This window comes from Olsenella porci, assembly GCF_009695875.1.
In the GTDB taxonomy this organism is placed as follows: Bacteria; Actinomycetota; Coriobacteriia; order Coriobacteriales; family Atopobiaceae; genus Olsenella_H; species Olsenella_H porci.
Genome location: NZ_VUNC01000005.1, coordinates 114,704 through 171,090, shown reverse-complemented (window position 1 = coordinate 171,090; position 56,387 = coordinate 114,704). Strand labels below are relative to the sequence as shown.

Genomic DNA, 56,387 nt, shown 5'->3' with positions numbered 1-56,387 from the left:
TTCCGTTCGAGGGCTGATTGCCCTCCTCCCCCTTGTGTCTACGGCCTGCGGTGCGAGGGGGGGAGGGCCCATGGCTCAGAACGGACCGACTTGCATACGCGTGAGAGGTGCGCGCGTCCACAACCTTAAGAACATCGACGTGGACGTGCCCCTGGGCAAGCTCGTGGGAATCGCTGGCGTGTCGGGCTCGGGCAAGTCGAGCCTGGCGCTGGGGACGCTGTACGCGGAGGGTAGCCGCCGCTACCTGGAGGCGCTCTCAACGTACACGCGGCGGCGCATCTCGCAGAGCTCCCGGGCAGATGTCGACCTGGTCGAGTACGTGCCGGCGGCGCTCGCCCTTAGGCAGCGCCCTGCCGTGCCGGGGGTGCGCTCGACCTTCGGCACGTCCACCGAGCTGCTCAACGGACTCCGCCTGCTCTTCTCCCGTGTGGGCTCCTACACCTGCCCCAACGGGCACCGCTGCCCGCCCACCATGAACGTGGCGCTGGAGAAGCCTATCGTCTGCCCCACGTGCGGGGCGGAGTTCTATGGCCGTGGCGCAGAGGAGCTTGCCTTTAACAGCGACGGCGCCTGTCCCACCTGCGGGGGCACCGGAGTCATGCGCCTGGTGGACGAGTCCGCGCTCGTACCCGACGAGACCAAGACGATCGACGAGGGTGCCGTTGTGGTGTGGGGCACGCTCATGTGGTCGCTCATGAAGGACGTGTGCCGCGAGATGGGCGTGCGGACCAACGTCCCCTTCAACCAGCTGACGCCAGAGGAGCGCGAGATCGTGTTCCACGGTCCCGCGGAGAAGCGCCACATCCTGTACCACAACAAGGGGAACGACACCGCCACCGAGCTCGACTTCACCTACTACTCGGCGGTCGCGACGGTGGAGAACGCCCTGGCCAAGGCCAAGACCGAGAGCGCGTACCGACGCATCGCGAGGTTCCTGCGCGAGGGTCCCTGCCCCGACTGCCACGGAACGCGCCTCTCAGCCGCGGCACGCGACCCACTGGTGCGTGACATCAACCTGGCGCAGGCGACCATGATGACCCTCGACCAGCTCGCCGAGTGGCTACCAGGAGTCGAGGGCACCCTCCCCGCCGAGGTGGCGCCCATCGCCCACCAGGTGGTGGACTCGATGGCAGAGCCCATCGCCCGCCTCCGCCAGCTTGGTCTGGGATACCTGTCGCTCGATCGCGCGAGCTCGACCCTCTCAAACGGCGAGCTCCAGCGGGTGCAGCTTGCGCGTGCGGTGCGCAACCGCACCACGGGCGTCCTGTACGTGTTGGACGAGCCCTCTATTGGCCTGCATCCCGCAAACGTCGAGGGTCTGCTGGGCGTGGTCGATGACCTCATGGCAGATGGCAACTCGGTGGTGCTGGTGGACCACGACGTCCGCGTGCTGCGCCATGCGGACCACATCATCGAGATCGGTCCCGGGTCGGGTGCCAACGGCGGCACGGTCATCGCCCAGGGCACGGTCGGGGAGGTCGAGAGGGACCGCAACTCTCGCATCGCGCCGTTCCTATCGGGGGAGAGGCGCATCCGGGTGCGAGACCGCGCGACCCCCGACGACGTGTTTGCGAGCGGGAGGATCCACCTGGAGACGAACCAGGTCCATACAGTCCGACCCCTCTCCGTGGATGTCCCCGTGGGGCGCTTGGTGGCGGTCACGGGGGTGTCTGGCTCGGGGAAAACCACGCTTGTGCTGGAGTGCCTGGTCCCGGCGTTGCGCGCTGCCGCGGCGGGCGAGACGCTCCCCCCAACGGTTGCGGCGTGTGACCCGGCCGGGGTGTCGCGTGTTGAGCTCATCGATTCCACGCCCATCGGCGCCAACGTGCGCTCGACGGTGGCGACCTATTCCGGCGTGATGGACGACCTAAGGCGAGCCTTCGCCAAGACGCCCGACGCCAAGGAGCGTGGGCTGCGTGCCGGGGACTTCTCGTACAACACCGGCTCGCTGAGATGCCCCACCTGCGATGGGACGGGGACCATCTCGCTCGACGTGCAGTTTCTCCCGGACGTCCAAATTACCTGCCCCGACTGCCGCGGTTCGCGCTATGCCGACGCCGCGTGGGATGTGCGCCGCACCACAGGCAGAGGGGCCGCGGGCGAGAGGGACGGCGCGTCTCTCCCCCAGCTCATGGAGCTGACCGTGGACCAGGCGCTGGAGCGCTTGCGGGGTCTCCGCAGCGTCACCAGGCGCCTTCAGGTGCTCTCGGACATTGGGCTTGGCTACCTCACGCTGGGAGAGGCCACGCCGGAGCTCTCTGGCGGCGAGGCGCAGCGCCTTAAGCTTGCGAGCCAGGTGGGCAGGGATCAGGTCGGCGCGCTCTACGTGTTTGACGAGCCGTCCATTGGCCTGCACCCACTAGACGTGGAGGTGCTCCTTGGGGTCCTGCAGGGGCTCGTGGAGCACGGCGCCACGGTCATCGTGATCGAACACGACCTGGACATGGTTAGCAACTCCGACTACGTGATCGACCTCGGGCCAGGCGGCGGCGAGGACGGTGGGCGCGTGGTGTGTACGGGCACGCCCGAGCAGGTGTGCGCCTGCCCGGAGTCGGTGACGGGCCGCTACCTGGCGGAGGAGCTGGGGCTGCGGTAGGCGCGCGAGACTAGCTGTGGTCTCCTGTCCTTTGAGAGACATGCCGTCCGGGCGGTCGCGGCGGGACAACGTTGTCCCTCCCGTCTCGCCCGCCCTGGCATGCGAGAGGAGCTTTGAACGAGGCAGGACGAGCTGCGACTGAGCGTGGGGGAGTTTGTCCCGCGTGCCTACCGTGCGGACGGGAGGGAGGTCTCGTGCCGAGCGATTCTTGGCGCACCCTACTGCGCCAAGCCCGTCGACCCCATACAGCGGGTCAACGTGTTTGTGCCCGAGGAGTACTTTACGGGTGGGTCAGTCGGAGGGTACAACGCCGTGACGGCACCCATCTTCATGCCCAACTCCGTGGGTGGCTACCTGCCTGGCCCTGCGGAGGAACCGGGGGATGACGCCCGCAACGGGGGAGCCAACTCGCTGTTTCGTGCGCTGGAGCACGGCCTGGTGGTGGTGTCCGGTGGAGTGCGCGGCAGGACCTCGGGCAAACGCAGCGACGAGTTCTTTGAGGGGGCAGATGCTGGCTACCGCGGAGTTGAGACGGGTCGCATGGTGGGTCGCGCCCCTGCCCTGGTGGTTGACCAAAAGGCAATCGTGCGCTTTGTCCGTCTCAACGCCGATGTCATTCCCGGAAACGCGGAGCGAATCGTGACCAACGGCACGAGCGCGGGCGGCGCGCTCTCCGCGCTCATGGGTGCTACGGGGAACGACCCCGGGTACGAGCCGTACCTCGAGCGGATTGGTGCCGCCTCTGGCCGCGACGACGTGTTCGCCTCCAACTGCTTCTGTCCCATCCACAACCTCGAGCATGCAGACGCGGCCTACGAGTGGCAGTTTGCGGGCGAGAGGGAATGGCACCGTACCAAGCACAAGGTGGTGGACGGCGTCGTGACGCGCGTCCCCGTGTCGGGCGAGCTGACGGATGCCCAGATGGAGCTCTCTGCGAGACTGGCGGCCCGCTTTCCCGACTACGTCGACGGACTGGGGCTGACCGACCCTGAAGGACGGCTCCTGACTCTGAATCCAGATGGGAGCGGCAGCTTCCGGGATTTCGTCGTGGGCAAGCTCGTCGACTCCGCCCAGCGGGAGCTGCGCCTGCATGAGGACGTGGCCGCGAGCATCGGGAAGTCCATTCCCGGAAGTGCGGTGGACCAGGTGAACGCCCTCGACGTGCGTGACGAGCGGGTCTGCGGGCTCGATTGGCGCGCCTACGTACACGCGATCACACGCATGAAGGCAACCCCTGCGTTTGACGCCTCCGACCTGTCGAGTCCCGAGAACGAGGAGTTTGGCGACCAGACTGTGGGGGCGCGTCACTTCTCTGCGGACCGAGAGGCTCTGGGATTCTTCAGCGATTCCGGGAAGATGGCAGATCCGGAGGTCGTGCGCCTCATAAACCCAATTCCCCACATCCGCTCCGGCATGCCAACGCGTCACTGGAGGATCCGCCACGGATCGTTTGACCGAGATACCTCGTTTGCCATTCCGGTGATACTCGCGACCAGGCTTCGGAACGTCGGGTGCGACGTGGACTTCAGAATCCCCTGGGGCGTCCCGCACGCGGGTGACTACCAGATGGACGAACTCTTTGCTTGGGTGGACGGCCTGTGCGGCTAGGCCTAACGCCACGTTAGGTGAACTTGCTGGGTCTGGCCTCTATGCAGGCGAGAGACGCTGCCACTTTGCGGTACCCCTGCTCGTGCGGAGGTATCGCCTGCTTACTCTGCCCCGACCTCGTGCAAATCTCGGGACGCGATGCTTAGCGTTGCTAGTTCCCATGCGGATTTCAAGGCAGAATGCTTAATCTTCCTAGGCCTCGTGTGAGTCGGACGGCCGAAAACCCGCATGAGGACGAGGACTCCTAAGCGCCGGAGGAGTTGCCGCCCTCCCATCCTCTTCCCTGCGCACTTTGTCGGGCAAACACTCGTGTCACCCATGTATCGCCGCTGGCTCTTCGCATTGCTGGCACGCTCGGATTGCCACGCGCGGGGGTGCAACCGCTCGCTGCTCAACCAACGCAAGGCGGGACCCCGGCTCGCAATGAACTGGGGTCCCGCCTTCGCCTTCGCACGGGGGAGAGGGGCGGCACCCCTCTGCTGTGTCCCTATCTCATGGTCGAAACGACGCGACCGGAGCCGCCCGCCTCACGAATCGCGTCTCCCACGATGTTCGAGGGGTCGTGGTCCATGACCACAATGTCCATGTCCGCGGGGCCGGCAAAGCGCACGAACGACCGGGACGCCCCCACCTTGGAGGAGTCCATGAGCATGACCCTGGTGCGGGCGTGCTTCACAAACTCAGCCTTGGCGGATGCGGTCTGCTCAAACTCGGCGAGGAAGCCAAAGTCGGGCTCAAAGGCGTCCGCCCCGAGGAAGACCTTGTCGATGTAGACGTTTGCCAGCGAGTCGGCGAGCATGGGCCCGTAGAAGTGACGGTACTGCCGCCCCAGCGTGCCGCCCGTGCACACGGGGGTCGCGTTGAGGAGGTGCTGCTCCACGTACTCAAGGCCGTAGTAGTCGTCGGTGATGACCGTGATCTCCCTCAGGTCTTGGAGGCAATGGAGAAACTCCAACGTCGTGCTTCCGGACCCAACCAGGATGGTGTCGCCGTCGCGCACCATGGTTGCGGCGTAGAGGCCGATCGCGTGCTTGGCGGCGGCGTTCTTGCGGATGCGCTGGGGGACGCGGGGAATCACGAAGCTGCTCACGGGCACGGCGCCGCCGTGCGTCCGCTTGAGCTTACCCTCCTCCTCCAGGTAGCTTAGATCCGCTCGCGCGGTCACTGCCGACACCCCGCAGCTGTCGCATATCTCCTGCACCGAGATGGCGGAGCGCTCCGCGAGCGTGTCGAGGATGTGCTGGTGCCTCTCGGCTGCGATCATGCGTGCCTGTTGTGCCGCGCTCATCGTGCCTTGTCCTTCCCATGGGCCCGCCGTCCTGGCGGGGGAGCGTGTCGTAAAAGGGACGAGCCGGACGTCCCGCGAAGAGACGATCCGGCTCGTGCTGGTGGCGTTCAGAGAGATAGCCTACTCGACAACCTTGTCGCCGTTCTTGTGGTATTCGCTGCGCTTGAAGATGACATACAGGATGCCACCAACGATCACGCCGGCGAAGATGGCGATGAGCCACAGGTACCAGCCGTCGACGACGGGCAGGACCAGGAAACCACCGTGGGGCGCGGGGTCGTGGACGCCAAACATGATGGTGAGGATTGCCGCGATGGACGAGCCGCACATCATGATGGGCATCACGGGCCAGATGTTCTTGGTCATGAACGGGATGGCGCCCTCGGTGATGTGGGTGCAGCCCAGGACGATGTTCACGATGCCGGCGTCGTGGTCCTCCTTGGAGAAGTACTTCTTGCCCACGATGACGGCAAAGGCGGTGATCAGCGGCGGGACGATGCACGCGGCGGAGACGGCGGCCATGAAGTTGGTGCCAAAGTTGTAGGTGTCGGTGCCGACGCCGGCGGTGAGCGCCTCGGTCAGCAGGGCGGTGCCGGTGACGTAGGCAGCCTTGTTGACGGGGCCGCCCATGTCAAACGCGCACATGCAGCCGATGGCAAGACCCAGGACGATGGGGCCGGAGGTCTCCAGACCCTTCAGGAAGTCCATCATGCCGGTGTTGATGGCGGCCATGGGGCCAGAGATCCCGAGCATGACAAGGCCGACGATGAAGGTGGAGAGGAGCGGGTACAGGAAGATGGCCTTGAGGCCGTCGAGGTTCTTGGGCATGCCAGAGAGCAGCTTCTCCAGGCCCAGGATCACATAGCCGGAGAGGAAGCCGCCGACGATGCCGCCCAGGAAGCCAAAGCCAACGCCAGCGCCGCCGGCGTCGATCAGGCCGGTGTCGGGCGAGACGGGCAGGCCGGTGATGGCGATCATGCCGGCGACGAAGCCGGGCACCAGGGCCGGGCGCTTGCCGATGGACTCGGCGATGTAGGCCGAGAGGACCGGCACCATGAGGTTCATCGCGATGCCGCCGATGATCTTGAGCATGGCGGCAAAGCTGTTGTAGTCAGATGCGGTGGAATCGAAGGACGTGATGCCCCAGAGGAACGAGACGGCCGTGAGGACGCCGCCGGCAACCACGAACACGAGCATGTGGCTGACGCCGTTCATCAGGTGCTTGTAGATCACGTGGCCAACGGATTCCTTCTCCTCGCTGGCCTCGGGCTCGGCGGTGGCAACCTCCTCGGCGAGCTCGCCCTCGGGCTTCGCGGCCATGGCCCTCTTGATTAGGTCCTCCGCCGCCGCCTGGGACAGGCACTTGGAGACGCCCACGGAAACCATGGGCTTGCCCTCGAACCTCTCGGCGTTGACGTCCTTGTCGGCTGCGACAACGACGGCCTTTGCCGCCTTAATCTGTGCCGGCGTGAGCTCGTCCTCAACGCCGACCTGCCCGTGGGTCTCGACCTTGATGGTGAGCCCCATGGCCTCGGCCGCCTGCTCCAGGGCCTTCTTGGCCATGAAGGTGTGGGCGATGCCGGTCGGGCAGCCGGTTGCTGCGATGATGTCGTAGGTCTCGGCCTGCTCTTCTGCCATCTCGCGCTCCTTTCCTTCGCTCGGATGCTCCACGCATCCACTACGAGTCCTTCACAAAGATAGCACGTAGCGAAGGAAAGGGATAAAAGCGAAGAAAAGCGAAGATTATTAGCCGCGAACGGTTAGTATTCGATGGTAAACGGTATAAACGCGTAAGCGATTTCTCTTCGTTCCGTCTTGCGGGCCCCGTTTCGTTTGACTGGGACCGTTCTCATCTCACCCATCTTTGCTCTGTTCGTGACCGCTGCTCCAGTGGGGGGCGTTCTGGCAAAGGTCGCCAGCGCCTCCACGGAGCCCTGCGTGGACAAAACGTGTAAAGTCAATAATTACAAGAACCTGTCAACAACGATATGACAAGTTGGGTGCGCCCTGTTTCGGGACGTGGGGGGAGGCCACATGCACGACCAGATGACGCAGGACCAGAGGCGCCTGTGGCTCATAGACGCGCTGATGGGGGAGAGGGACGACCTCGGCGGGATCCGGGTTCCTCCCGACGGGGAGGGCCAGCGGCTCCTGCTGCGCGGCCTTCTCAACGTGAGGCCCCCGCGGCCCGTGGGCGACGAGTTTCTCCGCGTCCAGGACGAGTACCTGCAAGGTCGCCTCGCCGAGCGCGGCGGCGTCACGCGTGTGGACGACCTCGGGTTCACGGACGACGGGCTCGCGGTGTGGCGCGGCGACATCACCACGCTCCAGGTCGACGCCATCGTCAACGCCGCCAACAGCCAGATGCTGGGCTGCTTTGTGCCCAACCACCGCTGCATCGACAACGCCATCCATACCTACGCGGGGGTCCAGCTGCGCCTTGAGTGCGCGCGCATCATGCGGGCCCAGGGCCACGAGGAGCCAACGGGAGGGGCCAAGCTGACGCGCGGCTACAACCTCCCGGCGGGGCATGTCCTGCACACCGTGGGACCGATCGTGTACGGGGAGGTCCCCACGGCGCGCGACCGCGAGCTTCTCGCCAGCTGCTATCGCTCGTGCCTTGACCTGGCGGCGGAGAGGGGCCTGCGCAGCGTGGCGTTCTGCTGCATCTCCACGGGGGAGTTCCGCTATCCCAACCGGGAGGCGGCGGAGGTCGCGGCGTCGACGGTGCGCGCGTGGAAGCGTGAGACGAAAAACCAGACGGAGGTGGTCTTCGATGTCTTCAAGCCAGTGGATCAGCGGCTCTACGGGGAGCTTCTCGGAGTCGGTCGATAGGGTCGCTCGGGCGATCGAACGGGCGGACGCGGTGCTGGTCGGAGCCGGTGCGGGTCTCTCCACCGCCGCGGGGTTCCACTACTCGGGGCCCCGGTTTGAGAAGGACTTCGCCGACTTCCGCGACCGGTTTGGGATCACCGACATGTATGCGGGCGGGTTCTACCCCTTCCCGGACGACGAGACCCGCTGGGCCTGGTGGAGCCGCATGATCTGGGTCAACCGCTACGCGTGTCCCGTGGGCCGTCCGTACCAGGATCTCGTTCGCATGCTGCGGGGGCGCGAGTACTTTGTGCTCACCACCAACGTCGACCACCAGTTCCAGCGTGCGGGCGTCGACCGGTCGCGATTGTTCTACACGCAGGGGGACTACGGCCTGCTGCAGTGTCCCGAGCCCTGCCACCAGGCAACCTACGACAACGAGGACCTCGTGCGCCTGATGGTGCGAGACCAGCGCGACATGCGCGTGCCCAGCGAGCTGGTGCCCCGCTGCCCTCGCTGCGGCAGGGTCATGGTCCCCAACCTCCGCTGCGACGACACGTTCGTGGAGGACGAGGGCTGGCACGTCGCGCTCGGGCGCTACCAGGACTTTGTGGCGGCGCACGAGTCGGGCTCCGTGGTGCTGCTCGAGCTGGGCGTGGGCGCTAACACGCCAGTCATCATCAAGTACCCCTTCTGGCGCATGGCGTCGCAGAACCCCAAGGCGACCTACGTGCAGGTGAACATGGGCGAGACGATCGCGCCCTCCGCGATTGCCGACCAGACCGTGCTGGTGGACGGCGACGCCGCGGAGTTTTTGCGCGAGCTTCGAGGCCGGCTCTCCGGCGGCGAGAACACAGACGCGGCGTGACGGCGCCGGCAGGGGAGAGGGGCGCAACGCCGTGGCTGCGCGCCTCTCCCCTTTGGAGTCCGAGTCAGGCTCACCACGCCTCCCTTTCCTCCGAGCATGCGCGCCCTCTTCCTCGGGGCCCAAGGCTTCGCCGAGCCATCCGCTCCTGAGCCTCCTGCCGTCGCTTGTCGTTTTGGCTGAGGGTGTGGACGTCGGCGCGCCCTCCCTGCCGTACAGTTGCGGAGTGTTCAAAGTCTTGGGGAGGTGCTCCGTGGGGTTGCGGCATGTGCAGAGCTGGGGTTGGGCGCCCTGGCTCATTCAGGCCCTGGTGCTTGCCTCGGCAGTCTCGCTTGGTCCCTGGGATGCGGCTGAGAGGCTCTGCGCGTCCGCGATTGGAATCGCCATAGCTTGTGTGGTGCGGATGTCCGGCAGGGTGAGGGCCAGCAGCGTCATGCTGCGGAGGGGCCTGATTGCCGCTGCCGTCGTCTGGGCGCTTGCGACACTTCCACAGGTGGCCTTCCTCCTCCCGAACTCCCCCTGGGGAGAGTTCGTCCAGGTTGCCATGTACCTAACCTCTGCAGTCGTCTCCGCCCTCTCGATTATCGTCGCGACGGATGATGGAGGGCGGCAGGAACCCCGTTTGCAAAGGGTCTGCTCCGCGTACCTTCTGTCTGCGTGTGTGATGGTCGAGCTCTACGCACTGCATTCCGTGACAAGCATCGTGCGGGTGGGTACCGGGCAAATGCTTGTCCCCTTCGACCTTGTTGGGGTGGCGGTCCTCGTGGCTGGCGCCTCTCTGATCGAGTTCTGCTCCCTGCCAACCAGACATAATGCCTTTGCGCAGATTGCGAACGTTGGTCTTGTCGCATGCGCCTTGCTCCTGGTTGGATTGGGTCATGGTGATGCTGCTGCCGTCCTGATTCCCTTGTCTTGCCTCGTTGTGGTGTTCTCTCAGCTCGCGGTCATTCGCTGTCGATGGTGCGGCAATGGCGAGACCGCGCTCGTCGAGCTCCTCCTCTCGATGACCCTTGCGGCGCTCGTTGCAAACGAGGGAGCGTATGGGGACGGGCGCCCCTACGGCTCTACGGGCGGGTATGGCTACCTCACACCGCTGACACTGGGATGCCTTGCTGCCAGTGTGGCCACCCTGGTTCTTCTGGCTCGTCGTGGGCGTATGGAAGACGACAAGGAGGGGCAGCGCGAACGCTATCTTCTTTCGGCGGAGGAGCGGGAAGAGCTTTCCACCCGCGAGCTCGATGCGATTGAGGGTGCCGTCTCGGGCGAGACGGTCCGGCAGACGGCGGACCGCATGGGGCTTTCCCCTGGCACTGTGAGCACCTATCGCTCGCGCGGGCTTCGCAAACTGGGGGTCCGCACCATGACTGAGCTCCTTGCTCGACTGCGGATAAGGCAGGTGAACGAGCTGTTGAGCGACGAGGAGGAGGGTCTGGATGCCCATCCCCTTGCCATAGTGCTGGCTTGCGTGGTTCTTTTCCTGTACTCCTGCGCGTCCGTTCCCAGTGCCCCAATGGCATGGCTTCCTCGCTCTATCGAGCGCGTCAAGACGCTGGCTGTGGTCGCCATGCTTCTGGGGTGCTCTCTCGTCAATCTGGGAGCCTATGACGAAAGACGCCGCGTGGGGATGATGGCGACTGCGGCGGTACTCCTCCTGGCGATGCTGTACTCCTGCGTGGCAAGCGCCCGTGACGTGGAGTCGTATTGGCTTCAGGGGTGGGGGTGGGCGCTCTGTCTCGTCGCGGGTATGGTTGCGGCGGTTGGGGTGAGGTCATACTTGCCGACCGACCTACTCGTTCGGAGCGTTCCCCTCTGGGACAGGACCCTCCTGCTCGTTGCTGCGGGGTTCGCTCAGGGACTGGCGGTCGCGTGCGCCATGGCGTGCCAGATGAGGGAGGGATACCTCGCTCTGGCGCAGCCGCTGACGGCGATTCCGTATTGCCTCCTCGTAGTGTCGCGAGTCTCTGGTGGGAGGGTCGTGACGCGTATGCCCTCGCACGCGCTCTCCGTCTATGGGGTTGGACAGCTGCTTGGGAGCATCGGACTTCTCGGCGTACCCCTGATTCGCTTTGGCGAGTGGGCCATCGTGCTGCTGTGGTGCCTGGGGGAGTCTCTTGCCATTGCTGTTGCGCTGCTGGTGAGGCGAGATGCCACGAGGGGGCATGTGATGCTGCAGGAGTATGCGCGCGGGGACCTTGGCAAAGCCTTGTGCGACTACGGCTTGACTGAGGTGCAGACGCGCGTGGCGGAAATGCTTCTGCTTGGGCACGGGGTGCCGCGTATCTCGGATGAGCTGGTGGTGTCGCCCGAGACGGTCGCATCGCACAAGAGGGAGGTGTACCGAAAGGCTGGAGTTCACAGCCAGCGTACCCTCATCGAGAAGGTGAGCGGGAGGGGGTAGCCCTCTCACAGGCACTAACGAGCGAGGTGTCGGGGTGGTCGGTTCCCGTCCGTTGAGGGGTGCGAAGACTCACCTCCATAGCACCGGTCGAAGAGTTCTTGCATGTTCGCTGTGGCTGGGACGACGACGGCGGTTCCCGACCGAAACACGACGACTTTGTCGCAGAGCCCGTTCAGGTCGCTCAGGATGTGGGACGAGACGAATACGGAACAGTTGCGATGTGCCATGTCGCGAAGGTTGCGGCATGCCATCTCGCGCTTGAGCGGGTCGAGGGCGTTGAGTGGCTCGTCCAATAACGTGTATGGGGCATCCTGCTGATAGCAGAGGGCAATGGTGACCTGCTGGCGCATGCCCTGCGACAGGGAGCGGATGGGTTTGTCCAGAAATCCATCGAGCTCGAAGAGGCGGGCGGTCTCGGATGGATCGAGGCGCGAACCCCAAAGGTCAGACGCCGCCTTCAGATGGAAGCGCGCGGTGCAGCTTCGGTTGAGGGCTGAATCGTCGCAGGCAACGTAGCTCACGAACCTGTTGTAGGGGGTGGGTTTGAGGGGCGTCATACCGTCGGCGCAGAGGCTGCCACAAACCAGCGGCTTTGCGTCGCCCGCAATCGCTCTCATGAGCGAGGTCTTTCCTGCTCCGTTTGGTGCGATGAGCCCCCATATCTGTCCAGGGTCGATGTGCAGGGAGACATCCTTTAGCAGTGGTGGTTCGCGACGGTAGCCAACGGTTAGATTCTCGATGTCGAGGGACATGTCTGACCCCTCCTTTGACGCCTTGCCGCATGGTATCTGCTTAGGGCAAAGCCGACGACGAGCGTGAGCAGAATGAAGCAAGCGGTCCAAGACAGCAGCACGATGCGGCCAGTTGCCGTGTCGAGGGAGATTCCCTCGCAGATGTCCACCCCAAAAGCTCCGGCAAATCCCATGAGCCTTGATGCGTCGAAGTATGAGGTGGGAAGCCATTTGAGCAATGGAGATAGGGGGGAAGACGGTGAGAGGTACGAGTCGGACAGGGGCAGGAGACAGAGCGCCACTCCAACCACACCCCCCGCTGCTGCACCCCCCGTGAGCTGGCCGAGGCACACGATGGCGCACGAGACGAAGACGTTTTCGAGGACGACGAGGGCGAGGAACGAGGAGAGAGCCTGGCCCGAGGATGCGACGACGACGGATCCGTTCTTGATGAATACGACAGGGAGCCCACTGGAGGTGAATCCGTTCCGAAGTCCCGAGAGGACCATTCCAGGGAGGAAGGCAACGACAAGAATTGCGACGCACGAGATGGAGGCTGCCACGCAGACGGTGGGGACACGACGAGTTGCGGGAATGGTGCGTGCTCCCAGGAGCCGTTGAGGCGAGGTGATGCGGCAGAGCCCAACTCCTACTACCAGGGAGGGAAGAAGCCACGCCACGCTGGGAAGCGAGGCGATTGCCGCAGGGAGGTATTGTGCCGGCGGGAGGTCGCCTACGTAGTTGATGGTTCTTGGATTCTTCTCCATAGACATGATGACTGCCCGTCTATACTCCGCTTCGGTATTGAGCGCATCGCCCTGAAGGGTGCCCTCCTGTATCTCGTCGAGCTCAGCCTTCGACTGCTTGGCCACTGCGGCCCAGAACGTGTGGGGGTCCTTGGCGTCGACTACTCCCCTCAGCAGTTTGAGGTCGCGCCCGTTCTCGGTTCGGATGTAGTCAGGGGCGGAGTCATATGCGCCAGCGTCCTCGGCTGCCTTGAGCGTGGTGTAGGCGTTCTGCGCGTTCGCGGCGACGATACTCTCTCCCCACAGGACGCAGTCAAGCGCAAGCGGGGTGGCAAATGCGAGCGCGAGGAGCACCGCAATCGTGACAGTTGCCGGTTGCCGGGCGATGCAGTGGACGAGCAACGATAAGTAGCGCATGGCCTTCCTCCCTTCGGTGTGCTCGGGACGTGTCCTCAACATAGGGGGCTGGCTCTCGCCCGTCATGTCATAAACACAGGTAAAAGAGGCTTTTGCGCCACTTATTACACCGTAGGGCCCGGCCCGCCGTGGCAGCGCGCCTCTCCCCTTGGGGGGTACCATGACCCTTGAGTGGAGGGAGCGCCACATGGCGGCAGACGTGATCGTGAAGCACGACGAGGCGCCGGCGGCGGACCTTGTGGGAGAGGCTGCCGGGCTCCGCTGGCTTGGCGAGGCGGAGGCGTCCGGCGGCATCTCGTGCGCGCGCGTGCGCGAGGCGAGCGCGCGCCGGCTGGTCGAGGAGCGCATCCCCACCGGTGCGCCCACGCGCCAGGCGGCGCACCTTGCCGGTGAGGCGCTGGCGCGGACCCATGCCGCGGGCGCGGACTGGTACGGCTGCCCGCCGCCGGGATGGACGGGCAAGGCCTATGCGATTGGCCCCTCCCGCACCATGGTTGTCCCTCGCGGTGTGGTGGAGTCATCGTCGGGAGAGCTTGCCCCCGAGGCGCTCTCGTGGGGAGCCGCCTGCGCCCGCTGGCGCGTGATGCCGCACGTGAGGGCGATTAGGGACCAGGGGCTCGTGGACGAGGGGGAGGTACGCCTGCTCTCACGCGTGGCTGACCGCATGGCAGGGGGCGAGTTCGACTCGCCGGAGCCGGAGCTGGTCCGACGCGGGGGACACCCCTGCTCGCGCATCCACGGGGACCTGTGGGCGGGCAACCTGCTCTGGTCGGCACCCGGCAGCCGCGCCGCCGCGACGGGAGCGGCGCTGATCGACCCCATGGCATCGGGCGGCCATGCCGAGACGGACCTGGCCATGCTGCAGCTGTTTGGCTGTGCGTATCTGGACGAACTCATCGCCGCCTACGACGCGGCCTCGCCGCTCGCGGACGGATGGGAGGATAGGGTGCAGATTCACCAGCTCGTCCCCGTGCTCCTGCACTGTGTCCTGTACGGGGATGCGTACGTGGGACTGGCGATCTCCATTGCCCGTCGCTACGCCTCGCGGTGAGCCTACGCGCAGTGGCGGTAGTAGTACACGGCGATCTGCGTGCGGTTGCGCAACCCCAGCTTGGCCAGGATCGACGAGATGTGGTTGCGGACCGTTCCCTCGCTCATGAACAGGGCGCCCGCCACCTCTGCGTTGGTCATCCCGTCGGCGATGGCGCGCACCACCTCTCGTTCGCGCGGCGTAAGGGCGCCAAGTGCCGGCTCGTCCCGTCCGTCGGCTCCCATTGCGCCATGTGACGTGAGTTGCGTGGCACGCGCCAGCACCTCCCCCTCAAGTACGCTCTGTCCCGCCATGATGGAACGTAGCGCGGGGGCTATCGTGGCAACGTCCTGCTTGATGAGGTAGCCTCGCGCCCCCAGCCGGAGCGCCCGCACGATGTAGTCGTCGTCCGAGAACGTGGTGAGAAACACGACGCGCGCGTCCGGGTCGCCCTGCAGAATCTCCTCGGCGGCGGAGAGGCCGTTGCGTCCGGGCATCTGGATGTCCAGGAGTGCGATGTCGGGGGAGAGCGTGCGGTACAGTCCTACCGCCTGGTCGCCCGTGGTGCCGGTCCCCACCACGTCGACGTCCGTCTCGGCAGAGAGGATCGTTGCCAGCGACCGGACCACAAAGGCGTCGTCGTCCACCACGATGACCCTCATGAGTGCTCCCTCCTGGGCAGCGAGGCAAACACCTCGAACCCGTTGCCAACGCTCACGCGGAGCGTCCCTCCCAGCGATTCCACCCGCTCGCGCATGGTGCGCAGTCCCATCCCACGCTCCTCGAGGTGGGAGGCGGTGCCGGGTACCTCGCCATCATTCCACACCCGCAGCTGCCAGATGCCGGGCATCCCGTTCATGCGCACGGTGGCGCTTCTCGCATGGGCGTGTCGCGCGGCGTTGGTGAGCGCCTCGCGCGCAACCGCCACAAGGCAGCGGCTCACTTCGGCGGGCGGGGTCCCGTGAGGGTCGCATTCTACTTGCACGCCCGGAATGCCGCTCGTCGCCGCAAGCCGGTTGAGCTCGACCCCAAGGTCCACGCCCGAATCTTCCAGGGAGTGGACGCTGGCGCGCATGGTTCTCAGCGCCTCGTTGAGGCCGTCAGAGACCTGTGACAGCTCGTCCGTCGCGACGGCATCGCCTCGGTGGATTACCTTGAGGGCCTCGACCTGCAGCACGAGTCGCGTGAGCAGGTGGCCCATGGAGTCGTGCATCTCCCTTGCGATGCGCGTGCGCTCGGCGAGCGCGGCGGCATGCGCCTCGTACTCGCGCGCCTCCTCGAGCTCCTGGTTCTTCTCGCCCAGTGCGAGGAGCTTGTCCTGCAGGTCGTCCTGCAGCCGGGTGGCCTTGCCCGCAAGCTCTATCTGGCACCCGCAGCGCAGGGAGAGCGCGACGGAGCAACAAGACAGGAGAAGCGCCGCCGCGACGGCCTGTCTGGGTTCCTGCATGAGCCACGCCCACGCGGCGGCGACGGGGGCGAGCGCCCACGTGACCCTCCATCGCGTGCGCGCGAGGTCGTACGAGACAAGCGGCAGCGCCACGAACGCGCCAGGCACGATGGCTGAGAGGAGCGTGGTGACACAGCAGGTGGCGATGGCCACGCCGGGACGTGATGGCAGCGCAAGCTCCACACCGGCGGACACGCACACCGCCAGGGCAACGGCGACGACGGCCACCGGTCCTGCGTCCCCGGCGACTGCGACGACGCCCAGGCATGAGGCGAGCATGAGGGCCTTGTCCGCGATTCTCTCCATGGCTCCAGAGTATACGGGTGCGCTGGGGGCGCAGGGGCCGCCCGTAGGCATGACAAACGTCACGGACCTCCCCCTGCAACTTGTGACGCTGGTCACTTCCGCTCCCGCCACCGTTCCCCCAGACTGGTTTCAGAAATCGGAAAGGGGCCAACATGGGTGCATGTGACGCGGTCGTTCGCATAGACAACCTGGTCAAGCGCTACGGTGACCTGGTCGCCGTGGACCACCTCTCGCTCTCAATCGCGCGGGGGGAGGTCTTTGGCCTCTTGGGTCCCAACGGCTCAGGCAAGACGACGACCATCAACTGCATCCTGCAGCTCCTCTCCTATGATCACGGCGACATCCAGCTGTTCGGCGAGCCCATGCGTCCCACGAGCTACCAGCTCAAGCGTCGCATCGGAGTGGTCCCGCAGGAGGTCGCGGTCTTCGACGAACTCACCGTGCGCGAGAACGTGGACAGCTTCTGCGCGCTCTACGTGGGCGACCGTGCGCTTCGCCGCGAGCTGGTTAACGACGCCATCGCCTTCGTGGGATTGGAGAAGTTCGAGGGGTTTCGTCCCAAGAAGCTCTCCGGAGGCTTGCTCAGGCGCCTCAACATCGCGTGCGGCATAGCGCACCGTCCCGAGCTCATCATCATGGACGAGCCCACCGTGGCCGTTGATCCGCAGAGCCGCGAGTCGATCCTCTCGGGCATCGAGCGCCTGAACGCCGAGGGTGCCACGGTGATCTACACCTCGCACTACATGGAGGAGGTCGAGCGGCTCTGCTCGCGCATCATGATCATGGATCACGGACGCTGCGTGGCGAGCGGCACTGCCGACGAGCTCAAGGGCATGATTGGCACGGGCGAAAAGATCTCCGTCGAGGTGGGGCGGATGGACGAGGGCATCCTCGAGCGCGTGCGGTCGCTCGATCACGTGCGTACGGCCGAGACGGACGGGGGCATGCTACGCGTGCAGTGTGCCTCTGGGGCGCATAACCTTGCCGACGTGCTGGGCGTGCTGGGCGACGCTGGCCTCGCGTACGGTCGCGTGCTCTCCGAGCCGCCCACCCTGAACGACGTATTCCTCGAGATCACCGGTCGCGCCTTGCGCGACGAGGCATAGGGGGACTGCCATGCTCGCAAGCCTTAGGAGCAGCGTGCTCTCGCTCGTGCGCGACAAGGCCCTCCTCGTGTGGGCGCTTGCGTTCCCCACCATCATGACCCTCATATTCATTGGGATGTTCTCGGGGATAGGGGATGCGTACTCGGCCGTGGGTTCCACGCTGGGCGTGGTGCGCGACGCCAACTACGATGCCGCGGTGGGCTTGGACGAGACGATCCAGGCGATCTCGGACCCCGAGTCGAGCGACCACGTCTGCGATGTCACCTACTACGACGACGCGGCGGATGCCAGGGCGGCGGCCAGCATGGGCGACGTGGACGCCTATCTCACCGTGAGCGGCGACGGCACGCCACAGCTCCACGTGACCCAGGCGAGCGTGGCGGAGGGTGGCAGCCTCCCCACCTCGGTCCTCTCCGAGGTCTTGGACACCCACCTGCACACGCGTTCGGCAGTAGAGAGGGTCGCGGCAACGCGGCCGGAGCTCCTCGCCAACGGCCGAGCGATCAAGGCCTTTACCAGCGGAGCCGTCAAAACGGTGCGGCTCTCCGCCACAAAGAATCCGCCAAGCCCCGATGCGCGCTACTACTACGCGCTCCTTGCCATGGCCGCCGGCATGGGCGCCACTGCGGGTATGGAGTCCGCCCGGCGGCTCCTCCCAACGGCCGGTCCGCTGGGGGCGCGGCAGACGCTTGCCGCCGTGCCACGCTGGCGCATGCTCGTGGGGGCACTCCTGGGCGCATGGCTCTGCGAGTTCGCATGCCTCCTCGTGGCGGCGCTCTTCATGTGGGGCGCGGCGGGCGTCCCGTTTGGCGACAACGCCCCGGGCGTGGTGGGTGCAATCGCGGCGTCATCGTTCATGGCGTGTGCGGCCGGTGCCCTGTGCGGGACCGTCCCCCGCATGGAGGCGGGCATGATATCCGGCATCACCTGCCTGCTCTCGCTCTTCACTGGACTGTATGGCACGGCGTCGCAGCAGTTGGCGGACTCCATCGAGGCCGCGATGCCCGTGCTTGCGCACGCCAACCCCCTCTGGCAGACGACCAACTGCTTCTACGCGCTTCTCTACTACGACACGCCCGACGCGTTCCTCGCAAGCTGCGCCGCGCTCCTGACGATGGCGGTCGCGTTTCTCGTCCTGGCTTCCCTGCGCATGAGGAGGACCTCGTATGACCACCTTTAGGACCTACCTCAGGATTTTCCTCTCGCATAGGGTGTACATCGCCATCTACCTGGTCATGCTCTCGCTTGTAGGCGTGTTCGTCGGCCTCTCCGCGAACTCTGGCGCAACGGGCGAGTACCAGGAGACCGCCGCAAACGTCGCAGTCATTGACCGCGACGGCTCCGAGCTCTCGTCGGCCTTGGCTCGGCGTGTGCTCGCCGGTAACAACCGGGTGGAGGTGGCGGACGAGAAGCGCGCCATCCAGGACAGCGTGGCTCGTGACAGGGTCAGCTACCTGCTCGTCATCCCCCAGGGGTGGGGAGAGGGCCTCATGGACGCGGCCCGCCAGGGCACGAAGGCCCCCGAGCTCGAGACCTACGTGTCGTACTACTCCGGCATGGGGAGGCTCCTGGACATCGAGGTGACTGGCTATGCCGACGGACTCTACGGCATGGCGGCGACGCTGGGCGGCAGTGCTGCGGAGGTTGTCTATGCCACGGACGACGCATGGGAGGGGTCTACCCGGGTAGACATGGTCGAGCAGGTCACCTCGCCCCTGCCCGCGAGCCTCGTCACGGCGGTGGAGTTTGCCTCGTACCCCATCTTCTCCAGCGCGATGGTCTGCATCGCGGTGCTCATGTCCTCCGTGGAGCGCCGGCCCGTGCGCTACCGCAGGCTCGCCTCGCCCGAGCCGGCCCGTACCCGCAACCTGGCGCTGCTGGGCTCCTGTGTCACGATCGGGCTGGTTGCCTGGGCATGGACCTTTGGCCTCGAGGTCCTGGTGCTGGGACGCTCCGCGCTCGCGAGCTCCCCCGTACAGCTGGCTCTCGTGGGGGCGGCGCTTCTTGCGTACGCGCTGGTGGCGGCCAGCGTGGGCTTTCTCGCGGGACAGCTTGGCGTGAGCGAGAATGCCGCTAACGCGCTGGCGAACATCCTGGGCATGGTGATGTCGTTTCTCGGCGGGGCATGGACGGGCCTCTCGCTCCTGCCTGACGAACTCATCGCCGTGGCTCACTTCACGCCGTCGTACTGGGTTACGCGGGTGGTCGAGGGTGCCGCGGGCATGGGGCGGGTGACTTCCCAGAACGTGATGCCGCTCGTGGGCGACATCGGGATATGCGTGCTGTTTGGGATCGCCACCCTGCTCGTGGGACTTGTGCTGGGCAGGAGTCGGGGGCGCTCGGAACTCGCGTGAGGCGCGTGCGTGCAATTCGAGGGCTGGCTGCTGAGGAATCTTGAGTTGTGGCAGTCCGAGGGGACTCCGGGCACCGCCAGTCAGCGGAAGCTGCTGAGGAAATGCGAGTGTTGGCAATCCATGGGCAGATTCCACTGAGGAAATGCGAGTGTTGGCAGAGAACGGGCGTTCCCGGCTGCCAATACTCCGATTTCCTCAGCAGCCGTGCCCCCCCCAAATTGACAATACTCGACATTCCTCAGCTGTCGCTCACCGCAGACCCTGCGACGCGGGGTCTCCTCGCCGGGGGCGCGGCCTCACTTCCGGGCAAGCAGGCAGAGCCAGTGCCTTCGCTGGTCATGGTCGACCTCCACGCGGGTGAAGCCAGCCTCCGCAAGATAGGCGCGAAGCTGCTCCTCGGTGTAGATGCGCAGGTCGTCGATGATGCCCGTCCACCTTTCGTCGGCCTCGTTGGTGCCGTCCGACTCGTTCACGACGAGGAAGGTGCCGCTGTCCCGCAGTATTCGCCTGACCTCGCGAAAGCTCTCCACGGGGCCAGGCCAGAAGTAGACCGTCTCAAATGCAGTCGCCAGGTCGAAGGAGTCGTCCTCGAGAGGTAGGCCAGAGACGTTCGCCTCCACCAGCGTACAGCGCCCCTCCGCCACAAAGTCGCGGTTGACCTGTTCGGTCTTCGCGAGCGACTCCTCCGAGTAGTCGACGGCGACCAGGTGTGCCTGGGGGTACTCCTCCAGCAGCCTGTGCGCGTTGCGCCCACCGCCGCAGCCCAGCTCCACGATGCTCTGGGGCGCAAGGCCTCCAAGGTGCCCCATTCCCCAGTCCGATACCGCAACGTGACCACGGTTCATGCTCGCGAGCATCCCCCTGCCAAGGGGTCCCTTGGGCTTCCGGGTGTTGTTGAAGAACGAGCGAAGCAGTCCCATGGCGTCCCCGCCTTCGGTCGTGGGGTGAGCCGGCTTGCCCCGGACCCGCCCCGTCGGCGCAGTTTAGTTAGAGAAATCTAACATAGGCGGGTCACCGGGGGCATTCGTGCGGCAAATCGACCGATAGCCAAAGCCAGCCCAAAGCCTGCCGCTGATAAGGCTTGGGCGCATCGCACCGTGCGCCGCGGGGTTGGTGCTGCCCCGAAGGCGCGCATGCCAATTCCCACCAGCTTCCCATCGCGCTCTGCCGATGCCCGGCGGCAAGGCGGTTGCGCGCTACGCTCTCTCCCTCGCGTTGAGAGTTGCGTTGGCGCCGAGCGCCGCCGATCGCTCGCGCAGAAAGCCTTCCACGCAGGCGTCGAGGTCCAATCCGGTCCGCTCCGCGAGTACGGCGAGCCACCACACGCACTCGCCGATCTTCGCGGGGAGCGTGGGGCCATCAGAGCTTGGCCAGCGCCCCTGCTCGTCCATCACAAGGCGGCCCACCAGGCCGGCATCGGTGAGAAAGGCCAGGGCGTCCTCCTCAACGGTCCACTCGGAGCCATGGATCTTACGCTCCAGCCCGTGATAGAGCGCGCGTATCTCGGCTGATTGACGCTGGACCTGCTGTAGCTCCATGTGGGGCTCCTTGTTAGCATCTTGCTGGCGCGACACATTCTAACAGCGAGAACGTCGCGTCGGCGAAGCCGGACCTCCGCTGGGTCGGCGAGAGGCTGAGGGCTAACTGTTACATAACAGATACCATTGGGTATGTGGGAGACAATGGCCGATGCACGGGAGGAGAGAAACGATGACAAACGATGTGGGAGAGCCGTTCTCGATGGCAGGCGAGTGGGCACCGATCCCCGGGTGCACGTCCTCGCGCAAGATGTGGGAGCTCTCTAGCGCCACGGTCACGCGGTTCTCACTGAGCGAGGGAACCGACATCAGCGCGGAGTCATCGCCGGCTCGACGGCTCGAGGTCGTGGTGGCGGGCAACCTGCTCGCGAGCATCCCCGGAACCCCCGAGCCGCTGCGCGCACCGAGGCTCAGCGCCGTCTCGCTTCCCGCGGATGCCCCCGTTGGCATTGGCTGCGAGGACGACGGGTGCGTCTACCTTGAGGTATCGGTTGCGAATGGAGGAGACATGGGAGCGTTTCCCGAGGCAGGAAGGGTCCTCTCGCTTGCGGACGAGGTTCCGTACCGGGAGGGCGAGGTCGTGAGCAAGGATGTCGTTAACACCGACTCCGTTAAGCTTGCCGTGATGAGCTTTGACGAGGGCACCGGGCTGGACGAGCACTCCGCGCCTGGCGACGCGATCGTCCTGGCGCTGGAGGGCGAGGGGCTCATCGGTTACGAGGGCGCCGTGCACAGGCTACGCGCCGGCGAGGCGATCCGCTTTGCGAAGGGCGGCCGTCACTACGTGAAGGCGAGCAGTCGGTTCAAGATGGCCCTGCTGCTCACGCGCGAGTAGGGCTTGCGGCGCTCACTCAAATTGACCGCATGGCGGCGCCCCCGCGGCCTCGTTGAAGCCGCGGGGGCGCTCCGTTTGGGATGCGTGGGCAACCCGGGGATCAGGCAGGGGGGAAGAAGGGGCACCTCTCCCCCAGGCACTGCGCGTTGCGCTGGTGGAACTTGCAGCGCGGCTCGTGCCAACCCAGCTTGATTCCAAGCGAGTCGCAGACGTAGCGAGTCCCCTCGCGCAGCGAGATGTAGGCGTCTCGCTTGCAGCACCGGGGGCCGCCGACCTCTGCCATCTTGAGGAGAGCCTGCGACGAGACGGCGAGGTGCCCTCCCCAGGACTCGTCGGTGGTAAGGGGACCCGTGCCTTCGATGATCGAGAGGGCGGCGCCTACGGAGGTCGTCGAGCCGCAGGCTCCCCACATGCCGCACATGGCCCCGGGCATCTTGAGCCCCCGTGACGCGAGCTCGGCAAGCGCCGCATCCAGGTCTATCTTGCCCCCTGCGTTGCGGTAGGCGGCGAGCAGGCACGCCCCGTCCAGCACGTGGTGCTCCGGTCCATGCATGCGCACGAAGGGGAGCGAGGTGACCTCCTCAAACACCTCGAGCGGATCGGTGCTTGTGGACTCCTCGCACGCCCGCGCGATCAGGGCCTCGCGCTCCCCGGGGGCATACGTGGTCATGGCATCCATGCCTCTCCCTCCTTCGCTGGCACGGGCTGCGCCATCCGGCAGCTGCCGCCATCGGGCTCACTGCGCGCCTACGACGGCTTGCCCGTCTCCCACCTCATAGTTCGTTTCCCATCATATCGAAATACGTCAATTTGTGTGCTACCATCCACAACGTATTGATAAGTGTCAATAAGTCGAACGTACCAATGCGCTCGGCGTGGGAGGGTGGTTCCGATGACAGGGGAGAAAAACGTGGCACAAGGGGGTGCGGCATCCCGCTTGGGGGTGAGGGATAGGCTCCTCACCCTGTGGATCTTCCTGGCGATGGCGGCGGGGATAACGCTGGGCGCAGTTGCCCCAGGGGTTGCCGATGCCCTCAATTCCGTGGCGGTGGGGACTACCAACGTCCCACTGGCGGTCTGCATGATGCTGATGCTCTATCCGCCCCTTGCCAAGGTGCGGTATTCGGAACTGCCGAGGGTCTTTCGTAACGGCCGTGCCCTCGCCCTCATGCTCCTGTTCTGTGCGGTCGTAGGCCCGCTCCTCATGTTTACCCTGGCAACGACCCTCCTCGGAGACCACCCCGACTACATGACGGGGCTTATCCTCATCGGAATCGCTCCCTGCATCGCAATGGTCATCGTCTGGAACGGGCTCGCCGGCGGTGATGCCGAGTACTGCGCGGGGTTCGTCGCGGTCAATGCGATTCTGCAGGTCCTGTTGTACGGTCCTCTCGCGTGGCTCTATGCGACCAGGCTCACGGCTCTGGTCGGCGCACCGGTCGTTGCCGTGAGCCTCTCGGTGGGGGACGTGGCTGGCACCGTCCTGTTCTATCTCGGCATTCCGTTTGCCGCGGGTGCGCTTGGGCGTCTTGCCCTCGAGCATGCCAGGGGACGCGACTGGTACGAAGGCGTGCTCCTCCCGCGCGTGTCGCCGGTCTCGTTCGCGGCGCTTCTCGCCACCATCGTGTTGATGTTCTCTCTCAAGGGTCGGCAGATCGTCCAGCTCCCGCTCGATGCGGTGAGGATTGCGGTCCCGCTCGTCATCTACTTTGCGGTCATGTTCTTTGCGAGCTTTGCTGCGGCTCGCGCGGCGGGCTTTCCGTACCCCCAGACCAGCTCCATAGCATTCACCGCAGCGGGCAACAACTTCGAGCTTGCCATCGCCGTTGCCGTTGCGACCTTTGGGCTTGGCTCGGGCGAGGCGTTTGCTGCCGTGGTCGGGCCGCTCATCGAGGTGCCTTCGCTCATACTGTTGGTGAATGCAGCCACCGCCATGCGTCGCGGGCTCTCGTGGCCCGTCTTGGGGGAAGGGGAGAGATGAGGCAGCGTCCCATCGTCGCGTTCGTGTGCACGCACAACGCCTGTCGCAGCCAGATGGCGCAGGCCCTGGCGAGGAGCCTGATGCCTGGGGAGGCAACGTTCCTCTCCGCTGGCACGCATCCCGCCGAGGCCGTGGATCCGGGGGCGCTCGCCGAACTCGCCCGCCGTGGGGTCGATGCCAGCGACCTGCGACCCAAGACCCTTGACGAGCTCCCACCTCGCGTGGATTGGCTCGTGACCATGGGCTGCGGCGTGTCGTGCCCAGCGTTTCCCTGCGATCACCGCGAGGACTGGGGGTTGGATGACCCCATGGGTGGCCCGGCTGAGGGGTATGCATCCTGCGCCGACTCCATCGTAACGAGGCTGGGCACCTTGCGCGAGAGAATGATTCCCTCGGGGGAGACGGCCCAGGAGGTGGCGGATGCCGATGACCGAGGCTGAGCTGGTCAACGTGTTCAGGGCACTGGCGGACGAGAACCGCCTCACCGTGGTCCGTTCCCTCGCTGGGCGTGGCGAGATGTGCGCCTGCCAGCTGCTCGACGGCCTGGACATATCGCAGCCGACCCTCTCGCACCACATGCGCGTGCTCTGTGATTGCGGCCTGGTTCGCTGCCGGCGTCAGGGCCGGTGGTGCTACTACTCAATTGATCCCCGGGTGGCGCACGGCCTCTCGGACTTCTTTGGGGGAATCCCCGAGCCTGGCGGGGACGATAGGTCCACCTCGCGACGTTGCTGCGAGTGAGGTTGCCTCGCCTCTCTTGTCAGGAGCCATCCCTACGAGTTAACCACTGACGACCTGGGGATTCGCGATGGGATGGCAACGACTGCCACAGATGATCTTCGAGTGAGGGCGGGGCGACAACCCCTGTACGACCAATTCCATTTGCTGACACGTCCTGCCTCGTGTTGGGACGGGGCGGGGGGGGCTCGTGCCCCCTGGGCGCGTGACGTGCGTCTGACCGGGCTAGGCCCTTCGCCTCATGCGGCGGAGGGCCTCCTTTGTTGTGGCGTCAACTCGCCGGCTCTCGATGCCCTTCTGTATAGCCATGCGTCTGACCTGGGGGTTGGTGGCCGCCGAGGCTATCGCGGCCATCGCGTCTGCCTCGTGCGAGACGAGCGCCTCGGCCAGGTACCAGGCAATCATCATCCGCACGTAGTACTCCCCATTGTCTGCCGCGACCGCGAGCCCCAGCTGTGAGGGGTCGTACCCCTCGCCCAAGAGGTCCCTCATGAGCACCGACACGCCAAAGCGCCTGGTGTAGGTGCGTGGAGACGCCATCCACCTCCGTGCCAGGGGCACGAGCGTCCCCGCGGGGTCTCCGTGCAACTCGCGGCCGTCGTGGAACGCGCGCGGGTTGAGGGCGTCGCACACGCACCAGTTGTCCACGTAGGGCAGCAGCGCGTCCAGCAGGTCGACGGTGCGATCCAGCTCGTGCGTATCGTTGAGCACGAAGGCGTGTACCAGGTACTCCTCGTACCAGCGATGGGGGAGCTCCGCGAGAAACGCGTCGCGGTCTTCCGAGCGCACAACCTCGCGAGCAAGTGCCCTCAGTCGCGGCACGCGTACCCCAAGCATGGTTGTGGGGTCGACGGTCGCCACTATCCGCGCGTTGAACTCGCGATACTCGCCACCTGTGTCCGCCAGCTCGTGCAGCCGGTTCTCCACCCACTTCATGCTCTGCTCCCGTCCTCGAATCGTCCGCTGGGGGGCGCTTCTCCTCGCACCGAGGGTACGACAACGGGGCAGTCGCCGCTATCGCTCCTGAAGACCGTTCCTTTCGCATGCGGCGGGGGTTCCCGTCTCTTGTGCGGGCGACGCCTCCCTGCTGGGAACAATGGTGGTGATGGTGACCGAATTTGGCAGGGAGGCAAGCATGGAATTTGAGGGAAGCAAGTCGGCCATGATTCCTGAGGGCGTCTACATCATTGGGACCTACGACGAGAACGGTGTGCCCAATGCGATGAACGCCGCCTGGGGCGTTCAATCCGACTACAGCCAGATCACCTTCTTTCTGGGCAAGCACAAGACCACCCAGAATCTGCAGGTGACGGGAGCGTTCACGGTCGCGTTTGGAACGGCGGATACCGTGGCGATCTCCGACTACTTTGGCATCGACTCTGGCGCCAAGGTCAACAAGATCGAGAGGGCGGGCGTCCACGTGCATAAGGCGCCGCACGTAAACGCCCCCGTTATCGAGGAGTATCCGGTGACGATGGAGTGCACGGTCGCGAGCTACGACCCCAATACGGGAATCCTGGTCGGTGAGGTCGTGAACGAGATCGCGGACGACTCGGTGATTACCGATGGGCATGTCGATCTGGGAAAGCTTCGTCCTATCGTCTTCGATTCCGCCGCACGCGAGTATCGCGTTGTGGGTGAATCCGTAGGCAGGGCCTGGCACGACGGGCTGTCGCTGCGCTAGGCATCCCCTCCCGGATGCCGTACCCCCTGGGGGTCTGCCTGTACCTAAGCCCCACGCCCCTCTCGTCTTGACCGTTAGGCGAGAGGGGCGTGTTTCCTGGACCTCGTGTTCTCAAGAGTGATGCTCGGCGAGCATCGAGGAGTAGGGTTGAGGCATAAGTGAAAAACGGCCCAACGTTTTACGTTGGGCCGGCTGGTTATATGCGCCTGCAATTATCCGGGTTCGCCGGGGTAGGGGGTGTAGCTGTCTGATCTGCATAGCGCACTACCCTCCACCTGCACGATTTCCGCTTGGGGAGTTTCGTAGTTATTGGAAGCTGATGCTTGCTCTGTCATTGAACACCTACGATTCTTCTGAGTTGCAGTTTGAACTATTCTACTCGCAAAGGATGGTTGTTCCATCGCGATTGGCGAGTGCGGGCTGTTCGATAGCATTTTCAGCACGAATGGAGCGGCCTCGTCGCGCGTCTCCGCGCATGGTCGATACGTACCTGCTGCGCTCGGGCGTGTCAGGCAAGTCAGCGTTCCTGCGCCCTTCTTGCGTTCCCATCGAGTCATGGCCCCTCCTCGATGGTTCGTATCATTTAATACAACTCATAGTTATATTAAATGAGCAAGAGGGCAACCTGCGTCTTAAACTCGTACCATGAATTTAAACCCAACAAAGAGTTGTAATAAAGAGGTGAGTGGGGATGGCACGGCCAAGACGTACAGACGAAAAATATGCCACCAGGGATCAGCTGGTCAGCAGGTTCCAGGAGCTTGCCACGCAGATGCCTGTGGACCAGATCAGCGTACGGCTGATCGTCGACTCGGTGGGATGCAACAAGACGACCTTCTACTACCACTTCCGGACGCTCGAGTCCCTCAGTGACACGGCGTTGGGGGCGATGGGCATCGACGGCGCCGTGCGTGTGGTGGTGGAGCGAATGGTGGGCGAGAGACGCGAAGCCCAACCCGTCACTGATGAGTCCCAGCTGGCAGAGAGCCTCGACCGGCTGTGCACCTTCGCCTCTCTCAACGAGGGTGGCCTTGGCAGGAAGTATCTTGACGGGCTTCTCGCCCAGGCGACTGCAGAGGCGCTCGGCGTGGATCCTGATAAGGCTGGTAACCGGGTCCGCACGCTGCTCGCATTCGCTGTGGGTGGGGTGGGAGAAGCGCTTCGCTTTAGGGGTTCTACTGGCAACTCGATTCCCGCAGGGGAGTTCCTGCGGACGGTGCGTGACATCGTGATTCCGGCGATACGTCGGAACCTCCACTCGACACAGGGGGACGACGGGTCTCTCCCCGCATGGCTGAGGTAGGGCAGCGCGAGGAGGCGCGAAGGACTCGGGCGCGTGCATCTGGTGATGGTATCGGTGCTGAGAAAATGCGAGCTGTGGCAATTGCGCGGGCAGTAAAGCCTCCTCGCGCACGGAAGAACCCGGTAAAACAGTGAGCGCACGTACCTCAGCACGGTGAGCTGCTGAGAAAATTGGAGTTGTGGCAATCGGGTCCCCCGTTGGAGCCCGCCTCGATTGCCACAGGTCGAAATTCTTCAGCAGCAAGAGGTACTTCTTGGCTTTTGGTCTTCCTAGGGAACCGCTGGGCATCGGGAAAGCTAGGCTTCCGGCCATCCCGATTGCCACAGCTCGCATTTCCTCAGCACCTTTCACGTGGAGGCCTTGCCCCCGTCTGGTGGTAGCCGCAAAGCGCTTAAAGTATTCGGTGCTCGAGCGATTGGGATAGGAGAGACGCTTAGAGAACTCGGGGCTCGGTTGTGTTTCCATGGGCTTGAGCCGCGCGCGTCCCGGTGGAACTAAGCATTTCATCCCGAAATACGTGCACGCGTCGGGTTTTCTAAGCACTGGTCGCACGCTGACCATGCACGCCCCGGCGATGCCAAGCACCTCGCCCGCAAGGCACGTGAAGAACCCAGAGCCCAAGCGGTCGAGACGCCCGAGACAGTGGGGCTACAGCTCCACCTCGCGGCCGACGCCCCTCTCGCGCGCCGCTCGAACGATCCGCGCAGCGCACACGCTGTCCTGGACCGCGATGCCCACGGTCTTGAAGACGCTCGTGGAGTCGCTTGGCAGCGCCGGCGTTCCGCGAAGGCAGGACGCCCCGCCGTCCGCCTGGTCCCACAGGGTTCCCAGCTCGACCAGGTCACCACGGCTCACCAGCCCATCTGCCACGGCATCGATTAGGGTTCCGTCCTCGGCCATGACCGCATCGGTGGAGTCGACCGAGATGAGCTCTGCCCGCGCAATCAGGGTCTCTGGCAGCTCCCGCATGTTCGGGGTGTAGGACCCCACGCCGTTTACGTGTGCCCCTGGCTTGACCCACGATGCCTCCATCACTGGCTCGTGAGAGGTCGTGGCGCAAGTGATCACGTCGGCGCCTTCGACGCAGGCCCGCGCGGAGTCGCAGGGCACAAGCGTGGTTCGGTTCAGGTCCAGCTCCTTCCGGGCAAGGCGCGCCAGCTCCCGCGCATGCTCGGGATGCGGGCTGAAGAGACGGACCTCCTCCAGTTTGCGTGCGCAGAGGAGCGCCTCCAGCTGGCAGAGCGCGAGTCCTCCCGTCCCCAGCAGTGCCCCCACGCGCGCGTTGGGCCTTGCAAGCAAGCGGGTTGCGGCACCGGCGGCGGCTCCCGTGCGAAGCCTTGTGAGGTAGGTGCCGTCCACCAGGGCGTCGACCAATCCGGTGTCAGGGTCAACAACGACCATGACCGCAGTTGTGGTGGGAAGCCCCCACCTGCGGTTGTCGGGGTAGACCCCCAGCACCTTCACTCCCATCGCGGCGTCGGCGCGCTCCCGTCCCCCTGCAGGGACATAGCTGGGCATGACCAGCAGGGTCGCGTCGAGCTCGGGCCGCGCCAGGACCGTGCGCTGCGGAACGTCGGCGCACTTCTCGCTGGCAAGCGAGAAGGCCTCGCCCACGGCGTCGATCGCCTCTCCCATTGAGAAGCACGCGCGAATCTCGTCTTGTCCCAGCAGCAGCATGATGCCCTCCTGACGGGGCGGGGAAGGGTGTGCCGCCTCCGTGCGAGAAGAGTATCGCCCCGGCGGGGAGAACCTGCCGGGGCGATGGGCAATGCGTAACGATGTGGTCTCTGGCGAGAGGCGCTATCGGTCCTGGGGCAGGATCTCGATCCACTGGCCGTCGGGGTCTGCGATGAAATAGAGGCCCATCGCATGATTCTCGAACACGATGCAGCCCATCTGCTCGTGAAGCTGGTGGTAGGCGTCGTAATCGTCTACCTCGAAGGCGATGTGGGTGTCCTTGCCACCGTTGGCGTAGGGCTCGGTGCGGCCCCGGTTCCACGTGAGCTCGATCTGGAACGGCGACGCGTCATTCTCCATGAAGGTGTTGGTCCAAGAACCGTCATCTGGCCCCATCTCGCGAACTACGCGGAAGCCCAGGGCCTTCTCGTAGAATTCGATGGTCGCCTGCTTGTCCAGAACGTGCGTGCAGCGATGGACGAACTTTGCCTGCATGTCTCCTCCTCGGGCTCTGATCCCCGGTTATCGGGGCTATACCAGCTTGATCTTCTCCACGTCGTCGCGGCTGGTCTCGCGGTAGAGCGAGAACTTGTGGCCAATTACCTGGACGACCTCGGAGTGTGTGAGTCGCGAGAGTGCGATTGCGGCGTCGCGCGCGTCGAGCCCGGAGTTGTTCTGGACCGAGCACTTCACAAGCTCGTGCGCCTCAAGGCTGGCGTCTGCCGCTTCGACGACTGCCTCCACGCCCGCCCTGCCGATGGTGACGGTGGGCTTGAGGGAGTTGCACAGGCTGCGAAGCTGCCTGATCTGGCTTCCGGTGAGTTCCATTGGGGGTCTCGCTTTCTGCTGGTGGGTAAGAGGGCGCTTCCCCTCTGGCTTGTGACCCAAGAAACATACCGCGTCGCAGGTCGTGGTGCCAGAACTTCGCAACAAAGCCAGGAAGGGGAGAGATGCGCGCCCTTCTGCCTCCGCACGCCCCCCCGTTGGCAGTGGGGCTGGGACGCGTTGGCGGTCGGTGGGATGTGCCGCGGCACCGCCGGGGGGCCGCGCTCTTCTCCCCATTTTGTGCAATGTACCTTGGGGCCCATCGTGCTCGGTACAATACCCGAGGTCAATCGCAACGCGTCAAGCCGTCGGCGCGCGAGGGGTGCGCGGACACGCCTGCAGTCTCGCCCGTGCCGCGGCAGATGGGACTCTCATGCCAAGCCTGTCGCAACAGATCGCCTCTCGGCGCACCTTCGCCATCATCTCTCACCCGGATGCCGGCAAGACGACGCTCACCGAGAAGCTCCTCCTCTATACCGGCAGCATCCAGACCGCCGGCTCCGTTAAGGGAAAGAGCAGCTCAAAGCATGCGGTCTCGGACTGGATGGACATCGAGAAGGAGCGCGGCATCTCGGTCACGTCTTCGGTGCTGCAGTTCACCTACAACGGTGCCTGCGTCAACATCCTGGACACCCCGGGTCACCAGGACTTCTCGGAGGACACCTACCGTACCCTCATGGCGGCCGACGCCGCCGTCATGGTGATTGACGGTGCCAAGGGCGTCGAGGCACAGACCATCAAGCTGTTCAAGGTCTGCACGCTGCGTCACATCCCCATCTTCACCTTCGTGAACAAGCTGGACCACGACACGCGCGACCCCTTCGACCTGATGGAGGAGATCGAGAACGTCTTGGGCATTGGGACCTACCCCATGACCTGGCCCATTGGGAGTGGTCGCAACTTCCGCGGCGTCTTCGACCGCAACTCGCGCCATGTGATTGCCTTCGAGGGCGACGGCCACGCCAACGCCACCAAGCGCGTGGGCGAGATCGAGGCGGAGCTGGGCGACCCCCAGCTCGACGAGCTCATTGGCGAGGAGAACCACCGCACGCTGGTTGACGACGTTGAGCTGCTGGATGGCGCCGACAACGAGTTCGACCTCGATGCGGTCCGGCACGGGCGTCTGACCCCGGTGTTCTTTGGGTCGGCGCTCACCAACTTTGGCGTGGAGCCCTTCCTCAAGGACTTCCTGCGTCTCGCGCCCCCGCCCCTGCCATACACCGACGTCCTCTCGGGCGAGCCCGTCGACCCCACGCGCGACGAGTTTTCGGGCTTCGTGTTCAAGATCCAGGCAAACATGGACCAGCGGCACCGTGACCGCATCGCTTTCGTTCGCATCTGCTCGGGCAAGTTCGAGCGCGGGATGGAGGCGTGGCACGTCCAGGGAGACCGCAAGATCAAGCTCGCTACCGGCACGTCGATGATGGCGGACGACCGCGCCACGGTGGACGAGGCCTACGCCGGAGACATCGTCGGCCTGTTCGACCCCGGCATTTTCTCCATCGGCGACACCCTGTGCGCCGGGAGGGACCGCGTGCAGTACCCGCAGATCCCCACGTTCGCCCCCGAGCACTTTGCGCGCATCACGCAGGTGGACACGCTCAAGCGCAAGCAGTTCGTCAAGGGGATGGAGGAGCTTTCGCAGGAGGGTGCCATCCAGATCTTCCGCGAGCTGGGCACCGGCATGGAGAGCGTGATCGTGGGTGCCGTGGGCGTGCTGCAGTTCGAGGTGCTGGAGCAGCGCCTGCAGAGCGAGTACCACGTTCGCGTGAGCCGCTCGCCGCTGCCGTACACCATCATCCGTTGGATTCAGAACAGTCCGGACGAGCTGGACGTGCGCTCACTAAACCTCACGCGCGACACCTGCCGCGTGGAGGACTGGCGCGGTGGCCGCCTCCTGCTGTTCAAGAGCCAGTGGAACCTGGATTGGGCCATCGAGAACAACCCGGACCTACGCCTGTCCGAGTTCGGGAACATCACGTTCTAGCAACGGGCGGGTGTACCGCACGCAAGCCATGCGAGACCATGAGCCGCCCCGGGTCGAAACTTTTCGGCCCGGGGCGGTCGCGTCTCTCCCCTGCGATGGCGGCTCAGTCCAGCGCCAGCGCCTGGGACCAGGCGTCCTCCCTAAAGCCGGGGATCGTGGGCGTGCCGTCCACGATGAGGAGGGGGCGCTTGACCAGCATCCCATCGGTGGAGAGGAGCTGTACCGCCTCCTCGTTCGTCATCCCGCCGTCCAGACGTGCCTTCACGCCCAGTTCGCGGTAGAGGCGGCCGGAGGTGTTGAAGAACCGCCGCACGGGGAGACCCGACGCCTCCACCCACCTTGCCAGCTCGTCTGCCGTGGGGTTGTCCGCCACGATGTCGCGGTCTGCGTAATTCACGCCGCGCTCGTCCAGCCAGCGCTTTGCCCTCTTGCATGTCGAGCACTTGGGATACTCCAGAAGCAGCACGTCCATGGGTGACCTCTCGTCGCGTGGTTTCCGTTGGTTGCATTGTTCCCCTGATGGTACGGGTTTTCGGACCTCGTGGATCTCACGTCGGGCGTCGCGGGATGCCCCCCTTGCGACAAGCAACAACTTTCGCCGACAAAACGACACCGTCTGCCGAATATGTTACTCGCATGTTACGAGTCGACGGTTTGTATCGCCGGGTGAACTCCAGGGGTCCATAGTCGCAGCCACGCAACGCAGACGCGTTCAAAACCAAGGGAGACCAACGATGTTCCAGGCCAGCAAGCACTCACAGATTGAGATTACCAACATTATCTAGGTGCGGGTGGCCAACATATTCGGCCGTCCGCACCCGCGGGCGGCCGTGGACCCTCTGGGCCCGGGGCTGTCATCAGAGACGGCGTCGGGCCCTTTTCTTCTCGACGCCGACCCTCATCCCAGCTCCCACCAAGATCCGGAACATCGGCTAGGCGAGAGGAGCAACCAACAAAGACGTAGGAAGCACTGCCACGGGGGCATGGGAACGTTCCCATATCAACCCATGCAACCAACGACCAGCGCGGGCGCAACGAAGGCGCCCAAGACTCCAGCAGAGGGAGAGACGAAATGTCATCGCAAGCAGCAACGCTATCCGCTCCGGCAGCGGCCGAGGCACCGCATAGGGACTCCGTCCTCGAGGTCATGGCGGCCTCAATGGTTGGCACCGCAATCGAGTTCTACGACAACTACTGCTATTCGATCGCAGCGGCAAGCTATTTCGGAATGGTCTTCTTCACCAACGTGGCAAAGCAGAACCCCTTCCTGGCCACGCTGTTCTCGTTCGTGACCTTTGCCGTCTCGTTCCTGGCGCGTCCGTTTGGCTCGCTCCTGTTCGGACACTTTGGCGACAAGCTCGGCCGCAAGCAGACCCTGGTCGCCGCACTCCTGATGATGGGCATCTCCACCTTCGTGGTGGGCGTCCTCCCCGGCTACGACGTACTCGGGCCAATGGCCGTCGTCCTCCTCTGTGTATGCCGTGCCTTCCAGGGCCTGGGCCTCGCCGGCGAGTGGTCCGGCGCCGCGCTCGTCGCCACCGAGAACGCGCCCGCCAACAAGCGCGCGCTGTGGGGCTCCTTCCCCAACCTGGGTGCACCCCTCGGCTTCTTCTGCGCCTACGGCGTCAACCTCGTTCTTGAGAACAACCTCTCGCAGCAGACCATGGTCGCCTGGGGCTGGCGCATCCCGTTCCTCCTGTCGGCGGTTCTCGTGATCGTGGGCATGGTCGTCCGTGAGCGCATGAGCGAGACCCCCGTCTTCCAGAAGGCCGTCAAGGAGGACCGCGTGGTCAAGAGCCCGCTGCACGAGCTCGCCAAGTACTGGAAGCAGGTTGTCCTCGGCACCTGCGCCATGGGCATCACCTACACCCTCTTCTACCTGCTGGGAACCTGGTCCCTCTCGTACGGCGTGAAGACCCTCGGGTTTGCGCAGACCGAGTACCTCAAGCTCGAACTCGGCGCCGTGTTCTTCTTCGCCGTCTTCATCGTCGTGGGCTGCCTTGCCGCAGACAAGTACGGTCGTCGCCCCGTCGTCCTTCTCGCGACGCTGCTCACCGTGGTGTTCAGCTTCTTTGCCCCGCAGCTCCTGGCAACCCAGAATGCCGCTAACGTGTTCCTGTTCCTCTCTGTGGGCTTCTGCCTCATGGGCAGCCTCTTTGGGCCCTGCGGTGCCTATCTGCCCGAGATGTTCCCTGCCAACGTCCGCTACTCCGGCTCCGGCCTGGCGTACAACCTCGCCTCGATCCTCGGTGGCGCCTTTGCCCCCACGATCGCCACGGCGCTCGTGCTCGCCTTTGGCATCCAGGGCGTGGGCTGGTACCTCGTCGTCATGTCCGTGGTCGCCCTCGTCGCACTGCTCCTCGTCAAGGAGGGCAAGGACGTGAGCTTCGAGGCCTAGCGCCTGCGAGAAACACAGCCTCCTCAGGGATCGGCCCCGGTTCGTCGTCTGCTCGGCGGACCGGGGCCGTTTTTGTGTCGGGGGTAGCCCGCGCGACGGGAGGGCGCGGCGGGGGAGAGGTGCCGCCCCCGGGACTGTTTCTCGCCCCGCCGGCGCCACGGTGGCCCGGGCCAGGGAAGTGCTCAGAGGATCGGTGCCGTGACAATCCGAGCAAGGCACGGACGAGTTTCTGCCTCCCCTACCAGTGCGGGCCCCGGTGGGACTAAGCATCCGAGGCAAAATCCGTCCGGGTACCGGGAATGTTAAGAAGGGCCCCCATCCGTCCATCTGGATCCCGAGAAAGCTAAGCGGGCAACTGGGGTCCCTCTCCGTGGGTGCTGAGAAAATGCGAGTTGTGGCAATCGGTCAGGTAATTTCACTGCCATAACTCGATATTCCTTAGGCACAAGCTCCCAAGTGAGCGCAAGCATCTGAAAAACCCCGCACGGAAAGGGTGGCTAGGCCGTTCCGATTGCCACGACTCAACTTTTCTCAGCACCCTCGCTCCGCGCGCCTCGCCTACGAGAGCTCCTTCTTGCTCGTGGTGGACTCGCGTACTATGAGCTCAGTCTCCAGCGTCATCGACGTTGCCTCGCTTGACCCCTCGATGCGCTCAAACAGGAGGTTGCAGGCGGAGAAGCCCATGTTGTACCGGGGCTGGTTGATCGTCGTGATGGTGGGGGTGGTCATCACCGCGGTGTCGGTGTTGTCGAAGCCTACCACCATGAGGTCGCCCGGGACCTCCAGGCTTGACTTCCTTGCCGAGCGGATGACCGCGGAGGCAAAGGTGTCGGAGCAGGCGAATACCCCGTCGGGGCGTTCCTCCGACTCGAGCATGTGGCAGACGGCCGAGTACGCCAGTCCAAAGCTGTTGTTGGGGATTTGCAGCACCCAACGGTCGGGCACCTCGATCATCTGCTCTCCGACCATGCTGAGAAAGCCCCTGCGACGCTCCCTTGTGTACTTGTACACGTCCGGCCCGCCCACAAACGCGAGGCGGCGGCACCCGCAGGACAGCAGGTGCTCGGTGGCCGTGCGCGCGGCGGAGAAGTCGTCGATGCTTACGTAGGGGACGCTGGACCGGTCGTTGAACTCGCAGCACTGGACCACGGGAACGGTGTCATCGATCTGCCCCAGAGCCTCCAGCGACAGCGGTCCGCACGTGATGATTCCCTGTGCGCCGCACGACCTCAGCATCTGGCAGAAGTCGTCCAGCGATGGGTCCTCGGGGTTGCCCCACGAGATGAGGATCTGCGCCCCGTGAATCTGCGCCGCAACGCGGGCGCCGCGCACTATCTCCCCGTAGAACGGGTTGTCCAGCCAGGGGATGCTGATGACGACGAGGGGAGTGCCGCTCGCACCGATGCCATCGAACGACACGCTGCTGTAGTCCAGGTCGGAAATCGAGCGTCTGACGCGCTCCAACGTCTCGCCGTTGACGAGCTCGGGGTGGTGGAGCACCCGTGAGACCGTGGCGGGGGAGACGCCCGCTGCCCTCGCAACGTCGGCGACCGTCGCCTTGTCTCCTCTGCCCATGGGATCCCCTCCGAAATCGTAGGAATGCCGGCCAAGTCCAGGAACAATCCTGTATTTTACCACCTTTGAAAGAAAAGTTTTCACATAAGAATCCATGGAATGGAAGCGAGTTGGACTGAGGTTGCTCTCTTCGAAGAATGCTAAGCGTTCGTGCAAAACGATGTCCAACATATTTAAACAAGTGCAAAAACGTAACGCTCGCAATCGTTTTGTAACCGTTTGCCGCTCTCGTGTTGGGGAATTCGCGGCCGTGGTCCTAGCATCACAGCTAATGAAAGCGATTCAGTAAGAGAAAGAAAAGTTTTCACAACGACACCATGCCGAGCCCTTTGGCATCGCGCAGCTGCCGCTTGTGTCCCAACAGGTTCGTCTCGACTGCAGAGGGGGTTCTTGATGGTTGGTGTGGGGATAGTCGGCTGCGGAAAAATCGCCCAGGTGCGCCATCTCCCGGAATACGAGGGAAACCCAGACGCGAGGATCGTTGGTCTGTATGACAACAACGCCCAGCGTGCCGCGGAGCTTGCCGAGCGCTACGGGTGCGTCGCCTTCGACAATCTGGACGACCTCCTTGCCTCGCCCGACATCGACGCCGTGAGCGTTTGCACCTCCAACGCCACGCATGCCGACGTATCGGTCAGAGCACTCCAGGCGGGCAAGCATGTCCTGTGCGAGAAGCCCATGGCAGTCTCGCTCGAGGAGTGCGTCCGCATGGTCGACGCCGCCAATGCGAGCGGCAAGAAGCTGATGGTTGACCAGAACCAGCGCTTCGCCCGCGCCCACCAACGCGCGAAGGAACTCCTTGACGCCGGCAAGATAGGTCGCGTCCTCACCTTCAAGACTACCTTTGGCCACGGCGGGCCCGAGACCTGGAGCGTCGACCCCGGGACCGGCAGCTGGTTCTTCGACCCCAAGCGCGCCGCCATGGGTGCGATGGCCGACCTGGGCGTGCACAAGACCGACCTCATCCAGTGGCTCCTGGGCCAGGAGGTCGTCTCCACCACCGCCAAGGTGACGACCCTGGACAAGCGCGACCCCCAGGGCAACCTCGTCGGCGTGGACGACAACGCGGTCTGCATCTACACCCTCGCGGACGGCACGGTCGGGACCATGACCGCAAGCTGGACCTACTACGGCGGGGAGGACAACTCCACCGTCCTATACGGCACCGATGGCGTCATGCGCATCTACAGCGACCCTGCGCACTCCATTGTCGTGGACCTGAGGAACGGCGAACGCGAGTGCTACGACGTCGAGGCCATCCAGACCAACGACAACCAGACGAAGTCCGGCGTCATCGACGCGTTCGTTGACTGCATCGAGCGCGACGTGGAGCCGCCGGTCCCTGGCGCGAGCGTGCTCTCTGCCATGCGTGCGGTCTTCGCGAGCATCGAGTCGAGCAAGACGGGCAAGACCGTCTCGACCTTGGAGGAATAGGCACATGAAGCTTGGATTGGTAAGCGCGATCCTCTCCGATTGGACCTACGAGGAGATGATCGACGAGCTGGCTCGTCAGGGATACGAGTGCGTTGAGGCGGCCGCGTGGCCGCAGGGCAAGGCGGAGCGCAAGTACGCGGGCGTCTCCCACGTGGACGCGGAGCGGGTGCTCTCCGATGACGCCTACGCGCGTCACGTCAGGGACTATGCGGACGAGAGGGGCGTGGCGCTCTCGGCGCTCGCGTACTACCCCAACATGATGGACCCCGACCCCGAGCGTCGCGCACGCTTCTCCGCTCACCTCGTCGCGGTCATCCGCGCGGCGGCAAAGCTCGGTGTCCCCAAGGTCACCAGCTTCATCGGGCGCATGACCGACAAGACGGTGGAGGAGAACCTCGCCCAGGTTCCAGAGGTCTGGAACCCCATCTTGGCGGTAGCGGAGGAAGAGGGCGTCCTCGTCGCCATCGAGAACTGCCCCATGCTCTTTGATGCCTCCAACTGGCCTGGCGGGCAGAACATCATGACCTCTCCGGCCAACTGGAAGAGGGTGTTCGAGCTCCTGCCCAGCGACAACCTGGGCCTGGCCTTCGACCCCAGCCACTTCGTGTGGCAGCAGATGGACATCAGCCGTGCCGTCTACGACTTTGGCGACAAGATCTTCCACGTCCACTTCAAGGACATCAAGCTTTTGCCAGACAAGCTCGCAACCTGCGGAACCATGGCCTATCCGCTGGACTACATGGTGCCAAAGCTCTGTGGGTTGGGAGACGTCGACTGGGGCGCGTTCGTCTCGGCGCTCACCGAGGTTGGGTTTGACGGGGACGCCTGCATTGAGGTCGAGGACCACGCGTTCGAGGGCAGCAGGGAGCGCGTGGTGCAGAGCGTGGCGCTCTCGTACAGGTACATGCGTCAGTTCGTGATCTAGGGGAGAAAGGGAGACTCATCATGACCAGGAACCACAACATCAGCCGTCGCGCCTTCATTGCCGGTACGGGCGGGGCAGTTCTCACTGCCTTCCTTGCGGGCTGCGGCGCGTCGAACTCCGGCACGTCGGACTCGTCTGACTCCTCCAACGCGGCTTCGGGCGGCAAGAAGATCTACGTCCTCACGCCCTCCGAGGACCACGGCTGGACCGGCTCGGTCGCAACCTTCGCAAAGGAGAAGATCGCCGACGTCAACAAGGAGGGGAAGTACACCGCCGAGCTCCAGACCGCAGACTCCGCCTCCAAGCAGATCAGCGAGGTCGAGGACATCCTGGCGGGCGATACCAGCCAGATCGCCGGCATCGTGATTCAGCCCATGGACGACACGCTGCAGTCCGCAATTCAGTCCATCGTGGACGCGGGCATCCCGTACGTCGCGTTCGACCGCATCATCGAGGCCGTCGCCAGCACCGCCGTCTCCAACGTGAAGGGTGACAACGAGGGCATCGGCGCAGGCTCCGCCTCGTACTTCGTCGACAACGGCATGAAGCCGGGGGACAAGGTCTACGTGTACGAGGGCGACACCTCCTCCGTCACAACGCTGCGCGACAAGGGCTTCACCGAGTTCGTTACCGGTAAGTTGGACTTCGACGGCAAGAAGATCGACGACGCCTCCAAGTGGTCCGACTCCGACACCGCCTCCATCAGCAAGTCCGGCGCCATGAACTGGAGCCGCTCCGACACCAAGGCTGCCTTCGAGTCCCTCATGAGCGACGACTCCAACGCAGACATCAAGTGGTTCTACGCCGAGGACGACGAGCTTGCCATGGGCATCCTCGAGGCGCTCAACGGCGGCGGCATCTCCGATGCCACCAAGGAGAAGATCTTCGCCACCAAGCCGTACATCACCGGCTGCGGCGGCCTCGACGAGTACTACGAGGTCATCCGTGGCAACTCCTACCAGGACATCGTCAAGAACCTGGGTGGTGTCATGTCGGTCACCTACTCGCCGTCCATGATCCAGACGGCGATCCAGGACCTCATCGACCACCTCGATGGCAAGCAGGTCACCCAGGACCACGTCATCAAGTGCGAGAACGTGACCAAGGACAACGTGGACAAGTTCCAGTCCTTCAAGTAGCAAACACGTCGGGGTCGTGCGCAGCCCCGGAAAGACGTGGGGCCTGCCCGTAGTGGGTGGGTCCCACGTGCGCACGAATGCGGATGGGAGGAGAACCCATGGAACTTCTTGGGATGAGGGACATCCACAAGTCATTTTCTGGAGTGCCCGTCCTGCGCGGGGTGAGCCTGAGCGTGCAGGAGGGCGAGGTACATGCGCTGCTAGGCGAGAACGGCGCCGGCAAGTCGACCCTCATGAACATCCTCACCGGTGCCTACGCGTGCGACTCGGGGGCCGTCACCTTTGCCGGCAGCGACATCACCAACGCCTCGATCAAGCAGGTCGAGGACGCGGGGATCGCGTTCGTCCACCAGGAGCTTAACCTGTTCAACGACCTCCTGGCGTACGAGAACATCTTCCTGGGACAGGAGCTCACTAACCGGTTTGGCTCCCTGGACAAGGGGAAGATGATTTCGCAGGCGAATGACCTCTTCACCAGGCTCGGGGTGGACATCGATCCCTGCGCCCTGGTGGACGACCTCAAGCCCAGCGAGAAGCAGCTTCTCGAGATCTCTCGCGCACTCTTCCGCAGCGCACGGCTCCTCATCCTCGACGAGCCCACGACGGCACTCAACACTGAGGAAGTAGAGCACCTGTTCTCAATCGTGCGGGGGCTCCGCAAGGGCGGAACGTCGTTCATCTTCATCTCGCACAAGATGCCCGAGATATTCGAGCTCTGCGACTCCTACACCATTCTGCGCAACGGCAGCTTCATCAAGAGCGGGAGAATCGCGGACACCACCCCGGCCGAGGCTACCAGCCTCATGGTGGGCGCGTCCATGGAGCAGCGCGGCTCGTGGCAGTCCCGCGATCTGGGCGACGAGGTTCTTCGCCTCGAGGGGTACTCTGGCAACGGCTTCCACGACGTCGACCTCTCGGTCAGGAGGGGCGAGGTCATTGGCCTTACGGGCCTCAAGGGCTGCGGCAGCAGCGAGCTCATGCAGACGCTCTTTGGTGTCATGCGCCCGTCGGGCGGTGTCGCGAGCGTGTCTGGCACCAAGCTGCATGGCGGCTCCATCCACGAGGCCATGAGGGCCGGCGTCGCCATGCTGCCTGCGGACCGCAAGGAGAACTCGGTGGTCCCGGACATGTCACTGCTCGAGAACATGTGTCTCTCCGAGCAGGTACTCTCTGCAAGGTCGCTTCCCATCTCGCGCGGCCGCGAGGAGGAGAGGTTCGAGCACTACAAGAAGCTTCTGGGCATCAAGGCACCCTCGGCAGACGCTAACATCAACTCCCTCTCGGGTGGTAACCAGCAGAAGGTCTTCATCGCCAGGTGGCTCAACACCGACGCGAACGTCCTTCTCCTCGACAACCCCACCCAGGGAATCGACGTCGGCGCCAAGGCCGAGATCTATCGCCTGATCCTCGGCCTCGCCGAGGCGGGAAAGACGGTCCTCATCAACACGCTCGAGATTCCCGAGCTCAAGGAGGTCGCGGACACCTGCTACGTGTTCTACGAGGGCGAGGTTGTCAAGGCCCTGCCCCATGACCAGATCGACGAGCGGACGGTCATGCTCTATTCCACGAACTCGCTTGCCACGGCATAGCGCGAGATAAGAAGGGTTGGTGCGTTGGGATGGCAGTGAAAACCATGGAAGAGGGCAAGGCACGGTCGGGAGGCTCCCTGCTGGGGGCGCTCAAGCGGTACAGCTTCGTCCTCGTGTTTCTGGCAATCTATATTGTCTACGCGGCGGTGAGCGGCGGACTCACCGTTGGCGCGACCATGAACATCTTCCGCCACAGTGCGGTCATCGGCATCATCGCCGTGGGCATGGGCCTCATCTGCCTCACGGGTGACATCGACCTCTCGGTTGGCTCCATGCTCGCGTTCGTGGCGGGCTTCTCGGTCGTGGTGTTCAACCAGACACAGGGGTCCATCCCCCTCACCCTGCTGTTTGCCCTCTGCCTCGGTGCGCTCTGCGGGCTTCTCAACGGTGTCCTGGTGGGCGTGGTCGAGATGCCGTCGTTCATCGTCACGCTCGCGACGATGCTCATCTTCCGTTCGCTCTCGCAGTACGAGTGCCAGCACCTGCCCTCCGAGCTCATTGGCAACGGCAGCTCCGTCTACCGAATGTCCAGCACGCTGCCCAGCTACCAGGCCATCTACCAGTTTGGCAACGGCCGTCTCCCCGGCGGCATGCCCATCGTGGGTCTTATCCTGCTGCTGGTCATCATCGCCTTCGTGTACCTGCTGACCTCCACCAAGTTTGGCAAGAAGGTCTACGCCGTGGGGTCCAACGCCCGCGCCGCGCGACTCGCCGGCATTTCCGTGCCCCTCATGAGGACCCTGGTGTTCGTGATCGCCGGTGCTCTCATCGGGCTGGCAGCCTTCCTCTGGATTGCCATGAACGCGAGCTCCGACCCCGCGACCACGGGCAAGAGCTACGAGATGTACGCCATCGCAGCCGTGGTGCTGGGCGGCATCTCGATGAGCGGCGGCCGCGGCAAGCTGCTGGGCGTGCTTTTTGGCGCCATGTCCTACACGGTGATTGACAAGGTGATCATCGCCCTCAAGATGGACTCCCTCATCAACGACACCATCAAGGGCGTCATCCTGATCCTCGTCATCCTTATCCAGATTATGGGACCAAGGCTCAAGGACCGCTTCGGCAAGTCGAAGGCAGGTGCCTCGGAGTAGCCTCCGCGCAACAAGCAGCCTCCTCAGGGAATGGCCTCGGCCCGTCGGCGACCCGACAGGTCGGGGCCGTTTTATGCTTGGGAGTAGTCCGAGCGGCGGGAGCGCTAAGCGGGTGCCCGGGGTGCCCCTACGGGTGCTGAGAAAATGCGAGTTGTGGCAATCGGCCGTGCCATTTTGCCGCCACAGCTCGACATTCCTCAGCACCAAGCCCCCGAAGGGGCGCAAACGTCCGGAAAACCCGGTACGGAAAGTGTGGCTAACCCGTCCTGATTGCCACAACTCCATTTTCCTCAGCACCCGTGTCCGGCATCCCTCGGGAGGACAGGTGATCCTCGGGCGAGAGGGGCGTCTCGATGTTCGGTGCGGGTAGATGGGCCGCTGGAAAACCCTGGTTCCCCTTCTGGTGGCAGAAGCTGCCCTGCGGCACTCACGCGGGCGATTGTCTGCCAAGATTCGAGAGTTGATGCCCCGCAACTGGGCAAACGTCGCGCAGGTAGTCGCTCCTGACAATCCGACGGTGCTCACGTGAACGATTTTCCGCCATGGCTCGACTGCCGATGCCGTTCCCCGCCGCCATCAGCAGCCGGGTCCGTGTGGCAACGGACCCGGCGGGACCTCTCTGAGGTAGGAGGGCGACGGTCCCAACCCCCTCCCAGACCTCGTGGGCAATCGCACTGGTAAACGTGCGAGTCCGTTCGCCGTTGGCTACCGCCTACCAGTGCCCGCACGGCGGATGGATTGGGCGCCGAGCTAGGCGCTGCTGCGCCGACGGGAGAAAAATCGAGTTTTCGTTCCCCCACGCACATTGTTCGTTCCGGGGTTTTCCACAGGCGAGATTTCCTGGTGTATCTTCTGCTCACCGTCTCCAACTTATAACAACATCGCAGGTAGATGGTGCCGCATGGAGGAGACGTTCCAGTATAGGCGGGTCGTGGCGGCCCCTGATTCTCTGGAGGTGCATTACTGATGGAGAAGGCTGACATGGCGGTTGATCGTGCCCTGAAGTTTGCCGAGCTGCCCGGGGCGTCCGGCAGGCGGTACGTGCTCACCCCCGTTGGCTGCATCCACCTCACCCCCACCGAGTTGCAGCTGGTAAGGATAATCGAAGAGATGGAGGGTGTGCCCGTCTCAAAGGCGGCGCTCGCCCGTAGGCTCCATCGCAACAAGCGGGTTATCGGCAGACTCATCTCGCGTCTGAGGGCGGTGGGCGTGCTTGCCTCGGAGGCGGTGTTCTCGTCGTCGGGGGCTCAAATCGCAAATCGCTATCGGATTGCTGACGAAGCCCAACCATGCGAGGTGATTTCGTGACCACACAGGGATTACCCGCCCTATCGCGTCGTGCGGGCGCGCGGCGGCAGAACCGTCATCCCCGAGCGAATGGCTCGGGGCGCCGACATAGTCTGCCTCGCAACTAATACTAGTAGCAGGGGAGAAGAGCGGGAACCCTCTCTCGTGGCGCGCGTGCCATGGGGGAGGGTTCCCTCATGTGGCGGGGGGAGACGCGACGCGGCGGCTGATCACCCATTTCGAATCTCCGCCTCTACATGTGGGGAGCTGTCAGCCGCCAGGGGCGTTGGATGACAGGGACCCCCGCCTCAGGCCTCAAACCCTCAGATTTGTGTAGGGCCTAAAGGAAACCTATCCCCTGGTACAAAACACATCATTAGTAATGACAGGTGTTGAAGTTTTAAACCAGCTGCCATGTGACAAGATTCAGCTTGCTTGGTTCGCACCATCTACCTGTGGCTTTCCTGTATTCCACACTGACCCTGTCTTGTCACATATCTGAACTGTTCTATCCATAACAACTCATAAAAAATCAAAAACATACAAACCGACAAGTGTCTGTGACGCTTCTCGTCAATGTACCCCCTCCCACCGCAGGTAAGTTTTCCATCAAGCAGCCGATGCGTCTCGTGCACATGGACTTGCGGACCCGGTTGCCTGGCAGGAACCGACGTGGCGAACAGGTAAGGGGCTCGTTGCGATGAGGAAACCGAGGATATCGAAGAGGTTCGTTCTTACGGCAATCGTTGCCGCGGCAGTTGTCATTGGCATGGCCGTGCCCGATGCTCGCGTCTTCGCCGATGAGGGTGAGGTGGCGGTGCCCATGGAGGTTGCATCGAGCCCGATGTCGGAGGAGGTCGACGCCTCCGCCCCCGAGGAGGCTGTTGAACCGGCTTCGGAGGAAGCCGTGGGGTCGACGACCTCGGACTGCGCGGCCCCAAGCGTCACTCCCGATTCCTCCGCAACGGCGGGGGCGACCACCATGGATGTCCCTGCTGCGGGAACCGACCGGTCCGACCAGGCCCAGTCCAAGGACGCGCCCTCGACCGATACCCCATCGGCAGCATCGGACGAGACGGGCGGCGCGGGCGAGGAACCTGATGGGACCGAACCACAGGACCTCGTTCTCGTGACCAACGTTTCCGCCGCCTCCATCGCGGAGCGCCCGGCGAGTGGGACCTATCGTCTCTACTGGTACGCCCTCATTCCCGGCGCCGACAGTGAGTCCTACGAGAATCCCGACGGCACCTGGTTTGGCCTGGGTGTCAGCACCATCTCGGGCGTCTCCAACCCAGCTGGGCTCGCCATTGGCACCGACATCTCTGGCGCCGGCACAATCAGCTATTCGGCGTGGAACGGCTATTCCCTGTTCCCCGACCTCACCTGGGACGGCGCCACGTACAAGTACGCCGAGGCGGGTAGTGCAAACGCCAGCAAGCAGGGGTACTACACCATCTCGCACATGCGCACCCGCGTCGCAAACGGTGCCAACGCCGGCAACAACAACTACAACCCCGTGGTGGCGCACAGCACGCACACCTATCACATCGACAATACCATCGTCCTCAACGAGAAGAACTTCTACACCGTGCAGTTTGCCGTAAGGTATCCGGGCGAGACGGGCTTCTCCTCCCTGGGCGAGTACGCCAAGCGCGTGGAGCACGGTACGGCAGAGTCCAGCCTGACCAAGCCCTCGTACGGTACGCCGGACGAGTTCAGGGAGACGATCGCCAAGGACGGAGTGACGTACCGCTTCGACGGCTGGTACACCGACGAGACCTGCACGACCAAGGCGACGTTCGCCGGTTCGGTCACCGCAAACACCATCTACTACGGCCGCTACGTGCCAGAGCTCGGCAACCTCACCATCTCCAAGACCGTGAGCGGCAGCGCCGCCAACGTGAACGACACTTTCACCTTCGAGCTCTCGTGCGTCAGCCTTGCCAACAAGTCCATATCCGGTGTCGCCTTTAACGCCAGCGGCGTTGCCACCGTGACGCTCAAGCACGGGCAGAGCGTCACGCTCCAGAACCTTCCCGCCGGCATAACGGTTGACATACGAGAGGTCAATCTTAGGGTCCAGGCAAAGACGTCCGCGACCGCCCGCGTCGACGGTGGTGCCCAGACCACGATCAAGTCCGAGGGCAGCACCTCGACCTCAACGGATCAGGTGCAGGCGGCAATCACCGAGGGCAAGACCACCATGGTTGAGGTCAACAACGTCGCCGAAGCCGTCCCCGATACGGGGGTGACCGTAAACACGACCCCGATGGTCGGTCTCCTCGCCACCTCTGTCATGGGCGGAGTGGCACTGGCAGCCGAGACGGTGCGGAGGAGGTGTCGAGATGAGGAATAGGGACTCTGACTCTCCTCAAAAGCCCTCCAAGGGGCAAGGCGTCCCGGCATCGACCGACGCCACGGGGGACCAGGAGGTATCGCTGGAGCTGATCGCGTCCAAGCTCGAGAGACTCAAGTGGCGGCACAAGCCCATGGGGGTTGACGAGCGGCAGGTATGGCACGTGATCGAGCGGCTGGACCAGATGTACCGGCAGCTGTTCCGCGAGCAGGAGATTCGGTACCAGGCCCTGCTCGAGCGAGCGGAGCGAGAGGCGCGTGGCTCGCGGGATGGGAAGTAGCCATGGCGGCGACGGAATGGGACGAGGTCTGGCTGAGTGAGTTTGCGGAGAGCGTCAACCTCGCCCCAACTGCAAAGGCAATCGCCAGGAGGAAGGCGCGACGGGACGCGAGGTCGACCCTCACGGGTGCCATCGCAAAGCTCCTGGTCTTCGCGCTCGCCATCGGGGTTCTCTTCACCTGGGCCTTCGGACTCTTCCGAATCACGGGAAGCGGCATGGAGCCCACTGCGGGGGATGGCGACCTGGCCCTCACGAGCAGGGTCGTTCAGAGCCTACAGGCGGACGACGTGGTGGTCTACCAGGTGGATGGCGAACAGACCGTGGGGCGTGTGATCGCGCAGCCGGGAGACACGGTGGAGGTGACGCAGGATGGCGAGATCAAGATCAACGGGGGGTTGCAGCCTTTGGAGTACGGGCTCAAGACGTTTCCACAGCCGAGCGGACCCTCATATCCGCTGACGCTGGGGGCGGGCGAGTTCTACGTCCTGGCAGATGGAAGGGGGTCGGCGAGAGACTCCCGCACGTACGGACCGATTGGTATCAGCGAGGTCGAGGGCAAGGTGGTCGCGCTCCTCAGGCTTCGGGGGATATGAGCACACCTACATCAGACAAGAGAAGGGACATGACATGAAGCTCACCAAGACCAACCTCAAGGGTATCGCGGCCGCCGCGGTCTTCGCGGGAACCATGGCGATGGCGCCCGTCTCCGCACTTGCAGTCGCCAACAACCCCACGTACGTTGGTGACCAGACCCTCGTTACCAAGCAGTGGGACGCGGCATCCCCCTCCCAGCTCAACAACGACGAGACCTTCACCTTCCAGATTTCCTACGACGGAGCGGAGCAGGTGGGCACCTGGGACGTTGCGACCCTCAACTTCCAGACCAAGACGGTGGACCTCACCGCGGACTGGGCGACCCTGGCAAATGGTGGGACGTCGGCATCCGCGAGCCTCACCGCCCGTCAGCTCTTTGGCAACACCAACTTCTATAACCCGGGCATCTACACCTTCACGGTCAGGGAGATCGCGGGCTCAAACCCCAACATCACCTACAGCGGCGTTGTGTACAAGGTCAAGGTGAATGTCTCCATGCCCGATGACTACCCCGCCGGCACCCAGACCGTCATCCGTTCCATCAAGGTATACGACTCCGCGGGCAACAAGGTGGGTGACACCGCCACGTTCGAGAACACCGAGTCCGAGAACGAGTCGCTGAACGTCTCCAAGACCGTCGCCGGCACTGCAGCCAATACGGGCGATACTTTCACCTACACCCTTGACCTTGGGGGCGTCCAGGGCAACTACGCCTACGAGATCAAGAGCGGCAGCACCTCCGTCTCCACGGGCGAGATCTCCAGCGGCCAGACCTTCAAGCTCAAGCACGGACAAGCCATCGAGATCAAGAACCTTCCCAAGGGTGCCACGTACACCGTGACCGAGGCAGATACCGAGTACGACGAGACCAACACGGTCAATGACGTCGCCTCTACCGATGGCCACGTCGCCTCGGGCACCATCGCCGCCACCAACAACGTCGCCTTCAAGAACGAGAGGGGCTTTGCCCCTGACACCGGCATCACGATGAACACCCTGCCCTTCGTTACCGTGGGCATCGTTGCCGCCGTGGGCGGTGCCACCCTCGTGATCTCGCGTCGTCGCCGCAGCTCCGGCGAGGACTTCTAGCGGGTATGGCTTCGGTCGCTGACGGCTTCGGCGACTATGGCCGCAACGGGTCGCTCGCACCCTCGCAGCGGGCGGCCCGGGCGGTCGACCACGTGATCGCCTGGGTCATCGCGGTCGTCCTCCTCCTTATGGCGGCACTGGCGGGCTATGCCCTGTGGGATGCCAACCAGGTCCTTAAGGGAACGGACTACTCCCAGTACGAGCCGGGCCTTGGCTTTGCGGACCTGAGGAAGCTCAACCCCGACGTCGTGGCATGGATCACCGTCGACAACACCGGGATCGACCATCCGGTGGTGCAGGGAGAGGACAACTTCGAGTACCTGGACAAGGATGCAAAGGGGAATGACGGGGCGTCAGGAAGCATTCTCCTTGATTCCGAGTGCGATCCCGACTTTGAGGAGACGTACGAGGTCCTTTACGGACACCACATGCAGGCGGGCAAGATGTTCGGCGATCTGGACAAGTTCCTGGACGAGGGTTTCTTCAACGCAAACCAGCGCGCGATCCTGTACCTTCCCAGCGAGACGCTCAGCCTCCAGGTGTGTGCGGTGATCAAGGCCGATGCCTACGACGGCGTGCTGTTTTCCACGCCGGCGGACTCCACGAGGGTGCCGCAGGTCATCCAGAAGCTGGAGGCGGAGGCAACCTACCTGAGGGAGGGAAGCCTGGTGGGGAGCGATCGTCTCATCGCGCTGTCCACGTGCTCCTCCGAAGGCACCAACGAGAGGACCGTCGTCATCTGCAAGGTCACGGGTCGCCAGCAGGCAGACAACGCGTAGCCAGGCGGCCTTTGGGCCGCAGGCCAGAGTACGGAAGAGGGAAGTCAGACATGTTCAAGCACGCATCACACGCACATGCGGGACGGGGAGGTGTTGCCGGGAGGATTCTGGTGGCACTCGGGTCCGCCCTCTCCCTGCTCTGTGTCCTGGCGCTCGCCATGCCGTCGGCAGCCCTCGCCGAGGGGATCCAGGTCAACGTGAGGGTGCCCGTCTCGGTCACCGTCACGGGTGACCAGCCCGCCCCTGCCCAGACCTTCGCCTTCGTGATGAGTCCGACGGAGGACGAGGTCCTTGCCCCCGCACAGTCTACCGTGAGCATCACGGGTGCGGGGACGGCGTACTTTGACCTCACCCTCGACGGGGTGGGCCTGCACACCTACACAGTGAAGCAGGTCTCTGCCGATGCCTCGGGTTGGACGTACGACACGCAGGTATTTGAGGTGCGCGTCTACGCAATGTGGGACGACGCGGCGCAAGCGCTAAGGGCCACGGTGGTCGTGGAGGACTCCCAGCGCCTCAAGTCTGATGGCTGCGTGTTCTCCAATGCCTACGACGCCCCGTCGAGGCCCGTTCCAAGTGGCGAAACACCATCCAAGCCCACGTCAAAGACAACGCCCAAGACCGGTGTCAGCTCCGTGGTCTCGTCCCTCCGGCTGCCGAAGACGGGTGACGCCTCGTCCAGCGCTTGGGTGGGAATCGGCCTCCTCGCGCTCGCGGCGATCGCCGTTGGCATGGTGCTGCGTCGCTGCCGCGGCGATGGGGGAGAGGTATAAGGCCCGTCTCGCATGAGGCACATCCCGTTGGGGGCGTCTCGGATGAAGTCCGGGGCGCCCCGTTTGGGGTGCGGAGGAGTCGGCTTTTGCCCGCGGGGCCTGCGCCAGGGGCGCTCCGGGTATGGAGGTCTGGCCTGCGGCAGCCTGCTCACTGCTCGAGGCGCGCCCGCTCTGCCTCCCCCGATCCGCGGAGCGGTGCGACCTGGCCTTTATGCGCTCGCCAGTCACCGACATGCCGCCCCGATGGCCTCGCTCCTCTACCGCGGCCCCGCGAGCAAGACCGCCACGGCACCGATCCCCGCCACAAAGAGCAGCGCGTCTGCCAGCCCGCCCGACTTGAGGAGGCCCAGGCGCTGTCCGCTCGCCAGGGGCCAGAGCAGGCGCTCCGGCTTCTTGTTCAGGAAGTCCAACGCTATGTGCGATGCGTATCCCGCAGTAAGGGAGAGGGCGACCGAGGGCAGCGCGAGACGCATGGCGGCAAATGTGGTACCCAGCGCCAGCAGGGAATGCGAGAACCCCCTGTGACCAGAGGCTCTGCCGCATGCGCAGACAGCAACCAGTATGGCGACGCCGGCAATCTGAGGCATCCCCAGCGAGGCGATGGCAAGGGCCAACTGGGGGAGAAGGGCAAGCCCCAGGGTCCCGTCCGCCACCGCAGCCGCGGCGACCACCACGGCGAGGAACGCCCATGCCCGTCTGAGCTGACGGGATGCCTCGCTCGAACCCACGTCTGCATCGGGCAGCAAACCTCCCACCGCCCCTGCCGCCAAGCATGCAAGTGCTGGGGCGGGGTCGGCGAACCCAACTCGTGTGAGTGCCAGGGCGGACGCTGCCCCAACGGCTATGTGGGTTTTCCCGGTCATCGAGCCTCCACCGTTCTTGCTGCCGGAGGGAGCCGGACCCCTTGCTCATCCCCTCCCCGGCATCCCAGCTTATGCCAACGGGATAGCGCACACCCCGCCCGTTTGAAATGTCACTCTCCCTGTGTCGTAAGACTTGACGCGGTTAGGACCCTCTTAAACGCATCAAGTCTTATGAGACTGCTCTGCTGGGGCTGGTGTGGGGGAGAGGTGCCGTTCCGGCGGGCAGGCGTGGCGGGAACCCGTTGGCCTCCCCCTGTCCAAACCTGTCTTCACCTCGTCCAAACCCACAAGAAAGGGGTCGACCCATTGCCGGGTCGACCCCCCTGCCTACCATCCCGCTGAGGCGATGACTGAAACTAGTCCTCGTCCTTGCTGAGCCAGGAGAACATGGAGCGCACGCGGGCGCCGGTGGTCTCGATGGGGTGAGTGTTGATCTTCTCGCGCTGCTCGAGGAGCTTCTTGTGGCCGTTGTTGCAGTCGTCCACGAACTCCTGTGCGAAGGAGCCGTCCTGGATGCGCTTGAGGATGTACTTCATGGCCTCACGCGACTTGTCGTTGATCACGAGCGGACCAGCGTAGTACTCGCCGTACTCGGCGGTGTTGGAGATGGAGTAGTTCATGAAGTGGATGCCCTTCTCGTACATCAGGTCCACGATCATCTTCATCTCGTGATAGCACTCAAAGTACGCGAGCTCCTCGGGGTAGCCAGCCTCGGTCAGGGTCTCGAAGCCGGCCTTGACCAGCTCGACGAGGCCGCCGCACAGGACTGCCTGCTCGCCAAAGAGGTCCTCCTCGGTCTCCTCGGCAAAGGTCGCCTTGATGAGGCCGGCGCGGGCTCCACCAAGTGCCCATGCGTAGGACATGGCCAGGTCCATGGCGTCGCCGGTGGCGTCCTTCTCAACGCAAACCAGATCGGGCACGCCAGAGCCCTCGACGTACTGACGGCGCACGATGTGGCCCGGGCCCTTGGGGGCGACCATGATCACGTTGACGCCCTCGGGAGCCTTGATGTAGCCGTAGTGGATGTTGAAGCCATGGGCGAAGGCCAGGGTGTTGCCGGGCTCCAGGTTGGGCTCGATGAACTCCTTGTACACGGCGGGCTGGGTCTCGTCAGGCGTCAGGACCATGACGACGTCGGCCTCCTTGGTGGCGGTCGCCATGTCGGTCACCTTGAGGCCAGCCTCGCGGGCCTTCTCGGCAGACTTGGAGCCCTCGCGCAGGCCAACACGGACGTCCACGCCAGAATCCCTGAGGTTCTGAGCATGGGCGTGACCCTGGGAGCCGTACCCGATGATGGCGACCTTCTTCCCCTGGATGATGGAGGGATCGCAATCCTTCTCGTAGTAGATGGTAACGGCCATGCTGGTGCTTCCTTTCTTTCGTTCCTGCTTGCAGAACTATGCTCTCTCCGCCCCGGGTGGGCGGGTAAAGCCAAGTGAGAAAAGCGTGCGGGTCTCGTCTTCCTTTCACTCATGGCGTTCCCCGCGCGTGGTGTCGTGGCCTACTGGTCGTGCCCGCGTGACATCGCGATCTTGCCGGTGCGCGTGAGCTGGCGGATTCCGTAGGCGCGGAAGAGGTTCTCCATGGCATCGAGCTTGCTCTCGGTACCCGTTGCCTCGACCGTGAGGGTGTTCCTGCCCACGTCCACGACGTTGGCGCGAAACACGTTGGCGATCTCGATGATCTCGTGGCGGCGCTCGGGAGCGCACTGGACCTTGAACAGGACAAGCTCGCGCTCGATGGCGTCGTCCTCGGTCAGGTCCGAGATCTTGAACACGGAGACCAGCTTGTGAAGCTGCTTGGTGATCTGCTCAAATCCCACTTCGTCAGCCTCGACGATGATGGTCATGCGCGAGAGGGTCTCGTCCTCGGTGGGGGCCACGGTGAGCGACCCGATGTTGAAGCCGCGACGCGAGATCATGCCCGTCACGCGGGACAGCACGCCGGGCTTGTTCTCGACGAGCACAGACAATATGTGCTTCATCACTCGTCACCCTCCCTCTCCTCTTCGTCCAGAGCATCTTCCAGCGACTTTGGCTTTACGCCCTTGCCAAAGCCCTTCTCGGTCACTCGGACGCCGCCAAGCGTGACGTCCAGCGCGCCGATGATGTCGTCGATGGGTGCTCCCGGGGCGACCATGGGGTACACGGTCTGGTCCTTGGGGATGACCACATCCAACAGGTAGGGCTGGTCGGATGCGAGCATCTGGTCCAGGGCGGCGTCGACCTCCTCGGGGCGCGAGATGCGAGCCGCCTTCCATCCGTAGGCCTCGGCTAGCTTGACGAAGTCGGGGTCGTCGGTGGGCAGCTGGGTAAACGAGAAGCGCCTGTTATAGAACAGCGACTGCCACTGATAGACCATGCCCAGCGTGTGGTTGTCGATGAGCAGGACCTTGACGGGGCAGTTCTCCGCGCGTGCGGTGGCCATCTCCTGGATGTTCATCTGCAGGGAGCCGTCTCCCGCTACGCACACCACCTCGTCATCGGGGCAGCCAATCTTTGCACCGATGGCGGCGGGGAAGCCAAAGCCCATGGTGCCCGCTCCACCGGACGAGAGGAACGTGCGCGCGTGCTCGCGGTGGATGTTCTGGTGTGCCCACATCTGGTGCTGACCCACCTCGGTGGTGACGATGGAGGCCTCGGGGTCGAGCTTGTCGGAGAGCTTGGAGAGCACGACCTCGGGAGCGATCGCGTTGGGGAAGTCGTCAAAGTCCTTGGTGTAGAACGGCCAGCGCTCGCGCCAGGAGAACACGTCCTTCACCCACTGCTCGTCGTTGGGTTTGGCGTCCTGCTTCTCGAGCCTCTCGTTGATGGAGGCAAGCACCACGCGTGCGTCACCTACGATCGGGACCACGGGGTTGATGATCTTGCCAATCTCCGCTGGGTCGATGTCGATGTGAATGATCTTGGCATGTGGGGCAAACTCCGAGACCTTGCCGGTCACGCGGTCGGAGAAGCGAGCCCCCACGGCGATGAGCAGGTCACACTCCGTCACGGCCATGTTTGCGTACTTGGAGCCGTGCATGCCCACGGGGCCGAGGTTGAGCGGGTTGGAGCAGGGCATGGCGCCCTTGCCCATGAGCGAGGTCACCACGGGGATCTGCATGCGCTCGGCGAGCGCGATCAGCTCCTGGCAGGCGTGGCTGGTCACGATGCCACCTCCGGCGTAGAGGAGGGGGCGCTTGGCCTTGGTGATCAGGCTTGCCGCCTGCTTCACCTGCTTGGCGTTGCCACGGTAGGTGGGCTTGTAGCTGGGGATGCTGATGGAGTCCGGGTAATGGAACACCATCTTCTCGCCCGAGATGTCGCTCGGCACGTCGATCAGCACGGGGCCGGGACGCCCGGTGGAGGCGATGTAGAAGGCCTCGCGGAAGGTTCGCGTGAGATCCTTGGTGGACTGCAGGAGGAAGGAGTGCTTGACCACGGGCATGGTGATGCCCACGATGTCGGACTCCTGGAACGAGTCGGTGCCAATGACGCCGCGGGTGACCTGGCCCGTGATGACCACCAGGGGCACGGAGTCCATGTAGGCCGTCATGATGCCGGTAACGGTGTTGGTTGCGCCGGGACCGCTGGTCACCAGCACAACGCCCACCTTGCCGGTGGCACGGGCGTAACCGTCTGCCATGTGCGTGGCACCCTGCTCGTGGCGCGCAAGCACGTGGTGGATCTTCTTGGAGTCGTACAGCGCGTCGTAGATCTTGATGGCCTGCCCTCCGGGGTAGCCAAAGATCGTGTCGACGCCCTCGGCCTCCAGGGAGGCGATGATCGCCTGGGCGCCGGTCATGGTCTTGCCCTCGTGCTCCGTGTGGCTGCCAGGGCCAAAGGGCTTGCCCTCCAGTGCGGTCTCCTTGCGGGCGAGCTTCTCCTCGAGGCTGCTTGCGTGAGTCGTCATGAGAGGTAGGCCCCCTTGTCTGCGCTGGTCACGAGCTTTGCGTAACGGGAAAGAACTCCGGTGGTGTACTTGGGCGCGGGCGGCTCCCATGCGGCGCGGCGGCGCTCGAGCTCGTCCTCGTCCACCAGGAGGTCGATGGTGCCGGCCTCGATGTCGATGGCGATCTCGTCACCCTCGTGAACCAGCGCGATGGGACCACCGGCTGCAGCCTCGGGGCTCACGTGTCCAACGCACGGGCCCTTGCTGGCACCAGAGAAGCGACCGTCGGTGATGAGTGCGACGGACTTTGCCAGGCCCATGCCGCAGATGGCAGAGGTTGGGGTCAGCATCTCGCGCATGCCGGGGCCACCCGCCGGGCCCTCGTAGCGAATGACCACGACGTCGCCCGGCTTGATCTTGCCTCCAAAGATGGCGTCGCAGGCGCTCTCCTCCGAGTCAAACACGCGAGCGGGGCCGGTGTGCTGGTACATGCTGGGGTCCACGGCGCTCTTCTTGACCACTCCGCAGTCTGGCGCGAGGCTCCCGCGCATGACCTTGAGGCCACCGTCGGGGGAGTAGGGGTCGCTTACCGGGCGAACGACCTTGCCGTCCACGGGCGGGCACTGCTTGACCCAGTCGCCTACGGTACCGTGGCAGGTGTTGGCGGTGAGGTCCAGCAGGCCGTTGCGGCCAAGCTCGCCGATGATGACGGAGACGCCGCCAACGTCGTTGAGGTCCTGGATGTGGAGCGGGCCGGCGGGCGCCAGGCGCACGATGTTGGGCGTGGCGGAGCAGGCCTTGTCCCAGTCGTCCATGGTGACGGGGCATCCCGCCGCGTGGGCGATGGCGGTCAGATGCAGCATGGTGTTGGTGGAACCCCCGAAGGCCTGGTCAAGTGCCATGCCGTTACGCACGGCACGGGCGTCGATGATCTGACGGGCGGTGATGCCCTTCTCGAGGAGCTCCATGACCTTCATGCCGGCGTGCTTCGCCAGGCGGATGCGCGCGGAGTACACGGCGGGGATGGTCCCGTTGCCGGGGAGCGCGATGCCAAGCGCCTCTGCCAGGCAGCAGATGGAGTTTGCGGTGAACATGCCCGAGCAGCTTCCGCAGGTGGGGCAGGCGGTGTTCTCGAGCCAGTGCATCTCGTCCTCGGTCATGGTGCCTGCGGTTACCTGGCCGGCGGCGTCAAACAGACTGTTGAGGTCGGTCTCCTCCCCGTGACGGCCACGGCCGGCGAGCATAGGGCCACCCGAGACCAGCACGGTGGGGATGTCCAGGCGGCACGCGGCGATGAGCATGCCAGGGACGATCTTGTCGCAGCTGGGAATCAGGACCATGGCGTCAAACTGGTGGCCTTGGATGGCGCATTCCACGGAGTCGGCGATGACCTCGCGGCTGGTGAGCGAGAAGCGCATGCCCTCGTGGTTCATGGCGATGCCGTCGCACACGCCGATGGTGTTGACCTGCAGTGGGGTGCCGCCTGCCATGCGGACACCGGCCTTGACGGCCTCGGCGATCTTGTCCAGGTGGATGTGGCCCGGGATTACCTCGTTCTGGGACGAGACAACAGCCACGAGCGGGCGCTCGAGCTCCTCGTCGGTCAATCCGTCTGCCTTAAGGAGGCTCCTGTGAGGAGCCCTGGCCAGACCCTGCTTTATGGCATCGCTTCGAAGTTGCATGGTCACCTCTCGCTTCCCCCCTACGCTTGCTGGCGTGAGAATAGCGAGACGGGCGCCCAGCGCCTCCTCGATGCCCGTAACGGTGGGTCCCGGCCCGGTTTCGCCTCGCCTGGCAACCGGGGATCGCCCGATGCCCTCCAAGGCTCTCGTCCGAGCGGCTCAGGGGGTGTTCTTGGCCGTCCACCGCGGGTTCTCAGATTCGCCCGCTTGCTGTGTGATGGATGCGGCCCGTACTCGCCCCGTCATCGCCGTTCTCAAGTCTGTGCGACGAAATATACGCCTTGCGAAACCGTTCTCTGTTACGGCGGTATTAATTCACCATCAGGGCTCATAAAAGGTATTCAGGCAATCTTGGAAAACTTTTTTACGTGAATATCTGTGAGCGA

General features: G+C 64.3%; 50 protein-coding genes (1 of these 50 cut by a window edge). 30 read left to right on the top strand and 20 right to left on the bottom strand.

Annotated elements, in window-relative coordinates; all coding sequences use genetic code 11:
* The 3 genes from FYJ68_RS07435 to FYJ68_RS07425 all read left to right on the top strand — a co-directional run.
* Positions 1-17 carry the 3' portion of an Ldh family oxidoreductase gene (locus FYJ68_RS07435; protein WP_154435568.1) on the top strand. 1,096 nt of this gene lie to the left of the window's left edge, so 17 of the gene's 1,113 nt are visible here — the last part of the coding sequence; its start codon lies off the left edge, out of view; its stop codon occupies positions 15-17.
* Between the two features lie 53 nt (positions 18-70).
* Positions 71-2,596 (top strand): excinuclease ABC subunit UvrA, encoded by a 2,526-nt coding sequence (locus tag FYJ68_RS07430; RefSeq protein WP_154435566.1) that lies wholly within the window; start codon positions 71-73, stop codon positions 2,594-2,596.
* 144 nt (positions 2,597-2,740) lie between these two features.
* Positions 2,741-4,204 carry a subtype B tannase gene (locus FYJ68_RS07425; RefSeq protein WP_229772117.1) on the top strand — a complete coding sequence of 488 codons (1,464 nt, stop codon included), beginning with the start codon at positions 2,741-2,743 and terminating at the stop codon, positions 4,202-4,204.
* Between the two features lie 487 nt (positions 4,205-4,691).
* On the opposite strand, the gene FYJ68_RS07420 is transcribed toward FYJ68_RS07425, so the two are convergent.
* The gene (locus FYJ68_RS07420) at positions 4,692-5,468 is read right to left on the bottom strand and encodes a DeoR/GlpR family DNA-binding transcription regulator (RefSeq protein ID WP_229772116.1); all 777 of its coding nucleotides are present in this window, start codon (positions 5,466-5,468) and stop codon (positions 4,692-4,694) included.
* Between the two features lie 144 nt (positions 5,469-5,612).
* Entirely contained in the window at positions 5,613-7,130 is a 1,518-nt protein-coding gene (locus FYJ68_RS07415) for a PTS fructose transporter subunit IIC (RefSeq protein ID WP_154435560.1), read from the bottom strand.
* A 396-nt stretch (positions 7,131-7,526) separates the two neighbouring features.
* Between FYJ68_RS07415 and FYJ68_RS07410 the strand changes: the two genes are divergently transcribed.
* From FYJ68_RS07410 to FYJ68_RS07400, 3 genes are all read left to right on the top strand, one after another.
* Positions 7,527-8,327, top strand: coding sequence for a protein-ADP-ribose hydrolase (locus FYJ68_RS07410; protein ID WP_229772115.1), 801 nt, complete (start codon positions 7,527-7,529; stop codon positions 8,325-8,327).
* On the top strand, positions 8,269-9,174 hold the full coding sequence (locus FYJ68_RS07405) for an SIR2 family NAD-dependent protein deacylase (RefSeq protein ID WP_154435558.1): 906 nt from the start codon (positions 8,269-8,271) through the stop codon (positions 9,172-9,174). Before FYJ68_RS07410 ends, FYJ68_RS07405 begins: the two co-directional genes overlap by 59 nt.
* A 250-nt stretch (positions 9,175-9,424) precedes the next feature.
* A complete protein-coding gene (locus FYJ68_RS07400) occupies positions 9,425-11,569 on the top strand; it encodes a LuxR C-terminal-related transcriptional regulator (RefSeq protein ID WP_154435556.1) in 2,145 nt (714 codons plus the stop codon).
* A 14-nt stretch (positions 11,570-11,583) separates the two neighbouring features.
* On the opposite strand, the gene FYJ68_RS07395 is transcribed toward FYJ68_RS07400, so the two are convergent.
* The gene (locus tag FYJ68_RS07395; protein ID WP_195837760.1) at positions 11,584-12,321 is read right to left on the bottom strand and encodes an ATP-binding cassette domain-containing protein; all 738 of its coding nucleotides are present in this window, start codon (positions 12,319-12,321) and stop codon (positions 11,584-11,586) included.
* Positions 12,297-13,625 (bottom strand): hypothetical protein, encoded by a 1,329-nt coding sequence (locus FYJ68_RS10005; protein ID WP_195837759.1) that lies wholly within the window; start codon positions 13,623-13,625, stop codon positions 12,297-12,299. Before FYJ68_RS10005 ends, FYJ68_RS07395 begins: the two co-directional genes overlap by 25 nt.
* Here FYJ68_RS10005 and FYJ68_RS07390 point away from each other — a divergent pair.
* The gene (locus FYJ68_RS07390) at positions 13,624-14,514 is read left to right on the top strand and encodes a fructosamine kinase family protein (protein ID WP_229772114.1); all 891 of its coding nucleotides are present in this window, start codon (positions 13,624-13,626) and stop codon (positions 14,512-14,514) included. The two genes, FYJ68_RS10005 and FYJ68_RS07390, sit on opposite strands and share 2 nt — an antisense overlap.
* A 2-nt stretch (positions 14,515-14,516) precedes the next feature.
* Here the strand turns inward: FYJ68_RS07390 and FYJ68_RS07385 are convergent, their stop codons facing one another.
* A complete protein-coding gene (locus FYJ68_RS07385; RefSeq protein WP_154435552.1) occupies positions 14,517-15,155 on the bottom strand; it encodes a response regulator in 639 nt (212 codons plus the stop codon).
* Positions 15,152-16,246, bottom strand: coding sequence for a sensor histidine kinase (locus FYJ68_RS07380; RefSeq protein WP_195837758.1), 1,095 nt, complete (start codon positions 16,244-16,246; stop codon positions 15,152-15,154). The genes FYJ68_RS07385 and FYJ68_RS07380 overlap by 4 nt, the downstream gene beginning before the upstream one ends.
* A 152-nt stretch (positions 16,247-16,398) precedes the next feature.
* On the opposite strand from FYJ68_RS07380, the gene FYJ68_RS07375 reads away from it, so the two are divergent.
* Genes FYJ68_RS07375 through FYJ68_RS07365 form a run of 3 tightly spaced genes read left to right on the top strand, consistent with a single transcriptional unit; the run spans position 16,399 to position 19,706 of the window.
* On the top strand, positions 16,399-17,352 hold the full coding sequence (locus FYJ68_RS07375; protein ID WP_154435548.1) for an ABC transporter ATP-binding protein: 954 nt from the start codon (positions 16,399-16,401) through the stop codon (positions 17,350-17,352).
* 10 nt (positions 17,353-17,362) lie between these two features.
* Positions 17,363-18,532, top strand: coding sequence for an ABC transporter permease (locus FYJ68_RS07370; RefSeq protein ID WP_154435546.1), 1,170 nt, complete (start codon positions 17,363-17,365; stop codon positions 18,530-18,532).
* A complete protein-coding gene (locus FYJ68_RS07365; protein ID WP_154435544.1) occupies positions 18,519-19,706 on the top strand; it encodes an ABC transporter permease in 1,188 nt (395 codons plus the stop codon). Before FYJ68_RS07370 ends, FYJ68_RS07365 begins: the two co-directional genes overlap by 14 nt.
* A gap of 296 nt (positions 19,707-20,002) precedes the next feature.
* Here FYJ68_RS07365 and FYJ68_RS07360 read toward each other — a convergent pair whose 3' ends face one another.
* Positions 20,003-20,626, bottom strand: a complete 624-nt coding sequence (locus FYJ68_RS07360) for a class I SAM-dependent methyltransferase (protein WP_154435542.1) — start codon at positions 20,624-20,626, stop codon at positions 20,003-20,005.
* Positions 20,627-20,902: 276 nt separating this feature from the next.
* Positions 20,903-21,244 carry a nucleoside triphosphate pyrophosphohydrolase family protein gene (locus tag FYJ68_RS07355; RefSeq protein WP_154435540.1) on the bottom strand — a complete coding sequence of 114 codons (342 nt, stop codon included), beginning with the start codon at positions 21,242-21,244 and terminating at the stop codon, positions 20,903-20,905.
* A gap of 172 nt (positions 21,245-21,416) precedes the next feature.
* On the opposite strand from FYJ68_RS07355, the gene FYJ68_RS07350 reads away from it, so the two are divergent.
* Entirely contained in the window at positions 21,417-22,079 is a 663-nt protein-coding gene (locus FYJ68_RS07350; RefSeq protein ID WP_154435538.1) for a cupin domain-containing protein, read from the top strand.
* Between the two features lie 100 nt (positions 22,080-22,179).
* Here the strand turns inward: FYJ68_RS07350 and FYJ68_RS07345 are convergent, their stop codons facing one another.
* Positions 22,180-22,758: a DUF5714 domain-containing protein gene (locus tag FYJ68_RS07345; RefSeq protein WP_229772113.1), complete on the bottom strand. Its 579-nt coding sequence runs from the start codon at positions 22,756-22,758 to the stop codon at positions 22,180-22,182.
* A 231-nt stretch (positions 22,759-22,989) separates the two neighbouring features.
* On the opposite strand from FYJ68_RS07345, the gene arsB reads away from it, so the two are divergent.
* The 3 genes from arsB to FYJ68_RS07330 are packed head-to-tail and all read left to right on the top strand — an operon-like array spanning position 22,990 to position 24,801.
* Entirely contained in the window at positions 22,990-24,060 is a 1,071-nt protein-coding gene (gene arsB / locus FYJ68_RS07340; RefSeq protein ID WP_326832267.1) for an ACR3 family arsenite efflux transporter, read from the top strand.
* Positions 24,057-24,500 carry an arsenate-mycothiol transferase ArsC gene (locus FYJ68_RS07335; RefSeq protein ID WP_154435534.1) on the top strand — a complete coding sequence of 148 codons (444 nt, stop codon included), beginning with the start codon at positions 24,057-24,059 and terminating at the stop codon, positions 24,498-24,500. The genes arsB and FYJ68_RS07335 overlap by 4 nt, the downstream gene beginning before the upstream one ends.
* Entirely contained in the window at positions 24,487-24,801 is a 315-nt protein-coding gene (locus FYJ68_RS07330; protein ID WP_229772112.1) for an ArsR/SmtB family transcription factor, read from the top strand. Before FYJ68_RS07335 ends, FYJ68_RS07330 begins: the two co-directional genes overlap by 14 nt.
* 222 nt (positions 24,802-25,023) lie before the next feature.
* Here FYJ68_RS07330 and FYJ68_RS07325 read toward each other — a convergent pair whose 3' ends face one another.
* On the bottom strand, positions 25,024-25,734 hold the full coding sequence (locus tag FYJ68_RS07325) for a DNA alkylation repair protein (protein ID WP_154435530.1): 711 nt from the start codon (positions 25,732-25,734) through the stop codon (positions 25,024-25,026).
* Between the two features lie 199 nt (positions 25,735-25,933).
* On the opposite strand from FYJ68_RS07325, the gene FYJ68_RS07320 reads away from it, so the two are divergent.
* On the top strand, positions 25,934-26,482 hold the full coding sequence (locus FYJ68_RS07320; RefSeq protein WP_154435528.1) for a flavin reductase family protein: 549 nt from the start codon (positions 25,934-25,936) through the stop codon (positions 26,480-26,482).
* Positions 26,483-27,173: 691 nt separating this feature from the next.
* Positions 27,174-27,785 carry a TetR/AcrR family transcriptional regulator gene (locus tag FYJ68_RS07315; RefSeq protein WP_154435526.1) on the top strand — a complete coding sequence of 204 codons (612 nt, stop codon included), beginning with the start codon at positions 27,174-27,176 and terminating at the stop codon, positions 27,783-27,785.
* A 648-nt stretch (positions 27,786-28,433) separates the two neighbouring features.
* Here FYJ68_RS07315 and FYJ68_RS07310 read toward each other — a convergent pair.
* The 3 genes from FYJ68_RS07310 to FYJ68_RS07300 form a co-directional block, all read right to left on the bottom strand.
* Positions 28,434-29,462, bottom strand: coding sequence for an ornithine cyclodeaminase family protein (locus FYJ68_RS07310; protein ID WP_154435524.1), 1,029 nt, complete (start codon positions 29,460-29,462; stop codon positions 28,434-28,436).
* Positions 29,463-29,585: 123 nt separating this feature from the next.
* Positions 29,586-29,957 carry a VOC family protein gene (locus tag FYJ68_RS07305; RefSeq protein ID WP_154435522.1) on the bottom strand — a complete coding sequence of 124 codons (372 nt, stop codon included), beginning with the start codon at positions 29,955-29,957 and terminating at the stop codon, positions 29,586-29,588.
* 36 nt (positions 29,958-29,993) lie between these two features.
* Positions 29,994-30,290, bottom strand: a complete 297-nt coding sequence (locus FYJ68_RS07300) for a YhbY family RNA-binding protein (RefSeq protein ID WP_154435520.1) — start codon at positions 30,288-30,290, stop codon at positions 29,994-29,996.
* A 370-nt stretch (positions 30,291-30,660) separates the two neighbouring features.
* Between FYJ68_RS07300 and FYJ68_RS07295 the strand changes: the two genes are divergently transcribed.
* Entirely contained in the window at positions 30,661-32,274 is a 1,614-nt protein-coding gene (locus tag FYJ68_RS07295) for a peptide chain release factor 3 (protein WP_154435518.1), read from the top strand.
* 103 nt (positions 32,275-32,377) lie between these two features.
* On the opposite strand, the gene FYJ68_RS07290 is transcribed toward FYJ68_RS07295, so the two are convergent.
* Positions 32,378-32,746, bottom strand: a complete 369-nt coding sequence (locus FYJ68_RS07290) for an arsenate reductase family protein (RefSeq protein ID WP_154435516.1) — start codon at positions 32,744-32,746, stop codon at positions 32,378-32,380.
* Between the two features lie 600 nt (positions 32,747-33,346).
* Here FYJ68_RS07290 and FYJ68_RS07285 point away from each other — a divergent pair.
* A complete protein-coding gene (locus tag FYJ68_RS07285) occupies positions 33,347-34,672 on the top strand; it encodes an MFS transporter (RefSeq protein ID WP_154435514.1) in 1,326 nt (441 codons plus the stop codon).
* A 558-nt stretch (positions 34,673-35,230) separates the two neighbouring features.
* On the opposite strand, the gene FYJ68_RS07280 is transcribed toward FYJ68_RS07285, so the two are convergent.
* A complete protein-coding gene (locus FYJ68_RS07280) occupies positions 35,231-36,247 on the bottom strand; it encodes a LacI family DNA-binding transcriptional regulator (RefSeq protein WP_154435512.1) in 1,017 nt (338 codons plus the stop codon).
* Between the two features lie 393 nt (positions 36,248-36,640).
* Here FYJ68_RS07280 and FYJ68_RS07275 point away from each other — a divergent pair, with 393 nt between their 5' ends.
* The 12 genes from FYJ68_RS07275 (at position 36,641) to FYJ68_RS07225 (ending at position 49,583) form a co-directional block, all read left to right on the top strand.
* Positions 36,641-37,681 carry a Gfo/Idh/MocA family protein gene (locus tag FYJ68_RS07275; RefSeq protein WP_154435510.1) on the top strand — a complete coding sequence of 347 codons (1,041 nt, stop codon included), beginning with the start codon at positions 36,641-36,643 and terminating at the stop codon, positions 37,679-37,681.
* Between the two features lie 4 nt (positions 37,682-37,685).
* On the top strand, positions 37,686-38,606 hold the full coding sequence (locus tag FYJ68_RS07270; RefSeq protein WP_154435508.1) for a sugar phosphate isomerase/epimerase family protein: 921 nt from the start codon (positions 37,686-37,688) through the stop codon (positions 38,604-38,606).
* 20 nt (positions 38,607-38,626) lie between these two features.
* On the top strand, positions 38,627-39,745 hold the full coding sequence (locus FYJ68_RS07265) for a substrate-binding domain-containing protein (RefSeq protein WP_154435506.1): 1,119 nt from the start codon (positions 38,627-38,629) through the stop codon (positions 39,743-39,745).
* 98 nt (positions 39,746-39,843) lie between these two features.
* Entirely contained in the window at positions 39,844-41,334 is a 1,491-nt protein-coding gene (locus FYJ68_RS07260; protein ID WP_154435504.1) for a sugar ABC transporter ATP-binding protein, read from the top strand.
* A 29-nt stretch (positions 41,335-41,363) separates the two neighbouring features.
* Positions 41,364-42,425, top strand: a complete 1,062-nt coding sequence (locus tag FYJ68_RS07255) for an ABC transporter permease (RefSeq protein ID WP_229772111.1) — start codon at positions 41,364-41,366, stop codon at positions 42,423-42,425.
* 966 nt (positions 42,426-43,391) lie between these two features.
* Positions 43,392-43,733, top strand: a complete 342-nt coding sequence (locus FYJ68_RS07250) for a hypothetical protein (protein WP_154435500.1) — start codon at positions 43,392-43,394, stop codon at positions 43,731-43,733.
* A gap of 679 nt (positions 43,734-44,412) precedes the next feature.
* Positions 44,413-46,068 carry an InlB B-repeat-containing protein gene (locus tag FYJ68_RS07245; RefSeq protein ID WP_154435498.1) on the top strand — a complete coding sequence of 552 codons (1,656 nt, stop codon included), beginning with the start codon at positions 44,413-44,415 and terminating at the stop codon, positions 46,066-46,068.
* Positions 46,058-46,348 carry a hypothetical protein gene (locus FYJ68_RS10000; protein ID WP_195837756.1) on the top strand — a complete coding sequence of 97 codons (291 nt, stop codon included), beginning with the start codon at positions 46,058-46,060 and terminating at the stop codon, positions 46,346-46,348. The genes FYJ68_RS07245 and FYJ68_RS10000 overlap by 11 nt, the downstream gene beginning before the upstream one ends.
* Before the next feature lie 2 nt (positions 46,349-46,350).
* On the top strand, positions 46,351-46,941 hold the full coding sequence (gene lepB / locus FYJ68_RS07240) for a signal peptidase I (protein WP_195837755.1): 591 nt from the start codon (positions 46,351-46,353) through the stop codon (positions 46,939-46,941).
* Positions 46,942-46,975: 34 nt separating this feature from the next.
* A complete protein-coding gene (locus FYJ68_RS07235) occupies positions 46,976-48,031 on the top strand; it encodes a DUF7601 domain-containing protein (protein WP_154435494.1) in 1,056 nt (351 codons plus the stop codon).
* A 5-nt stretch (positions 48,032-48,036) separates the two neighbouring features.
* Positions 48,037-48,810: a class B sortase gene (srtB, locus tag FYJ68_RS07230; RefSeq protein WP_154435492.1), complete on the top strand. Its 774-nt coding sequence runs from the start codon at positions 48,037-48,039 to the stop codon at positions 48,808-48,810.
* A gap of 50 nt (positions 48,811-48,860) precedes the next feature.
* A complete protein-coding gene (locus tag FYJ68_RS07225; protein WP_154435624.1) occupies positions 48,861-49,583 on the top strand; it encodes a Spy0128 family protein in 723 nt (240 codons plus the stop codon).
* Positions 49,584-49,840: 257 nt separating this feature from the next.
* Here the strand turns inward: FYJ68_RS07225 and FYJ68_RS07220 are convergent, their stop codons facing one another.
* The 5 genes from FYJ68_RS07220 to ilvD form a co-directional block, all read right to left on the bottom strand.
* Positions 49,841-50,446, bottom strand: coding sequence for a metal-dependent hydrolase (locus tag FYJ68_RS07220; RefSeq protein ID WP_154435490.1), 606 nt, complete (start codon positions 50,444-50,446; stop codon positions 49,841-49,843).
* Positions 50,447-50,802: 356 nt separating this feature from the next.
* The gene (gene ilvC / locus FYJ68_RS07215) at positions 50,803-51,807 is read right to left on the bottom strand and encodes a ketol-acid reductoisomerase (RefSeq protein ID WP_154435488.1); all 1,005 of its coding nucleotides are present in this window, start codon (positions 51,805-51,807) and stop codon (positions 50,803-50,805) included.
* Positions 51,808-51,947: 140 nt separating this feature from the next.
* Complete coding sequence (ilvN, locus tag FYJ68_RS07210; RefSeq protein WP_154435486.1) at positions 51,948-52,430, bottom strand: acetolactate synthase small subunit; 483 nt, start codon at positions 52,428-52,430, stop codon at positions 51,948-51,950.
* A complete protein-coding gene (gene ilvB, locus FYJ68_RS07205) occupies positions 52,430-54,340 on the bottom strand; it encodes a biosynthetic-type acetolactate synthase large subunit (RefSeq protein WP_154435484.1) in 1,911 nt (636 codons plus the stop codon). Before ilvB ends, ilvN begins: the two co-directional genes overlap by 1 nt.
* On the bottom strand, positions 54,337-56,001 hold the full coding sequence (ilvD, locus tag FYJ68_RS07200; protein WP_154435482.1) for a dihydroxy-acid dehydratase: 1,665 nt from the start codon (positions 55,999-56,001) through the stop codon (positions 54,337-54,339). Before ilvD ends, ilvB begins: the two co-directional genes overlap by 4 nt.
* Positions 56,002-56,387: the final 386 nt, after the last annotated feature.

What these genes read in the sequence shown, in the direction of transcription:
- FYJ68_RS07315 (WP_154435526.1), top strand. Translation starts at nt 27,174, where the DNA reads ATGGCACGGCCAAGACGTACAGACGAAAAATATGCCACCAGGGATCAG.
- FYJ68_RS07415 (WP_154435560.1), bottom strand. Translation starts at nt 7,130, where the DNA reads ATGGCAGAAGAGCAGGCCGAGACCTACGACATCATCGCAGCAACCGGC.
- FYJ68_RS07370 (WP_154435546.1), top strand. Translation starts at nt 17,363, where the DNA reads ATGCTCGCAAGCCTTAGGAGCAGCGTGCTCTCGCTCGTGCGCGACAAG.
- FYJ68_RS07380 (WP_195837758.1), bottom strand. Translation starts at nt 16,246, where the DNA reads ATGGAGAGAATCGCGGACAAGGCCCTCATGCTCGCCTCATGCCTGGGC.
- FYJ68_RS07335 (WP_154435534.1), top strand. Translation starts at nt 24,057, where the DNA reads ATGAGGCAGCGTCCCATCGTCGCGTTCGTGTGCACGCACAACGCCTGT.
- ilvB (WP_154435484.1), bottom strand. Translation starts at nt 54,340, where the DNA reads ATGACGACTCACGCAAGCAGCCTCGAGGAGAAGCTCGCCCGCAAGGAG.
- FYJ68_RS07365 (WP_154435544.1), top strand. Translation starts at nt 18,519, where the DNA reads ATGACCACCTTTAGGACCTACCTCAGGATTTTCCTCTCGCATAGGGTG.
- FYJ68_RS07270 (WP_154435508.1), top strand. Translation starts at nt 37,686, where the DNA reads ATGAAGCTTGGATTGGTAAGCGCGATCCTCTCCGATTGGACCTACGAG.
- ilvN (WP_154435486.1), bottom strand. Translation starts at nt 52,430, where the DNA reads ATGAAGCACATATTGTCTGTGCTCGTCGAGAACAAGCCCGGCGTGCTG.
- ilvD (WP_154435482.1), bottom strand. Translation starts at nt 56,001, where the DNA reads ATGCAACTTCGAAGCGATGCCATAAAGCAGGGTCTGGCCAGGGCTCCT.
- FYJ68_RS07305 (WP_154435522.1), bottom strand. Translation starts at nt 29,957, where the DNA reads ATGCAGGCAAAGTTCGTCCATCGCTGCACGCACGTTCTGGACAAGCAG.
- FYJ68_RS07345 (WP_229772113.1), bottom strand. Translation starts at nt 22,758, where the DNA reads ATGGATGCCATGACCACGTATGCCCCCGGGGAGCGCGAGGCCCTGATC.
- FYJ68_RS07420 (WP_229772116.1), bottom strand. Translation starts at nt 5,468, where the DNA reads ATGATCGCAGCCGAGAGGCACCAGCACATCCTCGACACGCTCGCGGAG.
- FYJ68_RS07360 (WP_154435542.1), bottom strand. Translation starts at nt 20,626, where the DNA reads ATGGGACTGCTTCGCTCGTTCTTCAACAACACCCGGAAGCCCAAGGGA.
- FYJ68_RS07235 (WP_154435494.1), top strand. Translation starts at nt 46,976, where the DNA reads ATGAAGCTCACCAAGACCAACCTCAAGGGTATCGCGGCCGCCGCGGTC.
- FYJ68_RS07300 (WP_154435520.1), bottom strand. Translation starts at nt 30,290, where the DNA reads ATGGAACTCACCGGAAGCCAGATCAGGCAGCTTCGCAGCCTGTGCAAC.
- ilvC (WP_154435488.1), bottom strand. Translation starts at nt 51,807, where the DNA reads ATGGCCGTTACCATCTACTACGAGAAGGATTGCGATCCCTCCATCATC.
- FYJ68_RS07310 (WP_154435524.1), bottom strand. Translation starts at nt 29,462, where the DNA reads ATGCTGCTGCTGGGACAAGACGAGATTCGCGCGTGCTTCTCAATGGGA.
- FYJ68_RS07275 (WP_154435510.1), top strand. Translation starts at nt 36,641, where the DNA reads ATGGTTGGTGTGGGGATAGTCGGCTGCGGAAAAATCGCCCAGGTGCGC.
- FYJ68_RS07265 (WP_154435506.1), top strand. Translation starts at nt 38,627, where the DNA reads ATGACCAGGAACCACAACATCAGCCGTCGCGCCTTCATTGCCGGTACG.
- FYJ68_RS07385 (WP_154435552.1), bottom strand. Translation starts at nt 15,155, where the DNA reads ATGAGGGTCATCGTGGTGGACGACGACGCCTTTGTGGTCCGGTCGCTG.
- FYJ68_RS07430 (WP_154435566.1), top strand. Translation starts at nt 71, where the DNA reads ATGGCTCAGAACGGACCGACTTGCATACGCGTGAGAGGTGCGCGCGTC.
- FYJ68_RS07320 (WP_154435528.1), top strand. Translation starts at nt 25,934, where the DNA reads ATGGAATTTGAGGGAAGCAAGTCGGCCATGATTCCTGAGGGCGTCTAC.
- FYJ68_RS07255 (WP_229772111.1), top strand. Translation starts at nt 41,364, where the DNA reads ATGGCAGTGAAAACCATGGAAGAGGGCAAGGCACGGTCGGGAGGCTCC.
- FYJ68_RS07355 (WP_154435540.1), bottom strand. Translation starts at nt 21,244, where the DNA reads ATGGAGCTACAGCAGGTCCAGCGTCAATCAGCCGAGATACGCGCGCTC.
- FYJ68_RS07410 (WP_229772115.1), top strand. Translation starts at nt 7,527, where the DNA reads ATGCACGACCAGATGACGCAGGACCAGAGGCGCCTGTGGCTCATAGAC.
- FYJ68_RS07290 (WP_154435516.1), bottom strand. Translation starts at nt 32,746, where the DNA reads ATGGACGTGCTGCTTCTGGAGTATCCCAAGTGCTCGACATGCAAGAGG.
- FYJ68_RS10005 (WP_195837759.1), bottom strand. Translation starts at nt 13,625, where the DNA reads ATGGTACCCCCCAAGGGGAGAGGCGCGCTGCCACGGCGGGCCGGGCCC.
- FYJ68_RS07350 (WP_154435538.1), top strand. Translation starts at nt 21,417, where the DNA reads ATGACAAACGATGTGGGAGAGCCGTTCTCGATGGCAGGCGAGTGGGCA.
- lepB (WP_195837755.1), top strand. Translation starts at nt 46,351, where the DNA reads ATGGCGGCGACGGAATGGGACGAGGTCTGGCTGAGTGAGTTTGCGGAG.
- FYJ68_RS07220 (WP_154435490.1), bottom strand. Translation starts at nt 50,446, where the DNA reads ATGACCGGGAAAACCCACATAGCCGTTGGGGCAGCGTCCGCCCTGGCA.
- srtB (WP_154435492.1), top strand. Translation starts at nt 48,037, where the DNA reads ATGGCTTCGGTCGCTGACGGCTTCGGCGACTATGGCCGCAACGGGTCG.
- FYJ68_RS07285 (WP_154435514.1), top strand. Translation starts at nt 33,347, where the DNA reads ATGTCATCGCAAGCAGCAACGCTATCCGCTCCGGCAGCGGCCGAGGCA.
- FYJ68_RS07395 (WP_195837760.1), bottom strand. Translation starts at nt 12,321, where the DNA reads ATGTCCCTCGACATCGAGAATCTAACCGTTGGCTACCGTCGCGAACCA.
- FYJ68_RS07295 (WP_154435518.1), top strand. Translation starts at nt 30,661, where the DNA reads ATGCCAAGCCTGTCGCAACAGATCGCCTCTCGGCGCACCTTCGCCATC.
- FYJ68_RS07280 (WP_154435512.1), bottom strand. Translation starts at nt 36,247, where the DNA reads ATGGGCAGAGGAGACAAGGCGACGGTCGCCGACGTTGCGAGGGCAGCG.
- FYJ68_RS07245 (WP_154435498.1), top strand. Translation starts at nt 44,413, where the DNA reads ATGAGGAAACCGAGGATATCGAAGAGGTTCGTTCTTACGGCAATCGTT.
- FYJ68_RS07330 (WP_229772112.1), top strand. Translation starts at nt 24,487, where the DNA reads ATGACCGAGGCTGAGCTGGTCAACGTGTTCAGGGCACTGGCGGACGAG.
- FYJ68_RS07405 (WP_154435558.1), top strand. Translation starts at nt 8,269, where the DNA reads ATGTCTTCAAGCCAGTGGATCAGCGGCTCTACGGGGAGCTTCTCGGAG.
- FYJ68_RS07375 (WP_154435548.1), top strand. Translation starts at nt 16,399, where the DNA reads ATGGGTGCATGTGACGCGGTCGTTCGCATAGACAACCTGGTCAAGCGC.
- FYJ68_RS07325 (WP_154435530.1), bottom strand. Translation starts at nt 25,734, where the DNA reads ATGAAGTGGGTGGAGAACCGGCTGCACGAGCTGGCGGACACAGGTGGC.
- FYJ68_RS07250 (WP_154435500.1), top strand. Translation starts at nt 43,392, where the DNA reads ATGGAGAAGGCTGACATGGCGGTTGATCGTGCCCTGAAGTTTGCCGAG.
- FYJ68_RS07260 (WP_154435504.1), top strand. Translation starts at nt 39,844, where the DNA reads ATGGAACTTCTTGGGATGAGGGACATCCACAAGTCATTTTCTGGAGTG.
- FYJ68_RS10000 (WP_195837756.1), top strand. Translation starts at nt 46,058, where the DNA reads ATGAGGAATAGGGACTCTGACTCTCCTCAAAAGCCCTCCAAGGGGCAA.
- FYJ68_RS07390 (WP_229772114.1), top strand. Translation starts at nt 13,624, where the DNA reads ATGACCCTTGAGTGGAGGGAGCGCCACATGGCGGCAGACGTGATCGTG.
- FYJ68_RS07225 (WP_154435624.1), top strand. Translation starts at nt 48,861, where the DNA reads ATGTTCAAGCACGCATCACACGCACATGCGGGACGGGGAGGTGTTGCC.